Annotated in this window: 54 protein-coding genes and 3 tRNA genes (2 of these 57 cut by a window edge); 32 read left to right on the forward strand and 25 right to left on the reverse strand. The window is 30.5% G+C overall.

All coding sequences use genetic code 11. From position 1 onward, the window contains the following. From GQS57_RS15360 to GQS57_RS15370, 3 genes are all read left to right on the forward strand, one after another. Positions 1–827 carry the 3' portion of a NifU family protein gene (locus tag GQS57_RS15360; protein WP_165733749.1) on the forward strand. Its footprint begins 79 nt before the window's first position, so only the last 827 of its 906 coding nucleotides appear in the window; its start codon lies off the left edge, out of view; its stop codon occupies positions 825–827. Positions 828–897: 70 nt separating this feature from the next. Then, positions 898–1629 carry a bifunctional demethylmenaquinone methyltransferase/2-methoxy-6-polyprenyl-1,4-benzoquinol methylase UbiE gene (gene ubiE / locus GQS57_RS15365; protein ID WP_165733750.1) on the forward strand — a complete coding sequence of 244 codons (732 nt, stop codon included), beginning with the start codon at positions 898–900 and terminating at the stop codon, positions 1627–1629. Further along, entirely contained in the window at positions 1629–2330 is a 702-nt protein-coding gene (locus GQS57_RS15370; protein WP_240915496.1) for a porin family protein, read from the forward strand. The genes ubiE and GQS57_RS15370 overlap by 1 nt, the downstream gene beginning before the upstream one ends. 61 nt (positions 2331–2391) lie before the next feature. Here the strand turns inward: GQS57_RS15370 and GQS57_RS15375 are convergent, their stop codons facing one another. Further along, on the reverse strand, positions 2392–3123 hold the full coding sequence (locus GQS57_RS15375; protein WP_165733751.1) for an RNA methyltransferase: 732 nt from the start codon (positions 3121–3123) through the stop codon (positions 2392–2394). A 69-nt stretch (positions 3124–3192) separates the two neighbouring features. On the opposite strand from GQS57_RS15375, the gene GQS57_RS15380 reads away from it, so the two are divergent. The 8 genes from GQS57_RS15380 (at position 3193) to GQS57_RS15415 (ending at position 14307) form a co-directional block, all read left to right on the forward strand. Next, positions 3193–5709: a BamA/TamA family outer membrane protein gene (locus GQS57_RS15380; protein WP_165733752.1), complete on the forward strand. Its 2517-nt coding sequence runs from the start codon at positions 3193–3195 to the stop codon at positions 5707–5709. A gap of 99 nt (positions 5710–5808) precedes the next feature. Next, positions 5809–6876: a class II fructose-bisphosphate aldolase gene (fbaA, locus tag GQS57_RS15385; RefSeq protein ID WP_165733753.1), complete on the forward strand. Its 1068-nt coding sequence runs from the start codon at positions 5809–5811 to the stop codon at positions 6874–6876. Between the two features lie 164 nt (positions 6877–7040). Continuing rightward, positions 7041–7898: an acetyl-CoA carboxylase, carboxyltransferase subunit beta gene (gene accD / locus GQS57_RS15390; protein WP_165733754.1), complete on the forward strand. Its 858-nt coding sequence runs from the start codon at positions 7041–7043 to the stop codon at positions 7896–7898. A gap of 195 nt (positions 7899–8093) precedes the next feature. Further along, a complete protein-coding gene (rpsO, locus tag GQS57_RS15395; RefSeq protein ID WP_068449458.1) occupies positions 8094–8363 on the forward strand; it encodes a 30S ribosomal protein S15 in 270 nt (89 codons plus the stop codon). A 283-nt stretch (positions 8364–8646) separates the two neighbouring features. Beyond that, positions 8647–10881 carry a polyribonucleotide nucleotidyltransferase gene (locus tag GQS57_RS15400; RefSeq protein ID WP_165733755.1) on the forward strand — a complete coding sequence of 745 codons (2235 nt, stop codon included), beginning with the start codon at positions 8647–8649 and terminating at the stop codon, positions 10879–10881. A 101-nt stretch (positions 10882–10982) separates the two neighbouring features. Continuing rightward, positions 10983–12107, forward strand: coding sequence for a 2-amino-4-hydroxy-6-hydroxymethyldihydropteridine diphosphokinase (gene folK, locus GQS57_RS15405; RefSeq protein ID WP_165733756.1), 1125 nt, complete (start codon positions 10983–10985; stop codon positions 12105–12107). Between the two features lie 64 nt (positions 12108–12171). After that, on the forward strand, positions 12172–13683 hold the full coding sequence (locus tag GQS57_RS15410) for an OmpA family protein (RefSeq protein WP_165733757.1): 1512 nt from the start codon (positions 12172–12174) through the stop codon (positions 13681–13683). A gap of 201 nt (positions 13684–13884) precedes the next feature. Beyond that, positions 13885–14307 (forward strand): RDD family protein, encoded by a 423-nt coding sequence (locus GQS57_RS15415; RefSeq protein ID WP_165733853.1) that lies wholly within the window; start codon positions 13885–13887, stop codon positions 14305–14307. Positions 14308–14467: 160 nt separating this feature from the next. Here GQS57_RS15415 and gldC read toward each other — a convergent pair whose 3' ends face one another. Both gldC and gldB read right to left on the reverse strand, forming a co-directional pair. Then, positions 14468–14800, reverse strand: a complete 333-nt coding sequence (gldC, locus tag GQS57_RS15420) for a gliding motility protein GldC (RefSeq protein ID WP_165733758.1) — start codon at positions 14798–14800, stop codon at positions 14468–14470. Further along, entirely contained in the window at positions 14800–15759 is a 960-nt protein-coding gene (gene gldB, locus GQS57_RS15425; RefSeq protein ID WP_165733759.1) for a gliding motility lipoprotein GldB, read from the reverse strand. The genes gldC and gldB overlap by 1 nt, the downstream gene beginning before the upstream one ends. A gap of 59 nt (positions 15760–15818) precedes the next feature. Here gldB and nadE point away from each other — a divergent pair, with 59 nt between their 5' ends. Beyond that, the gene (nadE, locus tag GQS57_RS15430; protein WP_165733760.1) at positions 15819–16607 is read left to right on the forward strand and encodes an NAD(+) synthase; all 789 of its coding nucleotides are present in this window, start codon (positions 15819–15821) and stop codon (positions 16605–16607) included. Positions 16608–16666: 59 nt separating this feature from the next. Here the strand turns inward: nadE and GQS57_RS19145 are convergent, their stop codons facing one another. From GQS57_RS19145 to GQS57_RS15455, 6 genes are all read right to left on the reverse strand, one after another. Beyond that, positions 16667–16798: a hypothetical protein gene (locus GQS57_RS19145; protein ID WP_262887632.1), complete on the reverse strand. Its 132-nt coding sequence runs from the start codon at positions 16796–16798 to the stop codon at positions 16667–16669. 102 nt (positions 16799–16900) lie between these two features. Then, entirely contained in the window at positions 16901–18919 is a 2019-nt protein-coding gene (gene dnaG, locus GQS57_RS15435; protein WP_165733761.1) for a DNA primase, read from the reverse strand. Positions 18920–19207: 288 nt separating this feature from the next. Continuing rightward, positions 19208–20446, reverse strand: a complete 1239-nt coding sequence (gene clpX / locus GQS57_RS15440; protein ID WP_165733762.1) for an ATP-dependent Clp protease ATP-binding subunit ClpX — start codon at positions 20444–20446, stop codon at positions 19208–19210. A gap of 107 nt (positions 20447–20553) precedes the next feature. Beyond that, positions 20554–21216, reverse strand: coding sequence for an ATP-dependent Clp endopeptidase proteolytic subunit ClpP (gene clpP, locus GQS57_RS15445; protein WP_165733763.1), 663 nt, complete (start codon positions 21214–21216; stop codon positions 20554–20556). A 168-nt stretch (positions 21217–21384) separates the two neighbouring features. Continuing rightward, entirely contained in the window at positions 21385–22707 is a 1323-nt protein-coding gene (gene tig, locus GQS57_RS15450; RefSeq protein ID WP_165733764.1) for a trigger factor, read from the reverse strand. A gap of 92 nt (positions 22708–22799) precedes the next feature. Next, the gene (locus GQS57_RS15455; RefSeq protein ID WP_165733765.1) at positions 22800–23159 is read right to left on the reverse strand and encodes a phage holin family protein; all 360 of its coding nucleotides are present in this window, start codon (positions 23157–23159) and stop codon (positions 22800–22802) included. Positions 23160–23838: 679 nt separating this feature from the next. Between GQS57_RS15455 and GQS57_RS15460 the strand changes: the two genes are divergently transcribed. From GQS57_RS15460 to GQS57_RS15475, 4 genes are read left to right on the forward strand one after another with little or no spacing between them, the layout of a single operon-like run. Continuing rightward, entirely contained in the window at positions 23839–24282 is a 444-nt protein-coding gene (locus GQS57_RS15460) for a GNAT family N-acetyltransferase (protein ID WP_165733766.1), read from the forward strand. A gap of 47 nt (positions 24283–24329) precedes the next feature. Next, the gene (proC, locus tag GQS57_RS15465; protein WP_165733767.1) at positions 24330–25136 is read left to right on the forward strand and encodes a pyrroline-5-carboxylate reductase; all 807 of its coding nucleotides are present in this window, start codon (positions 24330–24332) and stop codon (positions 25134–25136) included. Between the two features lies 1 nt (position 25137). Continuing rightward, the gene (gene proB, locus GQS57_RS15470; RefSeq protein ID WP_165733768.1) at positions 25138–25908 is read left to right on the forward strand and encodes a glutamate 5-kinase; all 771 of its coding nucleotides are present in this window, start codon (positions 25138–25140) and stop codon (positions 25906–25908) included. Between the two features lie 10 nt (positions 25909–25918). Further along, on the forward strand, positions 25919–27118 hold the full coding sequence (locus GQS57_RS15475; RefSeq protein ID WP_165733769.1) for a glutamate-5-semialdehyde dehydrogenase: 1200 nt from the start codon (positions 25919–25921) through the stop codon (positions 27116–27118). A 278-nt stretch (positions 27119–27396) separates the two neighbouring features. Here the strand turns inward: GQS57_RS15475 and GQS57_RS15480 are convergent, their stop codons facing one another. The 3 genes from GQS57_RS15480 to GQS57_RS15490 form a co-directional block, all read right to left on the reverse strand. After that, positions 27397–29202, reverse strand: coding sequence for a lysophospholipid acyltransferase family protein (locus GQS57_RS15480; protein WP_165733770.1), 1806 nt, complete (start codon positions 29200–29202; stop codon positions 27397–27399). Positions 29203–29386: 184 nt separating this feature from the next. After that, positions 29387–30640 carry an aspartate kinase gene (locus GQS57_RS15485; RefSeq protein WP_165733771.1) on the reverse strand — a complete coding sequence of 418 codons (1254 nt, stop codon included), beginning with the start codon at positions 30638–30640 and terminating at the stop codon, positions 29387–29389. Between the two features lies 1 nt (position 30641). Further along, positions 30642–31121, reverse strand: coding sequence for a GNAT family N-acetyltransferase (locus tag GQS57_RS15490; protein ID WP_165733772.1), 480 nt, complete (start codon positions 31119–31121; stop codon positions 30642–30644). A 176-nt stretch (positions 31122–31297) separates the two neighbouring features. On the opposite strand from GQS57_RS15490, the gene fbp reads away from it, so the two are divergent. From fbp to GQS57_RS15515, 5 genes are all read left to right on the forward strand, one after another. Beyond that, the gene (gene fbp / locus GQS57_RS15495) at positions 31298–32308 is read left to right on the forward strand and encodes a class 1 fructose-bisphosphatase (RefSeq protein WP_165733773.1); all 1011 of its coding nucleotides are present in this window, start codon (positions 31298–31300) and stop codon (positions 32306–32308) included. Between the two features lie 113 nt (positions 32309–32421). Then, the gene (locus GQS57_RS15500; RefSeq protein ID WP_165733774.1) at positions 32422–33030 is read left to right on the forward strand and encodes a superoxide dismutase; all 609 of its coding nucleotides are present in this window, start codon (positions 32422–32424) and stop codon (positions 33028–33030) included. 510 nt (positions 33031–33540) lie between these two features. Further along, positions 33541–33612, forward strand: a tRNA-Gly gene (locus GQS57_RS15505). A gap of 15 nt (positions 33613–33627) precedes the next feature. Then, positions 33628–33713, forward strand: a tRNA-Leu gene (locus GQS57_RS15510). 293 nt (positions 33714–34006) lie between these two features. Then, positions 34007–34092, forward strand: a tRNA-Leu gene (locus tag GQS57_RS15515). Between the two features lie 220 nt (positions 34093–34312). Here GQS57_RS15515 and GQS57_RS15520 read toward each other — a convergent pair. The 7 genes from GQS57_RS15520 to GQS57_RS15550 all read right to left on the reverse strand — a co-directional run bounded on the left by GQS57_RS15520 (position 34313) and on the right by GQS57_RS15550 (position 40633). Continuing rightward, positions 34313–35170: a pseudouridine synthase gene (locus GQS57_RS15520; protein WP_165733775.1), complete on the reverse strand. Its 858-nt coding sequence runs from the start codon at positions 35168–35170 to the stop codon at positions 34313–34315. Between the two features lie 35 nt (positions 35171–35205). Then, entirely contained in the window at positions 35206–36123 is a 918-nt protein-coding gene (locus GQS57_RS15525) for a geranylgeranylglycerol-phosphate geranylgeranyltransferase (protein ID WP_165733776.1), read from the reverse strand. A 4-nt stretch (positions 36124–36127) separates the two neighbouring features. After that, on the reverse strand, positions 36128–37054 hold the full coding sequence (locus GQS57_RS15530) for a mevalonate kinase (RefSeq protein WP_165733777.1): 927 nt from the start codon (positions 37052–37054) through the stop codon (positions 36128–36130). Between the two features lie 54 nt (positions 37055–37108). After that, positions 37109–37504 carry a toxin-antitoxin system YwqK family antitoxin gene (locus GQS57_RS15535; RefSeq protein ID WP_165733778.1) on the reverse strand — a complete coding sequence of 132 codons (396 nt, stop codon included), beginning with the start codon at positions 37502–37504 and terminating at the stop codon, positions 37109–37111. A gap of 25 nt (positions 37505–37529) precedes the next feature. Then, positions 37530–38639 carry a diphosphomevalonate/mevalonate 3,5-bisphosphate decarboxylase family protein gene (locus GQS57_RS15540; protein WP_165733779.1) on the reverse strand — a complete coding sequence of 370 codons (1110 nt, stop codon included), beginning with the start codon at positions 38637–38639 and terminating at the stop codon, positions 37530–37532. 28 nt (positions 38640–38667) lie between these two features. Beyond that, on the reverse strand, positions 38668–39390 hold the full coding sequence (locus GQS57_RS15545) for a LytTR family DNA-binding domain-containing protein (protein ID WP_165733780.1): 723 nt from the start codon (positions 39388–39390) through the stop codon (positions 38668–38670). 199 nt (positions 39391–39589) lie between these two features. Continuing rightward, entirely contained in the window at positions 39590–40633 is a 1044-nt protein-coding gene (locus tag GQS57_RS15550) for a sensor histidine kinase (RefSeq protein ID WP_165733781.1), read from the reverse strand. Positions 40634–40839: 206 nt separating this feature from the next. Here GQS57_RS15550 and GQS57_RS15555 point away from each other — a divergent pair, with 206 nt between their 5' ends. The 7 genes from GQS57_RS15555 to GQS57_RS15585 all read left to right on the forward strand — a co-directional run bounded on the left by GQS57_RS15555 (position 40840) and on the right by GQS57_RS15585 (position 44239). Next, positions 40840–41178 (forward strand): hypothetical protein, encoded by a 339-nt coding sequence (locus GQS57_RS15555; RefSeq protein ID WP_165733782.1) that lies wholly within the window; start codon positions 40840–40842, stop codon positions 41176–41178. A 110-nt stretch (positions 41179–41288) separates the two neighbouring features. After that, on the forward strand, positions 41289–41624 hold the full coding sequence (locus GQS57_RS15560; RefSeq protein WP_165733783.1) for a hypothetical protein: 336 nt from the start codon (positions 41289–41291) through the stop codon (positions 41622–41624). Positions 41625–41686: 62 nt separating this feature from the next. Next, positions 41687–42292, forward strand: a complete 606-nt coding sequence (locus GQS57_RS15565; RefSeq protein ID WP_165733784.1) for a thiamine diphosphokinase — start codon at positions 41687–41689, stop codon at positions 42290–42292. A gap of 9 nt (positions 42293–42301) precedes the next feature. Continuing rightward, positions 42302–42535 carry a hypothetical protein gene (locus tag GQS57_RS15570; protein ID WP_165733785.1) on the forward strand — a complete coding sequence of 78 codons (234 nt, stop codon included), beginning with the start codon at positions 42302–42304 and terminating at the stop codon, positions 42533–42535. Positions 42536–42641: 106 nt separating this feature from the next. Beyond that, on the forward strand, positions 42642–43016 hold the full coding sequence (locus tag GQS57_RS15575; protein WP_165733786.1) for a hypothetical protein: 375 nt from the start codon (positions 42642–42644) through the stop codon (positions 43014–43016). Positions 43017–43133: 117 nt separating this feature from the next. Next, positions 43134–43631, forward strand: coding sequence for a hypothetical protein (locus GQS57_RS15580; RefSeq protein ID WP_165733787.1), 498 nt, complete (start codon positions 43134–43136; stop codon positions 43629–43631). Positions 43632–43855: 224 nt separating this feature from the next. Then, a complete protein-coding gene (locus GQS57_RS15585) occupies positions 43856–44239 on the forward strand; it encodes a VOC family protein (protein ID WP_165733788.1) in 384 nt (127 codons plus the stop codon). 6 nt (positions 44240–44245) lie between these two features. Here GQS57_RS15585 and GQS57_RS15590 read toward each other — a convergent pair whose 3' ends face one another. The 5 genes from GQS57_RS15590 to GQS57_RS19225 form a co-directional block, all read right to left on the reverse strand. Then, positions 44246–44800 carry a thioredoxin family protein gene (locus GQS57_RS15590; protein ID WP_165733789.1) on the reverse strand — a complete coding sequence of 185 codons (555 nt, stop codon included), beginning with the start codon at positions 44798–44800 and terminating at the stop codon, positions 44246–44248. A gap of 182 nt (positions 44801–44982) precedes the next feature. Further along, positions 44983–46191, reverse strand: a complete 1209-nt coding sequence (locus GQS57_RS15595) for an NAD(P)/FAD-dependent oxidoreductase (RefSeq protein WP_165733790.1) — start codon at positions 46189–46191, stop codon at positions 44983–44985. Between the two features lie 93 nt (positions 46192–46284). Beyond that, the gene (locus GQS57_RS15600; RefSeq protein WP_165733791.1) at positions 46285–47214 is read right to left on the reverse strand and encodes a GYDIA family GHMP kinase; all 930 of its coding nucleotides are present in this window, start codon (positions 47212–47214) and stop codon (positions 46285–46287) included. Between the two features lie 176 nt (positions 47215–47390). Further along, positions 47391–47831, reverse strand: a complete 441-nt coding sequence (gene tnpA, locus GQS57_RS15605; RefSeq protein WP_165733792.1) for an IS200/IS605 family transposase — start codon at positions 47829–47831, stop codon at positions 47391–47393. Positions 47832–48001: 170 nt separating this feature from the next. Then, a complete protein-coding gene (locus GQS57_RS19225) occupies positions 48002–49762 on the reverse strand; it encodes a hydroxymethylglutaryl-CoA reductase, degradative (protein WP_368855189.1) in 1761 nt (586 codons plus the stop codon). Positions 49763–49873: 111 nt separating this feature from the next. Between GQS57_RS19225 and GQS57_RS15615 the strand changes: the two genes are divergently transcribed. The 4 genes from GQS57_RS15615 (at position 49874) to GQS57_RS15630 (ending at position 55765) form a co-directional block, all read left to right on the forward strand. Then, positions 49874–52075 (forward strand): S9 family peptidase, encoded by a 2202-nt coding sequence (locus tag GQS57_RS15615; protein WP_165733794.1) that lies wholly within the window; start codon positions 49874–49876, stop codon positions 52073–52075. A gap of 11 nt (positions 52076–52086) precedes the next feature. Next, positions 52087–53511, forward strand: a complete 1425-nt coding sequence (locus GQS57_RS15620; RefSeq protein WP_165733795.1) for a peptide MFS transporter — start codon at positions 52087–52089, stop codon at positions 53509–53511. 75 nt (positions 53512–53586) lie between these two features. Next, entirely contained in the window at positions 53587–55155 is a 1569-nt protein-coding gene (locus GQS57_RS15625; protein ID WP_165733796.1) for a peptide MFS transporter, read from the forward strand. A gap of 88 nt (positions 55156–55243) precedes the next feature. Next, positions 55244–55765: a DUF255 domain-containing protein gene (locus tag GQS57_RS15630; protein WP_165733797.1), complete on the forward strand. Its 522-nt coding sequence runs from the start codon at positions 55244–55246 to the stop codon at positions 55763–55765. Between the two features lie 51 nt (positions 55766–55816). Here the strand turns inward: GQS57_RS15630 and GQS57_RS15635 are convergent, their stop codons facing one another. Next, positions 55817–57671, reverse strand: partial view of a ComEC/Rec2 family competence protein gene (locus GQS57_RS15635; RefSeq protein WP_240915497.1) — the 3' portion only. It continues 44 nt past the right edge of the window; 1855 of the gene's 1899 nt are visible here — the last part of the coding sequence; its start codon lies off the right edge, out of view; its stop codon occupies positions 55817–55819.

Consider the following 57671-nt stretch of genomic DNA (forward strand, 5'->3'; position numbering starts at 1 on the left):
ATGGAGGAAGTTATGAATATAATAATATAGATGAAGCTAAAAACTCACCTCTAGCGCAAGAATTATTCTACTTACCTTTTGTAAAAAAGATTTTTATTACCGCAAATTTTATTGCTGTACAACGTTATGACATTTTAGAATGGATAGATGTACAAGAAGAAGTTAAAGAACAAATTGAAGCATATTTAAATGACAATGGCGTTGTTGTAAACGAATCTCCAACTTCTAAAAAAGAAGCTATAGAGGTTTATGCAGAAGCAACTCCAAACCCTTCGGTGATGAAGTTTGGAAGCAGCAAATCTTTAACACAAACAGATGTTGAGTATAAAAATATAGATGAAGCTAGCAAATCATCTCCTTTAGCACAAGCAATTTTTAATTTCCCTTTTGTAAAAGAAGTATTTATTTCTGATAATTATGTATCGGTTACCAAATATGATATGGTAGAATGGAATGATGTTTATGCAGAAGTAAGAACTTTTATTCGTGAATACTTAGTTTCTGGAAAAACGATTATTAAAGAACTACCAACCGAAGAAAAATCAACATCAGAAAATAAAATAGCTGAACCACAAGTAGCATTAGAAGGAATTCCTGCACAAATATCAGATATTTTAGATGAATACATTAAACCTGCAGTTGCAAGTGATGGTGGTAATATCGCTTTCCGTTCTTATGATGAAGAAAACAAAATAGTACGTGTAGTTTTACAAGGTGCTTGTAGTGGTTGCCCTTCTTCTACCGCTACTTTAAAAAACGGAATAGAAAGCTTACTAAAAGAAATGTTACCAAATCAGATTAACGAAGTAGTAGCAATTAACGGATAAACTTGCAATACGCACTATGCTTTAAAAACTCTTAAAGCATAGTGCCAAAAAAAAGCTTAAAGCAAAAATAATGTCAGCAGAAAAAATAACCCCTTACAAAGATTCTAAACTTGGAAAGAAAGAGCAAGTTGCTCAAATGTTTGATAATATTTCTGAAAACTACGATGGCTTAAACAGAGTAATTTCTTTAGGAATTGATGTTAAATGGCGTAAAAAAGTAGTAAAAATTGTTGGACAAAACAATCCGAAACAAATTTTAGACATTGCTACAGGTACTGGAGATTTAGCTATTATGATGGCAGCTTTAAACCCAGATAGAATTGTAGGTTTAGATATTTCTGAAGGAATGTTAGAAGTAGGTAAACAAAAAATTGCAAAAGCAAATCTTTCTGATAAAATAGAAATGGTTGTTGGCGATTCTGAAGAAATGCCTTTTGCAGACAATACTTTTGATGCAATTACAGTTTCTTTTGGTGTTAGAAATTTTGCTAATTTAGATAAAGGAATCAAAGAAATAGTTAGAGTTTTAAAGCCAACCGGTGTTTTAGTTATTTTAGAAACTTCTAACCCAACAAAATTTCCTTTTAAGCAAGGCTATAAATTATATACTAACTTATTTTTACCTGTTGTGGGTAAATTATTTTCTAAAGATAAAGTTGCCTATTCTTATTTATCAGAATCTGCAAATTCTTTTCCTTTTGGAGAAGCGTTCAACAATATTTTACAAAAAAATGGGTTTAGACATACAGAAGATACACCAGTAACTTTTGGAGTTGCTACAATTTATACTGCAAGTAAATAATGATGAGTAAGAAATTTATAATATTCGGTTTTTTCCTTTTAACTTCTATCGCTTTTTTTGCGCAAAGAGAAAAAGTGGAATACTTACCTACTTTTGATCAAAGAAAAATACATTATGGTTTTTACCTTGGTTTAAATCAGAATGATTTTAAATTTAGTTACAATAACAATTCTGGCATTCCAGATGCAGACATTACAGTAGAACCTTCAGTTGGGTTTAACGTAGGTTTAATTGCAGATTTACGTTTGCATAAAAATGTAAACTTACGTTTAGAACCAGGTTTAATGACCAACTCAAAGAAAATATACTTTAACCACTTACCTACTCCACAAGATAGTGTTAGAGAAGTAAGTTCTACATACCTACATGTTCCATTAATTTTTAAATTTAGCACGGACAGATATAAAAATATTAGACCTTATGTGTTAGCGGGAATTTCTTACGACTATAATTTTTCTAGTAATGAGGAAGGTGAAGATAACTCCGGAGGACAATTTAGAACCAAAACTAGTAACTTTATGTACGAAGTTGGAGTTGGTATAGATATTTACTTATATTATTTTAAATTTTCTCCTTCTATACGTGGTGTTTTTGCACTACCTAGTGAAGTTAAATATGATAATGACCCTAATAGTGCTTGGACAGCTCCAATAAACTATATGGGAACACGTGGCGTATTTCTTACCTTAGCTTTTGAATAAGTATTAGTTGTAATCTAAAAATAAAGGAGCAAACTTAGCTCCTTTGCTAAAAAATCTACAATTAATAATTTCTTTTAAATTCACTCAGCAGAATAGCTGTTGCAGTGGCTACATTTAAACTTTCAGTTTCTTGAATATCTCCAAATCTTGGAATAGAAATTTTATGAGTAATAAGTTTTTTAATGGTATCTGAAACACCATTTGCTTCATTTCCCATTATTAAAACCCCTTCTTTTGGCAAACTTGTTTTGTACACATTTTCGCCATCCATATCTGCTATAAAAGTTGGTTTTTGGGTTTCAGACAAATATTCAGTTAAATCTACATAACGAATAGATATTCTAGTTAAAGACCCCATACTTGCTTGCACTACTTTTTGATTATAACAGTCTACAGTATCTTTAGAGCAAATTAATTCAGCTACACCAAACCAATCGCATAAACGAATAATAGTACCTAAATTCCCTGGATCATTAATAGCATCTAAAGCCAACGTTAAGCCATTATTTGAATCAGGTTTTTCGTCAGGTATTTTAAATATACCTAAAGCCTTATTTGGTGTTTTTAAATTGCTGATTTTCTTCAAATCAGCTTCAGAAACACGAACTATTTTTTCTTCTAAAACATCCGAAGAAAAATCATCCGTACAAAAAAGTGTTTCAAGTTCAAATGAAGAATTTAAGATTTCTTGCACAACTTTTATACCTTCCGCTATAAATAATTTATGCTTTTGTCTATACTTTTTTTGAGATAAACTTGTTATTAATTTAAATTGATTTTTTGAGATACTCATTAATTGATTGTAATTGGAAATAAACCGCCGAAAAATACTATTTTTGAATTTGATAGCACTGCTAAATTAATGAAAAAACTTTCTTTATCCCTTTTATTATTACTCCTTTTTGTTTCATGTAATTCTACAAAGAATGTTGCGGAAGGAAAACACATGCTTACTCAAAATTATATATATGTAGATAGTGTGAAAAATAATAGTAGTGATATTCAAAAATACATTCTACAAAAACCAAATCCAAAGTTTTTAAACTTACCGGTTGGTTTGTATTTTTATAATATAGGAGATCCTAACAAACCTAAAACACCTGCTACCTGGGGAGAAAAAAATCTTCGTTCTTATAATTTTATTAAAAATATTTTTTCTGAAAAACAAAGTATTGCATACGCCAAAACTTTTATTGGATTAAATAGATGGTTTTTAAATTACCAAGGCCCCGTTATTGTTAGTGAGGGAAAAGTAAAAAATACCGAAAATAATTTATTAACGTATTACAAAAACCAAGGTTATTTTAAATCGAAGGTAACCTCCGAAATCAATAGAGATTCAATTAGTAAAAAAGCTACTGTAACATATAAAATAACCAAAGGAAAACCAACGCTATTAGATAGTATCAATTTTAAAATAGAATCTTTAGTACTAGATTCTATTTATAAAAACACAAGCACACCATCTCTCTTAAAAACAGGAAATCAATATAATGACAAAGTTTTTAGAAATGAAGCCAATAGAGTTTTAAAACTTTTTAGAAATAATGGTATCTATAATTTCACAGAATCTGCTTTAGGGTTTTATGTAGATTCTACAAGAACGGATAACAAAACAAATGTAGATTTTTTAATCTCTGGCGGTCAATTAAAAGAAGAAGAGCGAGGTCAATATGTAAACAAACCTTATCAAGTACAAAAGGTAACCGAAGTAAGTGTTTATACAGATTATTCTTTTACAAGAAAAGGAGAGCCTTATTTAGATTCTATAAATTATGAAGGCATTCAATTTTTAGCACATCGTAGAAATAAATTCAACCCAAAGTATTTATCACAATCCATTTTCTTAAAACCAGGAAGTATTTACAAAGACACTTTAAGAAATTTAACAAGAAATCACTTAAAATCACTTAAGAATTTTAAATCTACCAATATAGAATTTATACCAATTTCAGGAACAGACGATGAATTAAAAATGCTTGTAAAGCTATCACCTATAGAAAAATTCACTTTAGGGCTAGAAACAGAAATAACACATTCTAACATTAGAGAAATTGGTTCTTCTGCAAAGTTTTCAATTACAAATAGAAATGCATTTAGAGGTGCAGAATTATTAAAATTATCTTTTTTAGGGTCTTATTTTAACTCAAACAGTGGTCCTGGTTGGGAGTTTGGTGCAGATGCCTCTTTAGAAATACCAAGACTTATTGCTCCTTTTGGATTAAATAAATTAGTCCCTAAAGAAATGTCACCAAGAACCTTGTTTTCTATTGGAACTAGTTTTCAGAAAAATATAGGTTTAGACAGACAAACATTTACTTTTTTATCTGATTATAAGTGGCAGTATAATGCAAAAAAAACAATTCAATTAGAGATTTTAAACACACAATATATTCAAAACTTAAACATTAGTAGTTATTTTGATATTTATAGTTCGGAGTTTTCGAATCTAGATGATGTTGCTGAAGCTTATGATACTGCTAATAATATTACTACCAATCCTAACTATCCGCTTTCTACGGATATAAATGAACAGGTACCAGAAGCATTGGCTTTTATGAGAAAGGTTGCCAATGACACTGGTTTTAAAACAACAAATTCTGACGAATACAACGATGCTTTAAATATTTTAAATCGATATAATATTATAACATCCGATTTCTTAATTCCTGTGCTAGCTTATTCTTTTACATATAATAGTCAAACAAATTTTAATGATAATAATTTCTCATTCTTTAAAGTAAGACTTGCAAATTCTGGAAATGCCTTAGGGTTACTATCGAACAAAACAAATGTAAACAACAAAAAAACACTTGCAAACATACCACTAGCCCAGTACTTTAAAACGGATTTAGAGTATAAGAAATTTTGGGATGTTGGCGGTAATTCAGTATTTGGAGTTAGAACTTTTTTAGGTGCAATTATACCTTATGATAATTCTGACATCCCTTTTACAAAAAGTTATTTTGCAGGAGGTTCTAATGATATTAGAGCTTGGCAAACTTATGAATTGGGTCCCGGAAGCAGAAATACCGGTCTAGAGTTCAATGTAGGAAGCCTTAAGTTTTTAACCAGTGCAGAATACAGGTTTGATGTGGTTAGCAAATTAAAAGGAGCTTTATTTATTGACGCTGGTAATATTTGGGACATTACTGGTTCTGAATTTGTTGACGAAGAATCTAAATTCAATAATGTATCATCTCTAAAAGATATTGCAGTAGGTACCGGATTTGGAGCAAGATTAGATTTTAGCTTTTTAATTTTACGTTTAGATGTTGGTTTTAAAACTTATGAACCTTATTTAACTGGTAATAAATGGCTTAAAAACTACAACTTTTCTAATGCTGTTTACAATATAGGTATTAACTATCCCTTCTAAATTAGGAATAAAACCTATAACGTTTTCGTTATTTTATGCTTACATTCAGCTGTATTTTTAGTACTTTTGATGAGTAATTAATGATTAAAATATACAAACATGAGTCATAATATAAAGCCAGGTGTTGCAACTGGATCAGAAGTTCAAGCTATTTTTAATTTTGCAAAAGAAAAAGGTTTTGCTTTACCAGCAGTAAACGTTATTGGATCTAACACTATTAACGGTGTTTTAGAAACAGCAAGAGATTTAAATGCTCCTGTAATTATTCAGTTTTCTAATGGTGGTGCACAATTTAATGCAGGAAAAGGTTTATCTAACGAAGGTGAAAAAGCTGCCATTGCTGGTGGTATAGCTGGTGCAAAACATGTACATGAATTAGCAGTTGCTTATGGAGTGCCTGTTATTTTACATACAGATCACTGTGCTAAAAAATTATTACCTTGGATAGACGGATTATTAGATGCTTCAGAAAAACATTTCGAAGAAACTGGTAAACCTCTTTATAGCTCTCACATGATCGATTTATCTGAAGAGCCTTTAGAAGAAAACATTGAGATTTGTAAAACATATTTAGCTCGTATGAGTAAAATGGGTATGACTTTAGAAATTGAATTAGGTATTACAGGTGGTGAAGAAGACGGTGTTGACAACAGTGATGTTGATGAGTCTAAATTATACACACAACCAGAAGAAGTTGCTTATGCTTATGAAGAGCTTTCTAAAGTAAGTGATAAATTTACAATTGCTGCAGCTTTTGGTAACGTTCATGGTGTTTATAAACCAGGAAACGTGAAATTAACTCCAAAAATCTTAAAAAATTCTCAAGAATTTATTACTAAGAAATATGGTGTTGAAGAAAATCATATCGATTTTGTATTTCACGGAGGATCTGGTTCTACATTAGAAGAAATTAGAGAAGCTATTGGTTACGGTGTTATTAAAATGAACATTGATACAGATATGCAATATGCTTTTATGAGCGGAATTAGAGATTATATGGGAGAAAAAGCAGATTATTTAAAATCTCAAATTGGAAGCCCTGATGGTCCTGAATCTCCAAACAAAAAATATTACGATCCAAGAAAATGGCTACGTGAAGGTGAAGCTACTTTTATTGCACGTTTAAAACAAGCATTCTCAGACTTAAACAACGTAGATACTTTATAAAAGCAATCTATAAAATACTTTTAAAAAGCACTTTGACTAAAATCAAAGTGCTTTTTTTATGAGTTTAGAGATCAAAAAGGATACTTTTAAGAAAAAACTTTTACATTTGCGGTTCTAATTTTGTTTACATAAATTTAGAAATAACCTAAAACACAACAACTAGTATGGCTTGGTTTAAAAGAACGGATAAAGGAATACAGACTTCTACAGAAGATAAAAAAGACACTCCAAAAGGGTTATGGTACAAAACACCTAGTGGAAAAATAATAGATACAGAAGAATTAAAAAGAAACTTATATGTAAGTCCAGAAGATGGCTACCATGTAAGAATAGGTAGTAAGGAGTATTTCGAATTATTTTTTGATGAAAACAAGTTTAAAGAATTAGATGCCAATCTAACTTCTAAAGATCCTTTAAAATTTGAGGACACAAAAAAATATCCAGATAGATTAAAAGCTGCTCAAGAAAAAACAAAATTAAACGACGCTGTTAGAACAGCCGTAGGATTGTCTTTAGGAAAAGAGATTGTAATTGCAGCCATGGATTTTGCTTTTATTGGTGGATCTATGGGATCTGTAGTAGGAGAAAAAATAGCAAGAGCTATCGATTACTCTATTAAAAACAAAATTCCATTTTTAATGATCTCTAAATCTGGAGGAGCAAGAATGATGGAAGCATCACTTTCATTAATGCAATTGGTAAAAACATCTGCAAAATTAGCACAATTAGCAGAAGTTAACATTCCATACATTTCTTTATGTACAGACCCAACAACAGGTGGTACAACTGCATCTTATGCTATGTTAGGAGATATTAACATTGCAGAACCAAATGCATTAATTGCATTTGCAGGACCAAGAGTTGTAAAAGATACTACAGGTAAAGATTTGCCAGAAGGTTTCCAAAGATCAGAATTTGTTTTAGAACATGGTTTCTTAGATGCTATCTACGAGCGTAAGAACTTAAAAAAACAGATTAATTTATATATCGACTTAATACAGAATATACCTGTTAGAGCATAATTTAAAACTTCTTTATTAAAGGTTTAAAACCAAGTAACATCTTAGTTTTAAACCTTTAAACAGATTGTTATACATATTACAAAGAGCTAAATAATGTATATATTTTACTATCTCAAATTAAAAAAATAGTCATATATTTGCAGCTTCAATGAAAATATCATTGATATACATAATAATCATTTAAATAATATTGGAATGTATTTAACTAAAGAAGTAAAAGAAAGCATCTTCGAAAAACACGGTAAAGGAAAAAACGATACTGGTTCTTCAGAAGGTCAAATTGCATTGTTTACACACAGAATTAACCATTTAACTGGGCACTTAAAAAATAATCGTAAAGATTATAACACAGAGCGTTCATTAGTAATGTTAGTTGGTAAGCGTAGAAGTTTATTAGATTATCTAAAGAAATCTGATATTTTAAGATATCGTGCAATTATTGCAGAATTAGGAATTAGAAAATAATTCTTAAAAAAAGAGGGGCTATAAACGTTCCTCTTTTTTGTTTTTAAATTTTAAAGTATACCTTTAAAATAGAAAAAAGATATTCTATCAAAATCGAGAATAGAAAAAAGTATTAAATTCTGACTAACAAACAGAATCTATATAAAAAAGGTTAAATTAATTAGCCTCATTCCTGCAAAGGCAGGAAAAAAAATCAAAAATAGTAACAGCATTTTTGAATTTCCATTGCAACAACGTACAACAACGCAACAACAAACAAATTAAAAATTTAGAATTAAAATTTATGATTCCAAAAGTATTTAGAGAGGTTATAGACCTTGGAGATGGAAGAACTATCTCGTTAGAAACCGGTAAATTAGCAAAACAAGCACACGGTTCTGTTGTTGTTCAAATGGGTAAAGCAATGTTATTATGTACTGTAGTTTCTAACTACAAACAATCTGACGTTGATTTTTTACCACTTACAGTAGATTATAGAGAAAAATTTGCAGCTGCAGGTAGATATCCAGGTGGTTTCTTTAAAAGAGAAGCAAGACCAAGTGATGGAGAAGTATTAACAATGCGTCTTGTAGACCGTGTTTTACGTCCTTTATTCCCAAAAGATTATCACGCAGAAGTACAAGTAATGATCCAATTAATGTCTCATGATGAAGACGTTATGCCAGATGCATTAGCAGGTTTAGCAGCGTCAGCAGCTATTCAATTATCAGATTTTCCTTTCGAATGCCCAATCTCTGAAGCAAGAGTAGGTAGAGTAAACGGAGAATTTGTAATAAACCCAACAAGAGCACAATTAGCAGAATCTGACATCGATATGATGATTGGAGCTTCTGCAGATTCTGTAATGATGGTTGAAGGTGAAATGGATGAAATTTCTGAAGAAGAAATGGCAGAAGCAATTAAATTTGCACATGAAGCTATTAAAATTCAGTGTGCTGCTCAAGTAAAATTAGCAGAAGCTTTCGGTAAGAAAGAAACTAGAATATACCAAGGAGAAAGAGAAGATGAAGAATTAGCAGCAAAAATAAATGACTTTTGTTACGAGAAATGTTATGCTATCGCTAAAAAAGGAACATCTAAAGTAGAACGTACAACTGCATTTGCTGAAGTAAAAGAAGAATTAAAAGCTTCTTTTACCGAAGAAGAATTAGCAGATTATGGAGATTTAGTTAGTAAATACTTCAACAAATCTCAAAAAGTAGCTGTTAGAGAATTAACTTTATCTGAAGGTTTACGTTTAGATGGAAGAAAAACAGACGAAATTAGACCAATTTGGTGTGAAGTAGATTATTTACCATCTGTGCATGGTTCTTCTATCTTTACTCGTGGAGAAACTCAAGCTTTAGCAACTGTAACTTTAGGAACATCTAGAGATGCAATGAAAATAGATATGCCATCTTATGAAGGTGAAGAAAACTTCTATTTACACTATAACTTCCCTCCTTTTTGTACAGGTGAAGCTAGACCATTAAGAGGAACATCTCGTAGAGAAGTTGGTCATGGTAACTTAGCACAACGTGGTTTAAAAGGAATGATTCCCGCAGACTGTCCTTATACAGTAAGAGTAGTATCTGAAGTATTAGAATCTAACGGTTCTTCTTCTATGGCAACTGTTTGTGCTGGTACAATGGCGTTAATGGATGCAGGTGTTCAAATGATAAGACCAGTTTCTGGTATTGCAATGGGATTAATTTCTGATGGAGATCGTTACGCAGTTTTATCTGATATTTTAGGTGATGAAGATCACTTAGGAGATATGGACTTTAAAGTAACGGGTACTTCAGAAGGAATTACTGCTTGTCAAATGGATATTAAAGTAAAAGGATTAGGATATGAGATTTTAGTGAATGCACTAAAACAAGCTCGTGAAGGTCGTTTACATATTTTAGGAAAAATAACAGATACAATTGCAGGTGCTAACATAGAAGTTAAAGCACATGCACCTAAAATGGTTAATAGAAGAATACCTAATGAATTAATTGGTGCATTTATTGGACCAGGAGGTAAAAACATTCAAGAATTACAGAAAGAAACAGAAACTACAATTGTAATTACTGAAGACCCTGTAACAGAAGAAGGAATTATTGAAATTTTAGGTACTAAACCAGAAGGAATCGAAGCAGTTATTGCTAAGATTGAGTCTATGTTATTTAAACCAGAAAAAGGTTCTGTATACGAAGTAAAAGTTATCAAAATGTTAGATTTTGGTGCTGTTGTAGAATATACTGAAGCTCCTGGTAACGAAGTTTTACTACACGTAAGTGAATTAGCTTGGGAACGTACAGATAATGTTTCTGATGTTGTTAAGATGGGAGATATTTTAGATGTAAAATACTTTGGTTTAGACCCAAGAACACGTAAGGAAAAAGTTTCTAGAAAAGCTATTTTACCAAAACCAGAAGGTTTTGTCGAAAGACCACCTAGAGATGATAAACGTTCTGGTGGACGTGATAACAGAAGCAGAGATAATCGCGGACGTGATGACAGAAAACCTAGAGAACCAAGAAAAGAAGAATAATTTCTTTTTTTAATTGATATTAAAAATCGCCAATTAATTTTGGCGATTTTTTTGGTTTATAGGGTATTTATAGAATGCTTTTATTTTCTTTGCACTCGACAATGAATTTACAACATATTACATATTTATCTTTAGGGACAAACCAAGGTAACAAACTTGAAAACCTTCAAAATGCTATTCATTCTATTGATGATTGTATTGGTGGTATTCTAAAAATATCTTCTATCTACAAAACTCCGGCTTGGGGATTTGATGGAGACGATTTTTTTAACATTTGTATAAAAGTAGCCACTAATTTAGAACCAGAAACCTTAATAAATTCCCTATTAAAAATAGAGAAAGAATTAGGCAGGCAACGCTCTTCACTAGAAGGATACCAAAACAGAAAGATAGATATAGATATTTTACTATATGATGCCGAAATAATTTTATCTCAAGCATTGATAGTACCTCATCCTAAAATGTTACAGCGAAAATTTGTAATGCTTCCTCTGGCAGAAATAGCTGCATCTACAATTCATCCTGTAGAAAAAAAAGACATTGCAGTTTGTTTACAAGGTTGTGATGATTCATCAAAAATTGAGAAATTAAATGAAATTTTAGAAAGACCTATACCTATTTCAGAAAAGTATAATTATATTGCTATTGAGGGGAACATTGGAGCTGGTAAAACAACTTTAGCCAACTTACTCTCTAACGAATTTAATGCCAAAATGGTACTAGAACGTTTTGCAGACAACCCTTTTCTCCCTAAATTTTACGAAGATAAAGAACGATATGCATTTCCTTTAGAAATGAGTTTTTTGGCAGATAGATATCAACAATTAAGCGATGATTTAGCACAGTTCGACTTATTTAAGAGCTTCATTATATCAGATTACTATATTTTTAAATCTTTAATTTTTGCACAAGTAACATTACAAAAAGAAGAGTATTTATTATACAGAAAAATGTTTGATTTAATGTACAAAGAAATAACAAAACCAGATTTATATATCTATTTATTTCAGAATACAGAACGTCTTTTAGAAAACATTAAAAACCGAGGAAGATCTTATGAACAAAACATAGAACCAGATTACCTAAAACGGATTCATGATGGCTACAAAAATTTTATTAAGACCGAAAAAAGTTTAAATTTACAAGTAATAGACGTTTCAGATATGGATTTTCTTAATAATCAGGATGATTACAAGAACATTGTTAACAAAATAAAGCAATTCTAAAAAAAAATATATATTTTTGCGGGAATCATTCCCCTGTAATATTTAAACGAAAAATCAAATTAAAATGAGGAGAATTATACTATTTATTCTATTGAGCAGTTCTATTATAGCTCAATCATTCGGTCAATCTACCGAAAAAAACATCATAAATACAGACAGTACCGAAGTAAAAGGTAAAGACATTATTAAAGACAATAACACCTGGGCAATTGGTGGTGGTTTTAGTAATTTTATCATGCATGGAGATTTACGTTCTATTGGTACTAGTGATGACACCAATTACTGGAATTTTGGTGGTTATATTTACGTAGATAAAATGTTTAACCCAATATTAGGACTTGAATTTAAAGCCACTTACAATAAAATGTCTGGTGGTGCTCAATATTTTTCAAATACGTACGATCTTAAGTATGTACCAAGCACGGTTAATAGAGATAACATGAAATTTGAAGGTACTGCATATGGTGCCGAATTAAATTTAATAGTAAGTTTTTCTAATATTTATAGAAGACAAGCTAGAAAATGGAATGTTTCTGGGTATTTTGGTGTTGGATATCACCAATACGATTCTGCTTTATTTGATAGAAATACAGATGGTTCTTACACAAAGATTTCAGATGCAGATTTTGGATATAACCCAGAAAGAAATAGCGTTTCTGAAGCAAGTTCAATATATTTATCTACGCAACTAGGTATAAAAAGAAAAATAAGTAGACGATTAGACCTAGAATTTAGAACTGGTATGTATTTCAACCATGAAGATCATTTAGATGCTGCAATTTCTAACAAACAAAATTGGGAAAACTTTTTTGTAACGAGCCTAGGAGTTGTTTTAAAATTAGGAAAGAAAAAAGAATACATTATATGGGCTGCTGAAGAAGCTCCTGGAGCACAATTTAAAATTATTGATACGGATAACGACGGTGTTATGGATCAATTAGATGTAGAACCAAACACTCCAAAAGGTGCAATGGTATATGGTAACGGTCAGGCTGTAGATACAGACGGAGATGGTTTACCAGATTACAAAGATAAATGTCCACTAGAATATGGACCACTATCAAATGAAGGTTGTCCTTTAAATATAGATACAGACGGAGACGGTGTAATGGATGCAAAAGATTTATGTCCTAATACTCCAGGTCCAGTAGAAAATAGAGGTTGTCCTAAACAAGAAGCAGTAGCTCCTGTTAACATTACGCAACAAATTGGATTATTAGCAACTAGTATTTACTTTGATACTAATAAGGATGATATTAAATTAATTTCTTATAGTACTATTGACCAAATCATTACATTAATGAAAAAAATACCAGATGTAAAATTCGTAATTGAAGGTCATACAGATGATAGAAATAGTGACAGATACAACTTGTACTTATCTCAAAGAAGAACTGAAAGTGTTAGAAAATACATGATTAAGAGAGGTATATCAAGTGATAGACTTAAACCAGTAGGTTATGGAGAGTCTAGACCTAAATTCTCTAATGAAAATGCAGGTGGAAGACAATTAAACAGAAGGGTAGAAATTAAACCTATTGATGCAATAGGTGAGGTAGAAAGAATTGATGAATAATTAATAAATCTATTATATATAAAAAAGAGGCTACTTAGGTAGTCTCTTTTTTTTTGGTAGATACCTAGCATTCTAAACCAAGAACTCTTTATAAGAATAAGCAAGATATTAGACTAGCAAGTATATATTTAACCACCATATATTTTACAAAAAACAATGAATGAAACAAACTGAACAACTGAAGTTAAAACTGAACCGAATATTGGAAATCGATTTGCTGCTGGAATAGTAGATTATATAATAATTTTTGGAGTAACTTTCTTTTTAGTTTTCACACTTGGAGAACCGAATGATGCAGGTGGATATTCATTAAATGGTTTACCCGGATTAATACCAATAGTTTTTTGGCTGATTATAACTGTTGGGCTTGAAATTGGTTTCGGAGCAACAGCTGGAAATTATTTAGTTGGACTAAAACCAATTCCGAAAAGCGGAACAAATCGAAAGTTAACTTTTAAAGAATCTTTTAAAAGACATTTGCTTGACCCAATTGATATGTTATTTTTTGGATTGGTTGGAATTGTAACAATTAAAAATACAGAATTAAATCAAAGAGTTGGAGATTTGTGGGCAAAAACGATTGTTGTACCGATCAAATCTTTGTCAGAAATAAAAATGAAATAATGTAAATACTACTATAAAGAGGTGCTTGTCCACAAAAATAGACTGAATCCTTTAAACTAGAAATACTAACCATTTACTTAATACTAGTACTTATTAGAACAGAAAAAAGGTTGCCCAATTAACATGGACAACCTTTATTCTTTTAAATAATAAGTAGTATTTATTTCAGCTCTAGTTTCTCTGCAAAATAATCACAAAAATCACGCATGGTAGCACTCATTTTTTGATCATCGGTTGCACGTTCAAATGAATCTGCCATAGATACTAATGTCTGATGATAAAACTGCTTCATTTCATCTACAGGCATCTCTTTTGTCCATAGATCCATTCGTAAAGTATCTTTTTTCTTATGATCCCAAACAGAAATCATAATGGCTTTAGATTCTTCATTATCTATACCACCATCTTTTGCTGTCCAGTAAATTTCTTCTGGAACTTTGTTTTCATCTAAACCAATTTCAAAATTAATTTGTGAATTATGTTTTATTGACATTATCTTTTAGGCTTGTAATTTGATTTTTGGAATAATTCTTCAAAATCAATAATTAATAACTCTTGCAAAGATACATCATTATTTTTCATAAAAGACTTCACAATCTGCCACCCTAACCACGCACCAATTCTACCTGGAGAATCATTATCATTCTGTAAATAAAATTTAGAAAAAGGAGCATTGTCTAAAAACCTTTTATTCAAGGCTGTTTCTGTGCTAAATAGCAACTTTCTTTCTACAAAATATTTCCAAATATTTTCTTCATTGGCAATAGCCCAATCTAACTTTTCACTTGAATACCCAATCTTAAATTGATCTGAAACTTCTGGTAAATACAAGTCTAATACATATAGTTTCTTGCCTTCGTGAATCATTTTTGATAAAAAACTTCTATTAGGTAAAGCTACGAATTGCTTTTCTATCATAGAATTTGCTACATCAACAACTATATTTTCTTTGGTATTGTTTTCTTTGATGTATTTCGGATAATCTGCATAAAACCTATGTGTTTTCCCTAAATACACATCCAAAGAAATAAACAATAAACTATCTGCGTAAATTACTCTACTATTATAATCTATATTAGAATTCATAGTAACGACATCGGGCACTTTAAAATTGGTATTGTAATATTTAACATGCTTAAAAAGAGAGGTTAATTGAGATTCTAAGGGAGAAATATCTGCATATAACTTTTGAGTCTCTAAAAATAACTCTTGCTCATCCTTATCGGCTATTTTTGAAATTGCCAAACTATCTGAAAATGATTTTGGAAATAAATAAGGATATTTATTTTTAAGTGCTGGTAATGTATTTGCTGTTGAATTATAAAAATCAACTTCGTATCTTTTTGTGGTAAAATCAATATTTACTGTAGAAACATCAATTTGAGTGTTTTTTTTATCAGAACACGAAAAAAACACACATAAAACCATTAAAATCATAAAATAAAATCTCATATTCTTTGTACCTTAGTCATTAGATTTAAGAACGTTAAAAATACTAAAATAGTTTATCAATGAAGACTGAAAAGGTTGCCGAGTATATAATAAAGTGGTTAAAGGATTATGCTGAAAATGCAAAAGTAAAAGGATTTGTAGTTGGAGTGTCTGGCGGAATTGACTCTGCTCTTACTTCTACTTTATGTGCAAAAACAGGGCTACCTACTTTATGTGTGGAAATGCCAATTCATCAGGCTCCAAGTCAGGTTACTAGAGCACAAGAGCATATTACACAATTAAAAAGTAATTTTAATAATGTTTCTGATGTATGCGTAGACTTAACTTCTACTTTCGAAGATTTTAAGAATGTAGTACCAAATGCAGCCCCTTCTGCAAAAGTAGATTTGTCTTTAGCAAATACAAGAGCTAGACTTAGAATGACAACTTTATACTATTTAGCAGGTTTACATAGCTCTTTAGTGGCCGGAACAGGTAATAAAGTAGAAGATTTTGGTGTTGGTTTTTACACCAAATATGGTGATGGAGGTGTAGATGTAAGTCCTATTGCAGACTTAATGAAATCTGAAGTATATGCATTATCTGAGTTTTTAGGCGTACCAAACTCTATACAAAAAGCACAACCAACAGATGGCTTATTTGGAGATAGCAGAACAGATGAAGATCAAATAGGAGCTTCTTATGATGAGTTAGAATGGGCCATGGTAATGCAAGAAAAAGGAAAATCTGAAAATGAATTTTCTGGAAGAGATCGAGAAGTTTTTAAAATTTACACAAGATTAAATAGAATTAACCAACATAAAATGTTACCAATTCCTATTTGTGAAATTCCAAATGAAATAAAATAGAAACATAAAAAAAGCCTTAATTATATTAAATTAAGGCTTTTCTATTTATAATTTTATGATTACAATAAATTTGCTGCAACCATCATTTTTTTAATCTTTAAATATGCTTTCTTCTTAGATCCTGATGAAATTTCAAATGGTAATAATAGGAATAATTGAATAATTCTTAAAAATTGTAATAATCTTTTCATAATACTGAGGGTTTTCTTTTTGCGAGTGCAATATACAAAAAATCTATTTGATTATAATTTAAGACTATAGGGATAAACACCCGATTTTACAATTTAATAATATTAAACAACTCTATTCAACTTTTCAAAGAGCCTCATTTTCAGGTTTGTATAATTTCTAATAACCTCTAAATCTATTGGTGCTCCTTGGTTAGACACCGCTTCACTCATTAATTCATCGATCTTTTCACCTATTAAAACTCGTCTTAAATTATACACCACATCGTTCACATCTTTTGCTAAAACCTCTAAAGCAGACTTTACTTCTATATTTTGCCCTTCCCAATTACTTAATTGTCTATTAGGATTTTCTTTCTCCATTAAAATAGAAGTTACAATAGTAGATATCTCCGTATTTTTATGATTAATTAAACCATCTATATCTAATTTTTCTAATTGATTTAATTGATGAATAATTTCAGTATAAATCTCCTGAAAAAGTACGTTAGAAAACTCTATTTCGTCTTCATGTAAATGCACATAAATTTCTGCAGAAACTGTATTTTCATATTTTCTTGTATCTATTTTCTCTCTTCCTGCATCATCTACATTTATTACCTCTTCTGTAAATTCTACTTCTTCATTTCCATATAAAAGTAAAATTTTAATAATTTCATTTTCTAAAATAGAAAGTTGATCTATTTTCTGGTTAGCAACTACACCACCTTTAACCAAGCCCATTTTAGTTTGTTCTTGTCCACTAGCAAAATCTGGTGGAGGCTCATTTGGGTTTTGCTGAGGGTTGTTTAATTGTCTGCTAGATTTGCTTTTTTCTTGCATCCCCTTTTTTAACAACTGCGCTAACTCACTAAACAATACACGTTCTGAAATATCCATAATTCTAGAACATTCTTGTACGTAAACTTCTCGCTGAATACCATCTGGAATTTTTGCGATACTTGTTACAATATCTCTAATTACACCCGCCTTTTTTATAGGGTCGTTGTTAGAGTCTTTTAATAAAAGGGATACTTTAAAATTGATAAAATCTTGTGCAGAATCCTCTAAGTAAGCTGCTAACTCTGCATTTGAATTGGCTTTTGCAAAACTATCTGGGTCTTCACCATCCGGAAACTGAACTACTTTTACGTTCATTCCTTGTTCTAGAATTAAATCGATACCACGAATGGATGCTCTAATTCCGGCTGCATCACCATCAAAAAGTACAGTAATATTTTTTGTTAATCTATTTATTAATCTAATTTGATCTGGTGTTAACGCAGTACCAGAAGATGCTACCACATTTTCTACGCCAGATTGATTAAAAGAGATTACATCTGTATATCCTTCTACTAAGAAACAATTGTCTTGCTTTGCTATTTCTTTCTTTGCTTGGTATAATCCGTATAGAATTTTACTCTTATGGTAAATATCACTTTCTGGTGAATTTAAATATTTAGCGGCTTTTTTATCGGCTGTTAAAATACGTCCTCCAAAACCTAAAATACGTCCCGACATAGAATGTATCGGAAACATTACACGTCCTTTAAAACGATCGAATTGTTTGTTCTCTTTTACAATTGTAAGCCCTGTGGATGCTAAAAACTTTAAATCATACCCTTTTTTTAAAGCAGCATTTGTAAAATTATCCCACTCGTCCATACAATATCCTAACTCGAACCTTTTAATGGTTTCGTCTGTAAAACCACGTTCTTTAAAGTAAGATAATCCTATTGCTTTTCCTTTATTTGAAGTAAGCATTAACTCATGAAAATAGTCTTTGGCAAAGGTTGAAACCAAATACATACTTTCTCGTTCATTCATCTGAGCTTTTTCTTCGGATGATTGCTCTGCTTCTTCAATTTCTATATTGTACTTTTTGGCTAGCCACCTTAATGCTTCTGGGTAGGTGTAATGTTCATGCTCCATTAAAAAGGAAACTGAGTTTCCTCCTTTTCCGGTAGAAAAATCTTTCCAGATTTGTTTTACTGGAGAGACCATAAAAGAAGGTGATTTTTCGTCTGTAAACGGACTCAAACCTTTAAAGTTACTTCCTGCTTTTTTAAGCACAACAAATTCTCCAATAACCTCTTCTACTCTTGCAGTTTCAAAAATGCGGTCTATGGTACTTCTTAATATCATTTATTGGTTTTATTGGAAAGTGATGACAAAGATAATAATTAGAACGTTATTTTTTCTATTATAAAAAGTTCTAACAAAATAAAACCTCAAAGGTTTTAAAAACCTTTGAGGTTTGTATAAATTTTAAAAAATTGTTTTTACAAACTTCCTTTTTTAGTTTGCGCTATGCGTTAAGGATTGCGCCTTTCGACTACGCTCAAGACAGGCTCCATGTTTGAGCTCTTTTTTGTTTTTCTACAAAAAAAGCGAGTGCAAAAGCCTGACCCTTGTGGTAACGCCCAAAGAAAATTAAGAAGCTGCCTTTAATTTCTTTAACGTAGAATTAGATAATTTTGCTTCTGCATACTCCTTAGTTACATTTAGTTCTTTTTCATCAGAACTTGGTAAATCGAACATTGCATCTGTAAAAATTGCTTCACATAAAGAACGTAATCCTCTTGCGCCTAATTTATATTCTACCGCTTTTTCTACAATGTAATTTAAAGCTTCTTCTTCTATCGTAAACTCCACATCATCCATTGTAAACAACTTAGAATATTGCTTAATAATAGCATTTTTAGGCTCTGTTAAAATTGCTCTTAACGTAGTAGCATCTAAAGGATTCATGTAGCTTAAAACTGGTAAACGCCCAATAATCTCTGGAATTAAACCAAAAGCTTTTAAATCTGAAGGAATAATGTATTGTAACAAGTTTTCTTCGTCTACTTTATCATCATCTAAAGATGCACTAAAACCTACAGCTTGCATGTTTAAACGCTTACTTATATATCTTTCGATTCCAGAAAAAGCACCACCTGCAATAAATAAAATCTCTTTGGTGTCTACTTCTATAAATTTTTGCTCAGGATGTTTTCTACCTCCTTTTGGCGCCACATTTACAACAGTACCTTCCAATAATTTTAATAAAGCTTGCTGTACTCCTTCTCCAGAAACATCTCTTGTAATAGATGGATTGTCTCCTTTACGAGCAATTTTATCGATTTCATCGATAAAAATAATACCTCTTTGCGCTTTTTCTACGTCGTAATCTGCAGCTTGTAATAATTTACTTAAAATACTTTCTACATCTTCACCAACATACCCAGCTTGCGTTAAAACTGTAGCATCTACAATAGCAAAAGGAACGTTTAACATTCTTGCAATTGTTTTTGCTACTAAGGTTTTTCCGGTTCCGGTTTCTCCAACTAAAACAATGTTAGATTTCTCTATTTCTACATCGTCTTTATCGTCTTTGGTTTGTAATAATCTTTTGTAATGATTATAAACCGCTACGGCCATTGCTCTTTTAGTTTCTAATTGACCAATAATATATTGATCTAAGAATTCCTTAATTTCTAAAGGTTTTTTTAGCATTAAATCTTTAGATAAGTCGCTAGATTTTGCATCAGAAACTTCTTCTTCTACAATTCCGTGCGCTTGTTCTATACATTTATCGCAAATATGAGCATCCATACCTGCTATTAACAAGTCTGTTTCTGCTTTTTTTCGTCCGCAAAACGAACATTCTAAATTTTCTTCTTTCGACATTATATTTCGCTTTTCGCTTTGGCTATTTGCTTTAGGCATTTAGCTGTATGCTTTAAAAATCTATCTTTTGCAAATGGGTAATTGCAAAAGGCTAATAGCTTAAAAAATTACTTTTTTCTTGCTAAAACTTCGTCAATCATTCCGTACGCTTTTGCTTCATCTGCTTTCATCCAATAATCTCTATCAGAATCGTTGTGTACTTTTTCTACAGTTTGACCAGAGTGGTTTGCAATAATATCATACAACTCTCCTTTTAACTTAATAATTTCTCTTGCAGTAATTTCTATATCTGAAGCCTGACCTTGTGCACCACCTAAAGGTTGGTGAATCATAACTCTAGAATGTGGTAATGCAGAACGTTTACCTGCTGCTCCTGCACACATTAAAACGGCTCCCATAGAAGCTGCCATACCTGTACAAATTGTTGCTACATCTGGTTTTATAAACTGCATAGTGTCATAAATACCTAAACCTGCATACACTCCTCCACCTGGAGAATTGATATAAATTGAAATATCTTTATTAGCATCTACACTTTCTAAAAATAACAACTGAGCTTGAATAATATTTGCTACTTGGTCATTAATTCCTGTTCCTAAAAAGATAATTCTATCCATCATTAAACGAGAAAAAACATCCATTTGCGTAATGTTCATTTGACGCTCTTCCATAATATATGGCGTTACACTACTTGTAATCTTGCCATAATAGTTGCTGTTAATTCCGTGATGTTTTGTTGCGTATTTTTCGAACTCTTTTCCGTAATCCATTATTATGATGCTTTTTTAAGTTTAATATTGTAAATATAAGAACTATTTCTTACTATTTTGTTTCAGTTTGTCGCTAAAAAAACCTGAATATAACAATTCAGGTTTTTAATTATTTATAATTTTAAAACCTCTCGACTGTGCTCGAGGTGACCTATAAATAACTTACTGTTATTTATATACTTCTTTAATAAAGTCTTCGTAAGAAAGCTCTTTAGATTTAAAACTCATGTTCTCTTTGTAAAAAGTTAATAACTTGTTACTAATTAACTGAGATTGTAATTTCTGAGCTTCTTCTTGGTTTTGTAAGATTCTACCAGCAATATCATCCAATTCTTTTTCTTCTGGATTTGTATTACCAAATTGAGCCATTTGCGTGCGGATAAATCCTTTTGCATAGTCTACCAATTCTGTATAATCAATTTTGATATCATTATCTTTCATAACCTTTCCTTCGATTAATTGATAACGTAAACCTTTTTCTGATTTATCAAATTCAGCTGTAGCTTCTTCTTCTGTTAAAGGCTTTTCTCCTGCAGTTCTTAACCATTTCTTTAAGAAATCTGCTGGTAAATCAAACTTTGTACTTTCTACTAAATACTCTGTAATAGCATTTAATAATTGTTGATCTCCTTGTTGTTGAAATTGCTTTTCTGCGTCTTCTTTAATTTTTTCTCTTAATTCAGTTACAGAAGTTACACTTCCATCAGGAAATAATTTATCAAACAATTCTTTATCTAAATCTGCCGGTTCTGTTTTTGTAACTTCTTCTACAGTAAAAGAAACAGTAATATCTAAATCGTGAATTACATCATGAGAAACACCTAAAATGTGTTCTAATCTATGAGCATCTTCAAATAAATCTTTTGTACCTAACTCAACTACGTCACCAACTTTAGCGCCAACTAATTTAGCGATGTTCTCATCACCATTTAAGTCTTTTACGATAAAAGTAGATTTTTTGTTGATTTCTTTTTCTTCATTTACAAAAGTACCTGTAATATTAGATTCTTCAGTAGCTTCTTCTATAGCACTTACTTTACCGTAACGAGTTTGAATATTCTTAACTTCTTCGTCAAGTAATTCTTCTGTTGCAACAATATTGTATTGTGTAACTTTATCTTTAGCTTTTAAGTCTACCTCAAAAACAGGTGCTAAACCTAATTCAAATTCAAAAGAAAACTCCTCTGCATCCCAGTTAAAATCTTCAGTCATTCTAGGTAAAGGATTACCTAACATTTCTAATTTTTCTTCTGCTATAAATTTATTTAAAGACTCTTGTAAAAGCTTGTTCACCTCATCTATCATAATAGATTTACCATACTGCTTTTTAATCATCCCCATTGGTACATGTCCTTTTCTAAAACCAGGAACATCTGCCTTTTTACGGTAATCTGTTAATAAACTTGATACTTTTGCTTGATAATCTTCTGCTACGATATCTACTTTTACAACTGCGTTTAACGCATCAATGTTTTCTTTTGTAATATTCATTTCTTGTTCTTTTATCTTGAAAAATCGAGTGCAAAATTAATAATTTTAATTGATTGCACAAATGTTAAATACTTCTAATTCAGTATTGTTATTTAGTTTTGAATTGTTTTGGTATCCTCTTTTAATAATGAAAATAATGCCGATCTAAAAATAGACAGTAAAACACTGAATAATAGAGCCGCAAAAAATCCGGAAACAGCAAAACCATCTACTAACTTATCTGCCAATAATATAATGCACGCATTAATTACAAAAATAAATAAGCCAAAAGTGACAATAGTTGCAGGTAATGTAAAGAAGATTAAAAGTGGTCTTACAAACATATTTAGTAACGATATAACCACTGCAACAATAATTGCCGCAACATAACCTGCTACTGAAATACCTGGTAAAATATTAGCTAAGACAATTACTACCAAAGCCGTTAATAAAATTTTTAAAAAAGTTTTCATACTGTTTATTTTTAGAGATAATTGCCAAAACTGTACCAAATGAAAAAGTCTGCTTTTTTGTCATGCTTTGGTTTTGGGCTCGTTTGTATTTAACCCTAAATACTAATAACTATGCTAAACAAAATTTAAACCAATCACTATGTATAATACATTAATAGGTAAAAACTAAAACCAATAAAAACCAACAATCTTTAAAATTATCAAAAATCAAATAAGAGATCACCCCCTTAAAGAAAACAGTATAATTTATAAAAGGTTATAGATATCGAACTCAACAAGAAAGCACCACAATCATTTGTTTGTGGCATTTTCTTCGGATGAATGTATCACTTTAAAAAAAACAATTTTACGTCCCGCTAACAATATTGACACATAATATTTAGACAACTACATTTTTTTACCTTTATAAATCTATAAAACAAGATATTTTGGTATTAAACCTATATAATTTGATAGTAGCATATGCTTTTTGTACCTTTGCATTATGAAAATAAGGATACACAAACAGCGTAACTTTAGAATATTCAACTTTAATTTTTTAGTGTTTAAAAACCAACCTAAAAAATTCATACCTCCTCACTCTTTTTTTTAAATAAACGCTCCTAGCGTTTAACTTCTTTTTTAAGCTTTTTAGCTTTTCATTTTTTATCGTTTTAGATAAATCAAATCAATAGAAATAATGATGATGATTAAAACTTTTGACGCCTTTACGAGGATGTCCTACATAAATATTAATAAAATTTCAAAATTTTTACACAAGCACTTAGAAGACGACTGTAAAGAGGACAAAAGTGCTATTCGTAAATCACTTTTATATGCTGCCAAAGAAACATCTAATCTAGGTGGCTATGCATTTGTTATAGAAGAAAAAGACAAAATAATTGGTGCAATTGTAGTTAATAAAACAGGCATGAGTGAATATCAATCTGAAAACCTAATTACCTACTTAGCAGTTCATAAAGAATATAGAGAACAAAAAATTGCTACAAAATTAATAAAAGAGGCAACCAACTACTGTAACGGAAACCTTTCTTTAAACATCAATAAAAACAATAATGCTATTGAACTATTTAAGAAAAACGGATTCGAGTCAAAGAAAATTCAAATGACTTTATACAAGTAATACACAAAATAAAACACAAAAATAATAGTAACACTTAACACAAAAAAATGAAAATATTAGTAATTGGCGCAGGAAACATGGGGCTAACGTACGCTCAAGGAATGTCTAAATCTAGATTGTTAAAGAAAAAAAACATCATGGTTTTAGACAAATCTGCAGAAAAGCTAGAAGAACTAAATAACATATCTCACTTTGATGCCTTTGAGGAACTAGAAGATTGTGTACCAAAAGCAGACATTATCTTTATTGCCGTAAAACCATACCACGCAGAAAACTTATTTAAAGCATTAAAGCCCTTTACAAAACCGGGTCAGGTAATTGTATCTATTATGGCTGGTGTTAATATAGAAAACATAAAAAAATATTCTGGATTAGATAAAATAGTAAGAGCAATGCCAAACTTACCAGCGCAAATTGGAAAAGGCTTAACGTCTTACGTAACTTCGGAAGAAGTATCTAGGTTAGAAAAATTAACCGTAGAAAGTTTATTAGACACCACTGGTAAATCTATGGAAGTAACCAGTGAAAAATTAATTGATGCTTCTACAGGAATTTCTGGTAGTGGACCTGCATATGTATTCTATTTTATGCAAAGCATGATGGAGGCTGCATTAAAAATGGGCTTTTCTAAAAATGATTCTTCTGTTTTGGTAAGTCAGACTTTTACTGGAGCTATCGAATTATTTAATCAATCTAACTTATCGCCAAATTCTTGGATGGAAAAAGTTGCTTCTAAAGGAGGTACTACACGTGCTGCCTTAGATTCTATGGAAGATAATAATGTAAATGAATTAATTAAAGACGCCGCTTTTGCCGCTTTTAACAGAGCTGTAGAAATGGGTAAAGAACATTAAAATGTACAAAGAAAGAATAGTAATTAAAGTAGGTACCAACGTAATGACAAACAGAGATAACAGAATTGTTAGACCTGTTTTAAGACGCTTAGTTAAACAAGTTGCAGAACTATATGAACGTGGAATTATTTGTATTCTAGTTTCTTCTGGATCTGTAATTGCAGGTAAAGAAATACTAGGAGAATCTAGTATTGAAAATGAAACTCAAAGAAGGCAAGTCTACTCTGCAATTGGACAACCAAGAATGATGCGTCATTATTACAACCTTTTTAATGATTACGGTATGAAATGTGCGCAGGTTTTACCTACAAAAAGAGATTTTTCTCCTGGCGTACACAGACAAAATATGATTAATTGCTGCGAAGGTTTATTATCTGAAGGTGTAATTCCTATTGCAAATGAAGACGATGCTGTTTCTGTTACCATGTCTATGTTTTCAGACAATGATGAGCTAGCTAGTTTAATTGCACAGTTAATAAATGCTGATAAATTAATTATTCTAACAGATATAGACGGATTGTACACAGGACACCCTGAAGCTGAAAGCAGTAATTTAATTACCAATGTAAATCCGGGTGACGATTTAGATAAATATATAAAAGATAGCAATAAAAAACCTGGTGAAGGTAGAGGCGGAATGGGTTCTAAATTAGATTATGCACAAGAAGCAGCCTCTAACAACATCCCTACTTATATTGCAAACGGAAAAAGAGATAACACCATTATTGATATTATTGACGGAAAGTCTGTCGGTACAAAAGTGGCACTTTAAAATCTACAAGATGAAATTATTAGAAACAACCATTAAAAATAACGTACTAACAAGCATGACCAAGATTCTTGATGAAAATCGAGAAGCCTTATTAAAAGCAAATAAAAAAGATTTAGATGCTTTTAATAAAGAAGATCAGGCAATGTTTGACCGTTTGATTTTAAACGATCAAAAAATTGATGGAATGATAAAAGCCATCAATGAAGTTAAAGCGCAAGAAGACCCAGTAAATCAAATTATTAGTGATATTACTTTAGAAAACGGATTAAAAGTAACCAATAAAACGGCGCCATTTGGTACTATTATGATCATCTATGAATCGAGACCAGATGTTACCGTAGAAGCCGCTGTTTTAGCCTTTAAATCTAACAATAGAATTTTATTGAAAGGTGGTAAAGAAGCTTTATACAGTAATAAAATATTAGTCGATTTTTGGCACAAGGCATTAACAGAAAATAATCTAAGTGAAGATTATATAAAGTTCTTGCAAATGGACAGAACAGAAACACAAGAGTTTTTAAGAAACCCAACAGAACAATTAGATTTAATTGTACCAAGAGGTGGAGAACGCTTAATTAGTTTTGTAAAAGAACATGCAACTTGTGCCGTTTTAATTAGTGGGAGAGGAAATAACTTTATCTATATTGATGAAAGCGCAGAATGGAGCAAAACATTAGCCGTAATCATCAATGCAAAAACAGCTAAAATTTCTGCTTGTAATGCGTTAGATAAAATTCTTATCAATAAAAATATAGAAAATTACGAAGCTAAATTAAAAGACCTACAAGCTGTTTTAAAAGAAAGAAAGGTTACTATTTTAGTTGATAAAAGCGTAAAAGAAGTATTAACAGACGCAGCTCTAATACCTGAAGAAAGTGTTTGGAAAGAAGAGTTTTTAGCTTTAAAATGTTGTATTGGTGCTGTTGAAAATCTAGACGAGGCAACAGAAATGATTAATAAATATTCTGGAGGTCATTCTGCCGCAATAATGACAACTAATGATGAAAATGCTGATGATTTCATGCAACAAGTAGATTGTGCTGCTGTTTACAAAAATTCTTCTACGAGGTTTACAGATGGTGGTCAGTTAGGTGTTGGTGCAGAATTAGCCATTAGTACAGACAAATTACATCACAGAGGTCCGTTAGGATTAAAGAAATTAGTAACCAATAAGTATTATATTATTGGTGATGGTAATGTGCGTGTATAACCTATTTCACAAACTATATTAACTTTTGGTTTTCTTGTTCTAAAGCAGGAAAACCATTTTTTTTTAAATACTAATTTTATATGTGTCACTCTTTAGAAACGAGCAACAGAAATTCATCTTAAAGAAGTTAAATATAAAATTAGAAGACATAACATATTTCTACAAACAAGCCCGCGTTAGGGATTGCAGTGAAAAGCCCACAGGGAGGAACGACCGAGGACTTGTAACGTAAAGCCCAACCCTTTTTGGGTAACGCCCTAATTAGAACATTTTTAATTTTATTTATTCTGTAATTCTGTAGCTTTACGCTCTAACTCTGCCTGAAATTCTTCCATAACAGGTTTTACTGTACTATCTGGAATTTCGGACACTTTAATATACATTAAACCGTCTACAGCATTGTTAAATTTAGGATCTACATTAAACGCAACCAAACGTGCATTTTGTTTGACGTATTTTTTAATCAACACCGGAATTCTTAGTGCTCCTGGTTCTATTTCATCAATAATTTTATCGAATTTTTGCATATCTGCTTTTGTAGCATCAAACACAAAATCTTTATCACCATCTTTTAATTTTACTTTGTACTCTTTCTTCGGATGAATGTACTGAGCGATATACGGATCGTAATAATGAGATTTCATAAACTCTATCATTAACGATTTTGAGAAATCTGAAAATTGATTGCTAATAGAAACTCCACCCATTAAATATTTGTACTCAGGATAACGTAAAGTAACATGTACAATTCCTTTCCATAATAAGAATAAAGGCATTGGTTTTTGCTGATATTCGCCAATAATAAAAGCTCTACCCATTTCTATGGTATTGTCCATCATTTGGTATAATTCTGGCTCAATTCTAAACAGTGTTTGAATATAGAAACCATTAATACCATATTTTTTATAAATATCTTTTCCAAGCCCCATTCTGTAAGCTCCTGCCAAACAGTTTGCTTCTCTGTCCCACAGCAACAAATGGTGGTAATATTTATCAAACTTATCTAAATCTATTTCCTTATTGGTTCCTTCACCAACGGCTCTAAAGGTAACTTCTCTTAATCTACCAATTTCATGCAATAGATTAGGTATTTCTTTGGCACTTGCAAAAAACACTTCGTAATTTTTGCTTTCTAATAATCTACCATCCCCTCTTCTTAAAACATCTATTTCTTTAACAAATAAACTTGTATTTCTTTGAGGTGTTATTTTTTTTGCTGTTTTTTTTATTTTGATATTTTGAGTAGAAAGTAGCTTATGGGCTTTCTCAAAAGGGTTTGCCAACATATAAGTTTTCTTTCTGATAAATTCTGAAAAATCAGAAATCTCTTTAAACTCATCTTGATCTTTAACCGAAATTGGTTTCCCTATCCTTACCTTTATAACTTTACCTCCTTGAGATATTACTTCAGATGGTAATTTTGCAGTTCTTAAAGTATCTGATATTTTTGATAAAAAATAAAATAGACGACTGTTTTTTGCGTGAAAATAAATAGGAATTACAGGCACATTCGCCTTTTTAATAAACCTAACCGCACCTTCTTCCCAAGGTTTATCTACATTTAGCTTTCCATCTTTATAAGTAGATACTTCTCCTGCAGGAAAAATTCCCAAAGGATTCCCTTCTCTTAAATGTAATAATGCATTTTTAATACCAGCTACACTAGATTTAGCATCCTTTCTTGATTCAAAAGGATTTACAGGCATTACAAAAGGCTTTAAAGGCTCAACTCTGTGTAGTAAAAAATTGGCTATAATTTTGTAATCTGCTCTTTTTTCGATGAGTAGTTTTAGTAATAAAACACCATCTATACCGCCTAAAGGATGGTTAGACACCGTAATAAACGGGCCATCTTTTGGAATTCTCTTTAAATCTTCTTCCGGAATTTCAAATTTGATATCGCAATCATCTAAAATACTATTTAAAAAATTTAAATCTTTTTTATTTTTATTCTTAGCGTAGATTCTATTGATTGCAGAAATACGAAGTATCCTTAATAGAATCCACCCAATAAAAGTTCCTAAAAAACCAAACCTCTGTAAACCAATTACTTGTGAAATCTCTTTAGCTGTTACTAATGCCATATATTATAATTAGACGGAACTGCAAACTTACTAAAAAAAAAAATTGAATTACTATTTAGTTACTAAAACAGAATTAAAGACACCAATTTTATATGCATCAAAGATTCTCTTGCTATTAAAACATACAGCTTTTTAATCTTTGGCAGCGTATAAAATTAGTGTCCTTTTTATATTTGTTGTGAAGTTATTTTGTAACTAAAACAATTTGTATGGTTTCTTTATTTACTTGTGTTAACAAAGGAGTTCCTTTAGCCTCTATACTTGCTACAGCTTTATCATCAAAATGACGTACCGTAAACAAGTCTACACCTTTTTGAACATCAATTTTAAACTGTGTTTTTAACTCATTGTAAAATTCATCGAACTTGTTAAATTTATTATCGATACAAACAGAAAAGCTAATTGCAGAGTTCTGAATTAAGTTTACTTTTAATTGATAATCATGTAATTTTTGAAAAATGTAACTGATATTGTTTTCTACCATAAAAGAAAAATCTAATGCAGAAATAGAAACCAAAATCTGATCTTTTTTAACTATAAAACAAGGTATAAAAGGTTCTAACATTTTACCTTTAGAAACTCTCGTTCCCGTTTCTTTAGGATTCACAAAAGAACGCACCAATAACGGAATGTCTTTTCTTTCTAAAGGTTGCAATGTTTTTGGGTGAATAACAGAAGCTCCGTAAAAAGCCATTTCTATAGCTTCTTCATAAGAAATTTGCTCTAATAAAGTAGTATCTGTAAATACTCTAGGATCTGCATTTAAAACACCAGGAACATCTTTCCAGATTGTAACATTTTCGGCATCTAAACAATACGCAAAAATACCTGCCGTATAATCCGATCCTTCTCTACCTAAAGTAGTGGTGTTTTCTGTATCATTTGCCGCAATAAAACCTTGAGTAATATTTAAGTTAGAAGCATCTAATTTTTTACTAATTAATTCTTGCGTTAAATCCCAATCTACTTTTGCATCTCTATAATTACTATCTGTTTTTATGTAGTTTCTAACATCGAACCAGTTATTTTCTACACCAATTTTGGTTAAATACGCACTTACTATTTTGGTTGATAAAAGCTCTCCAAAACAAATAATTTGATCATATACGTAATTATATCTCTGTGAAGTATTTCTAGCTAAAAACCAGCTTAATTCCCCTAAAAGAATATCTATTTCTTTATAAATCTCATCGTCCTTATCAAACAAATCATTCATTAAATTTTTATGGAAGTCTTCAATAATACCTAAGTTTTCTGATAACTTATCGGTCTTGTTATAATAGGCATCTATAACCTCTTCAAAAGCGTTTGTTATTTTACCCATTGCAGAAATTACAACTACAGTACTTTCCGTTCCTTCGCTTTGTAAAATCTGTGTTACATTTTTTACACTTGCTGCATCTTTTACAGACGCTCCTCCAAATTTAAAAATCTTCATTTTAATTATTTTGAATAAATTTTGATAAGTTTTCTTTGTCCATTTGTACTACAGACCAATCGTTTAAATACGTAGCTCCTGTACTTTTATAAAACTCTACTGCATTGGTATTCCAATCAATTACTTCCCATGCAACTCTTTTAAAGTTATGATCATGAGCATATTTTAAAACAGCTGTATACAAAGCTTTTCCTGCTCCTATTTTCTGTTTACTTTTTGTGACAATTAAGTCTTCTAAATGAATAGTTCTTCCTTTCCAGGTAGAATAACGTTCGTAAAACAAAGCAATACCAATAATTTTATTCTCTTGCTCTGCTACAAAAACTTTAAACTTAGGATTCTTAGAAAAACCATCCTTTATTAAATCTTCTACTGTTACTTCTACAGCATCTGGTTCTTTCTCAAAAACTGCTAATTCTGTAATTAAATTCAACACAGATTGCATGTCTTTTTCTTCTCCTAATCTTACAGTAAAGTCCATCTTTTTATAAATTTTAGTCAAAGATAGTTATTTACATATCTACCAAAAATAATTGAAGATTTTAGACAATTATTTTTGAATTGTTTAAATTTCTGAACAAAAATTAAATAACTAAAACGTTGTAGTAACTTTAAAAAAAATAGATATTTGTTAAAATTAACAACACAACACGTAAAATGACAGGAAAAAAACAAACTTTAGGTGAATTTATTATTGAACATCAACATGCTTTTAAATATAGTTCTGGTGAGCTTTCTAGCCTTTTAAACTCTATTAGATTAGCTGCAAAAGTGGTAAATCACGAAGTTAACAAAGCTGGTTTAGTAGATATTATTGGTGCAGCTGGAGACACAAATATTCAAGGAGAAGATCAACAAAAATTAGACGTGTATGCTAATGATAAGTTTATACAGGCTTTAACAAGAAGAAATATTGTATGTGGTATTGCTAGTGAAGAAGAAGATAGTTTTATTTCTATTAACAGTAATGATGAAAATCATCAAAACAAATATGTTGTTTTAATTGATCCTTTAGATGGCTCCTCTAATATTGATGTAAATGTATCTGTAGGAACTATTTTCTCTATTTATAGACGTGTTACTCCAACAGGTACTCCTGTAGAGTTAAAAGATTTTTTACAAAAAGGAAGCGCACAAGTTGCTGCAGGTTATGTAGTGTACGGAACTTCAACGATGATTGTTTATACAACTGGAAATGGTGTTAATGGTTTTACTTTAAACCCTGCAATTGGCTCTTTTTACTTATCTCACCCAAATATGGAGTTTCCTGAAGACGGAACGATGTATTCTGTAAACGAAGGAAATTATTTAGATTTTCCTTTAGGTGTAAAAAAATATATTAAATACTGCCAGGAAGAAGAAGGAAACAGACCTTATACTAGTAGATATATTGGTTCTTTGGTTTCTGACTTTCATAGAAACATGATAAAAGGAGGTATTTATATGTATCCAAAAGGTTCTAGAAACCCGAACGGAAAATTACGTTTACTTTATGAATGTAACCCAATGGCTTTTATAGCAGAACAAGCAAACGGAAAATCTTCTGACGGATATACAAGAACTATGGATGTGGAGCCTACTGAGCTACACCAAAGAGTTCCTTTTATTTGTGGAAGTAAAAATATGGTAAATCAGTTAGAGGAATTTATGCAAATACACGGAGAATAAATCTTATTTATACTGTAATCAATTATCAAAACATAAAATACTTGTAAAACCATCCATTTATGGTTAATTTTACAAGCGTAAATAGTATACTAACTTTTAAAAAATATAAAAAAATGGCTTTTCAATTACCGGAATTAGGATACGCTTATGATGCGTTAGAACCAAATATTGATGCAAGAACTATGGAGATTCACCATAGTAAACATCACCAAGGATACACAAATAACTTAAACAATGCAATTGCAGATACTGACTTAGAAGGAAAATCTATTGAAGATATTCTTACTAATTTAGATATGAGCAATGGAGCTGTTAGAAATAATGGTGGTGGTTTTTATAATCATTCATTATTCTGGACAGTTTTAAACCCAAATGATAGAGGATATTTATCTGGTGAATTAAAAGATGCTATTGAAGCTGCTTTTGGTACTAAAGATGATTTTATTGCCGCTTTTTCTAAAGCAGCAGCTACTCAGTTTGGCTCTGGTTGGGCTTGGTTGTGCGTTTTACCAGGAGGTAAAGTAGAAGTTTGTTCTACTCCAAACCAAGACAATCCATTAATGCCAGGTGTAACTTGTGGCGGAACTCCAATCTTAGGATTAGACGTTTGGGAACACGCTTACTACTTAAACTACCAAAACAGAAGACCAGATTATATTAATGCATTTTTTAATGTAATTAACTGGAACGAAGTAGAAAAACGTTACGCAGCAGCAAAATAAGGCAACGCAGTTGCTTTGGGTATCTCACTCAGATGTAAATCTGATAAAAAAGTGAGATCACTTAAATTTTATACATAAAAAAAAGCATCCTAAATTTTAGGATGCTTTTTTTTTACGTTTTACTTACCAAAACGAACAATTACTAAACAACTCTCTCCTGCTGGTCTCTATATTGTTGTCAATTCATTATAAGAACAACTTAACAAGACCTTTGTTTAAAAAGGTAATTATTTTTAAGAAATAGATAATATTATCCTTTTTCGAATCAAATTTTCTACATAAAAGACTCACCATAAATCACTTAATCCTTATAAATTACAAGAACATAAATAACCAATTCTAACTTTTTTTAGTGCTCAAAAAATGCCTCCATTTGATTAAAAAAAAATTGATTAATAAAAAATGAAAAAAATTAAATAAAAACTTGTCAGAATAATAAAAGATATTATATTTGCACCGCTCTTAGGAATAAGGGTAATTAAAAAGAAAAGTTCTTTTAAAATTATGACTGCGAAAGTAGCTCAGGGGTAGAGCATCACCTTGCCAAGGTGGGGGTCGCGGGTTCAAATCCCGTCTTTCGCTCTATTCAATTACCATGCTGAAGTGGTGGAATTGGTAGACACGCTGGACTTAAAATCCAGTGGTCAGTAATGGCCGTGCGGGTTCAAGTCCCGCCTTCAGTACAATAACCGTTGTTAATCTTATGATTTTCAACGGTTTTTTGCTTTTACAAACTTGCCGCCCACCTACTCTTATCTTTTTAAAAACTTTATTTTTAGCTTTAACCGATAATGGTAGCACTATTTCAAATAAGAAAAACATCATAAACAACCGATTACTAGTATTTTAAAAAATATAATAATAATAATTAAGAATTTTTACATTTAAACATTGCGTAGTACTAATAAAGATAATATATTTGCACTCCTTAGAAATAAGGACAACTATAAAAGTTCTTTAAAAATAAAAATACCATGCTGAAGTGGTGGAATTGGTAGACACGCTGGACTTAAAATCCAGTGGTCAGTAATGGCCGTGCGGGTTCAAGTCCCGCCTTCAGTACAATAACCGTTGTTAATCTTATGATTTTCAACGGTTTTTTGCTTTTACAAACTTTGCGCGCCAGCAATTACCACATTAGTTATCATAACTGAATATTGAACCATAAAAGAATATAGCATAACAAACTATTTATCAACCTTGGTTTAATTAAGAGACACTTATAAACGATATAACTTATGTGTAAAAAAAAATCCAGCTAAAAGCTGGATTCTTAATTATTCTATTTCATTATCTGAAGATTGGTAACCTCTAAATTAGTTAACTCTCTCCACCTACCTCTCGGTAAGTTTTTCTTAGTTAATTCAGCAAAAACAACTCTATCTAGTTTGCTTACTTTATAACCAACGTGTTCAAATATTTTACGTACAATTCTATTTCTACCAGAATGGATTTCTATACCAATTTCAGATTTTGGCTGACCATCTACATAAGAAACAGCATCGATAAATACTTTTCTACCTTCAATAATAACTTCTCCTCGTAATTTCTCTAAATCTTTTAACTCTAATTTTCTATCTAGAGATGCATGATATAATTTACGAATATTATGTTTTGGATGTGTTAATTTCTTTGCTAAATCACCATCATTAGTAAACAACAACAAACCAGTTGTGTTTCTATCTAATCTACCTACAGGGTAAATTCTTTCTTTTGATGCATTAGCAATCAATTCCATTACTGTTTTTCTACCTCTATCATCATCCATAGTGGTAATGTAGTTCTTAGGCTTATTCAGTAAAATATATCTTTTTTGTTCTGGTGTAATAGAAGTTCCATCAAAACGAACAATATCGTCTGGCTGAACCTTATATCCCATTTCTGTCACCAACTTTCCATTTACTTCTACACTACCGTGTTCTATATAGGTATCTGCTTCTCTACGAGAACAAACTCCAGAATTTGCAATGTATTTGTTTAAACGGATTCCTGAGGCGTCATTACTTGCCTTTGGAGTTTCTTTAATTTTGGTAAAAGTTTTCTTTGGAGTTTTTCTAGCTACAGGTTTGCTTTTTCTACTTAAAGGAGTACTTTTTTTACCTTCTTGTCGTCCTCTCGACGAGTTTTTATTTGAATTCATTACTTAAAATTTTTGCAAAAATACGTAAAAAAACCTTAATTCAATCGGTCTATTACTTTTTCTACAATTAGTTCAGGCTTTATAAAAATTAAAGAGAAAACTCCTATTAAAAGTAAGATTTTCAAAACGTTATGCATTAATCTATAATGTTTCGTTTCAGAAGATTTCCATAAATAAAAGCCTAGAAAAACAAGAACAAATAAAGCAAAGTAAAAATAATATCTCATGTAGCTTAAAGCGGGATAACTAAACAAAACTACAATAGGAAACAACGTTAAAAATAATAAGAATATTGATAATTTCTTTGTTCTTACCTCTCCATAAAAAACAGGAAAAGTATCGTAATCATTCACAATTGCCCCTTTCATACTCTGTAAATCTTTCAACAACTCTCTAACCATTATTACTAGAAACAAGAAAATTGCATGAACGAAAATGATTTTAGAAAAGTTCTGAAAATACACAAATACAGCAAAAAAAGGCAAAATGGTAAGTACAGTAGCAGAAACTAAACCTGTAAAAGGATACTTCTTAAGCTTGTGAGAGTAAAACCAAATAGCAAATATATAAATAGCAAAAAACAAAGCTGCTCTAACAGATATTAGGTATCCAAAAATAAAACCTAAAAAATTTAAAGTAAAATAAAGCTTTAACTTCGTAGACTGTTTTACATAATTATCTAAACCCGTTTTTAATGGTCTATTTATGCGATCTACCTTTGCATCGTAAAAATTATTAATAATATAACCAGATGCCACCACACATATACTTGCTAAAACAATGTATAACAAGTCTGCATCAAAAACAATTGCTCTGAGAGATTTTGTAGGTGAAAAAACAAAAATAGCCGCTAAGTATTGCGCTAAAACTAAAACAAGGATATTATAACCCCTGATTACAGAAACTAAGCTTAAAAGTTTAAAAATAATTCTTTTGACTTTAAAACTAGGCATATATTTAGAATCTATAAACCAACTCTAACTTATAATCTTTAAGACTTTTTTGAGCTTTTTCATAATCTTCCGTAAAACCTAAAATATAACCACCACCACCAGAACCACAAAGTTTCAGGTAATAATCATTTGTTTTAATTCCGTTTTCCCAAACTTTATGAAAAGCATCCGGAATCATCGGTTTAAAGTTCTTTAAAACTATTTTGGATAATGATTTTACATTACCAAATAACGATTTTACATTTCCTCCTAAAAAGTCTTCAATACAAGCATCTGTTGTAGTTGCAAATTCTTCGCTGATCATTTTTCTAAAACCTTCGTTTTTCATCTTATTCATAAAGATGTTAACCATAGGTTCCGTTTCTCCAATTTGCTCGGAATCTAATAAGAAAACAGCACCTTTTCCTTGTTTTTGAGAAGGAATACCTGCTGGCTCTACATTGTCTTTAGAGTTGATTAAAATTGGCAAACTTAAGTAACTATTTAAAGGATCTAAACCAGAACTTTTACCATGAAAGAAAGATTCCATTAAAGAAAAAATCTGTTTTAACTTTAATAACTTCTCTCTCGTTAAGTTTTCTAAAACAGTTATTTTATCAGCAGCATATTTATCATAAATAGAAGCTACTAAAGCACCAGAACTTCCTACTCCATAACCTTGTGGTATAGAAGAGTCAAAGTACATTCCGTTTTCTATATCTGCTTTTAGATCTTTTAAATTAAAAGTAACTAAATCTGTTTTTAAAGCAGATAAATGATTGCAAAGACGTTCTAAATTTTCATTTGAAACCTTGCGATTTCCAGATAAATCTGATGACGTTTTTAACGCTCCTCTATAAGCATTAAACGGAATAGCCAATCCTTTAGAATCTTTGATGATTCCATATTCTCCGAAGAGCAGAATTTTAGCATAAAACAATGGTCCTTTCATTTTTCTTTTTTATAGTGTTGCAAAAATACGAATTAATAAATTAACAAAACCTTATTAAAAATTCTTATAAAAAGTTTTCCAGACACCAACTTTTTCTCCTTTTGTATATTTTCCTTTTTCTTTATTCTTCCCGTTTTTATAATATGTTTTCCAAACACCTTCCTCTAAACCATCCACATAGGTTCCAGAAGTTCTTAATTCGCCAGATTCATAAAACTCAGAAAAAACTCCATCATACCTCCCCTTAGAGTAAACTATTTTTCTAAAAACATTACCGCTTTTGTAGTAATACTTTACTTCGTTACCATCAGTAGGAACTACTTTGTAATAATATGATTTAGCTTTAGTTGTTTCTTTTAAATCGACATCTAACCACGTGGTTTTTTGAGCAGAAATAGTTATCGTAAAAAAGAAAATTAAAATTGATAGTAACTTTATAAAAGCTTTCATTTAAATTATTTTTAATTCTGAGATTCTATTTCTTACTAGCTCCAAAACCCACAGAATCATAAATATACTGATTTTTTTGACAGTATTTAGAAAGTTCTTTTTCAATAAACTGATTCACTTTTTCTTTTTCTACCTCAGGATATAACACATGCACATTTGCACCAGCATCTAAAGTAAAACAGATATTGCTATCATTTTCGGTTCTATATTCCCAAATTTTATTAATAATTTCTAAGGTATTGGGTTTCATCAAAATAAAATATGGGTTGCTTGTCATCATCATTGCATGCAACGTTAATGCTTCACTTTCTACCAAGCTTACAAATGCTTTTATATCTCCATTTTGTAAAATTTCTGATATTCTACTCAAATTATCATTTGCTTGTGTAAAACGACTTTCTGCATACGGATGCTCATGCATTAAGTTATGACCAATTGTACTAGAAACTTGTTTTTCGCCTTTATCAACCAACAAAATTGCATCTTGATAATTCTCAAAAACTGAATGTATCTTATAAGGAAATTGTACGCCATACAGATCTGAACTTCCTGCTATTTCTGGGTGATTTCCCCAAACAACCATAGGTCCTTCTATACTTCTACTAGCACTTCCAGAACCTAAACGTGCTAAAAAAGAGGCTTTTTTATTAATTTCTTCTGCTGATAAATCAGGATTTAACTCAGACTCTAAACTCATTAAACACATTGCAATGGCACTTAATCCACTTGCAGATGATGCGATTCCGCTAGAATGCGGAAAAGAATTCTCTGAATTAATCGTCATTTTATAGTCAAAAATGTATGGACAATATTCTTGTATTCTTGTAAAGAATTCTGCTATTTTTGGTTTGAAAGCATCTTTTTGTTTGCCTTCAAAAAATAAATCAAAATCTACCTTCTTGTCAATCTGAACTTGTTTCAGATTCTCATCAGAATTATGCTTTTTATCAAAATCAATCGTAGTAATGGTATGACAATTGTTTAACGTAAAACTAATAGAAGCATTTTTTGGAATTTGCGGATTGCTCTTTCCCCAATATTTTACCAATGCAATATTACTTGGTGTTTGCCAGGTAAAACTTGCTTTTTCTACTGAATTGTTATTTGATTTCGAAATAAATTGTGCTGTATCCAAACGTCTTAATTTTGCATCAAAGATAAAACTATTTCAAAGAATTTTCAGTTAACTTTTTAAGTACATTTTCTTTGTAGGTTCTGCTAATAGGAATGGCATTTTTTTCAATTTCAACCAACTCATTGGTGTACGAATCAGTTTTGTTTAAATTGATAATATAAGATCTGTGAATTCTTAAAAATTGATGCGAAGGTAATTTTACTTCTAAATTAGAAATGGTTTCTCTCGTTACTAAAACCTTGTCTTTTGTGTAAATCTTAATATAATCCGATAAGCTTTCTACATATAGAATTTCGTCAAAAATAACTTTTATCATTTTACGTTCTGAACGCACAAAAATATAGTTGTTTTTTATAAGGGTTTCTTTAACTTCAACCGAAGGTTTAACCAAAACCTTAGTTTCAAAAAACTTATTTACTGCTTGTAAAAATCGATCGAATGCAATTGGTTTAAGTAAATAATCTACTGCTTGTAAATCGAAACCGTCCACAGCATATTCTCTATACGCAGTTGTAAAAATGATCTTAGATTTATTGCTGATAGACTTTGCCAATGATAAACCAGAAACATCTGGCATGTTAATATCTAGAAAAAATAAATCTATGTTTTGTGTATTTACAATTTCGAATGCTTCCATGGCATTTTTGCAACTTTTCACCAAAGTTAAATTCGGAATTTTAGCTACAAAAGTTTCTATAATTTTTCTAGCAACGGGTTCATCATCAACAATAACACAATTAATTTGGTTCATTTTTTAGTTATTTATTTTTAGATTAGAAAGCATGAGATTTCTCGACATTCGTTCCTCTTTCTGTCGAGAAGGCAAACTGGGTGGAAAAAACCTCCAAAACTTGTCACTTAGAACAGAGAGAGAAGTCACATAATAATGATAACACAACAATTAGCACCCTTATGTGATTTCTCCCAAAAGGTCGAAATGACAATCTCTATTAAAATTCAATTTTTAAAGACACATTAAATGCATCTTTTTTATCAATAATTTCTAGTTGATGTTTCTTCGGATATAACATTTCTAGTCTTTTTTTTATATTCTCTAACCCAATTCCGGCATTTATATCTTCTTTTTCTTTGGATGAGTTTTCTATTTCAAAAAACAAAAAATTAGCATCTATTTTAAGTTGAATATCAACTTTTAAAATTCCGTTAGCAGCAAAACCATGTTTAAAACTATTTTCTACAAAAGGAATTAATAACATAGGTGGAATTTGCAAATCATCATCTATATTTTCCTTTTTAAAACTCACCTTTAAAGTATCGTGAAAACGCATTTTTTCTAGAGAAATATAATCTTCTAAATGATTTACCTCTTCTACTAATAGTACTTTTGGCTTTTCTACTTGATATAAAATATAATCTAGTAAATTAGATAGTTTTAAAATCATTTCTGGCGCTTCATCCGCTTTAGCGATTGCAAAACCATAAATTGTATTTAAAGAATTAAACAAAAAATGCGGATGAATTTGCATCTTCAAAAACTTTAATTCTTGCTCTTTTAACTCTAACTTAGTTTGTAAAAATTTGTTTTCTAAAGTTTTCTTTTCATCTAACGATTTATAACTCTGTTTTAATATTTTTAAACCACTTGCCAAAACAACAATGAAAAAAACACAGACTAATACTACAGCAGGACTTTTTGTTAACGCTGGCATTTGTTTAAATTCTAAATTAAAATAAAACACAAACCCAACTACTTCTATCATTAAAATAGTTGTAGCAACAAATACACCTGAATAAATAGTATAAAGAACAAATTTCTTATATTGTTTTTTTAATAAATATTTAGGAATTAAATCGTACACAAAAACATAAGCGGTAATTAATGTTACAATACTTAAAAGAGAAGAAAACCAAAATAGAAAAGCTTTGTTTGATGAACCTACACTAAAAAAACTTTTGAAGAAAAACCAAACAAGCATCCAACATAAAAAATGTATTGGTATTTTTTTTAAGACTAAAATCAGTTCTTTTTGCATATGTTACAAAATAAAAATAAAGATTTAATTTTTAGGATAATTAGCGACGGATTACTTATTTTAATCTCTAAAAAGCAAATTTGACACTTTTTATACTAAAACTACCTATTTTTTGTAGAAACCAAGTAAAAAGGATTCACTCGTCTCAAATATATTTTAAGAACAAACATTACCAATATTTTTGAAACGAATTTAAAACTTATATTATGAAATATATTATCGATGGAGGCAATACATTTATGATTCCTTTAATTATTCTTTTACTTTTAACACTTTTCTTAGTCATGAAGGGTTTTAAAATAAATTCAGAAAAAAATAGGGAACTCATTAAATCTGTCAGTTTATTTGCACTTGTATTTGGTTTTTTAAACCTTTTTATTGGTTTGTACCAAATGTTTACTATGATTGCAATAGCGAATGATGTATCTCACCAGGTCTTAGGAATAGGCTTAAAATACGAAATTACACCAGTTATATTTGGTTTTATCATTTTTCTTATTGGCAGATTAGGTGTAATTGCACTTACTTGGATGAAAAAAGAATAAACAAAAAAAACAGTTTTAGTAAAACAAATTAAAAACTATCCACTGGTCTCAATTATATTATAAGAACAAACATTCTTACTATTTTAAAAACGAACTTTAAAACATATACTATGGAAACAATCACAAACGGATATCCTTTATTTATAATCCCATTAATTATCATTTTTATTATTACTATCATTTTACTTATAAAAAGCATTAAAAATAATACACAGAAAAACAGAGAACTTGTTAAACAAATAAGTCTTTTTGCTCTAGTTTTTGGATTTGGGTGTCTTTTTCAAGAATTGTTTTGGATATTCGAAATGGTTGCTATTGCTACAGACTCATCAGCTGGTGTTCTAGCAGTAGGTTTCAAATATTCCATAACACCAACAATAATTGGTATGACAATTTTTTTAATTGCCAGATTAGGAATAATCGGACTTATTATAAAAGAAAAATAAACCCTAATAATCACTTTCAAAACACCCATTTCATTAATTTTGAAATGGGTATTTTTGCATCCATGAAAAAAGGAACTGTCTTTCTATTGTTAAACGGAGAACCGCCAAAAACACTCCCTGATTTAGACGAATATGAAATTATTTGTGCTACAGATGGCGCGTATCAGTTTTTAAAAGAACAAAATACTACACCTCATTTTATTAGTGGCGATTTTGACTCTCTAGAAAATTTACCAAATGACATAGAGGTTATTCATACTCCGAATCAAGATTTTACAGATTTTGATAAAATGCTAAAAATTCTATTTGATAAAGGCTACAAAAACATTGATATTTATGGTGGAAGCGGAAAAGAACAAGATCATTTTTTAGGAAACTTGCACACAACAATTCAGTGGAAAAACAAATTACAGCTTACTTTTTTTGATGATTATAGTCGTTATTTTTTAGCTGATAAAAACACTTCAATTTCGAATTGTACAAACAAAATGGTTTCTTTGGTTCCTTTCCCTAAAGCAATAAATATTACTACAGAAGGATTGCAGTATCCTTTAAAAAAAGAAGATTTATCTTTCGGAGAAAGAATTGGTACAAGAAATAAAGCGACTAATAACGATATTAAAATTACTTTTGAAAGTGGCGAGTTATTCATTTTCATCAACCATTAAAACAAATAAATGTCTAGAAAAATAAAATTATTGTGGGATTTTAGAGGTCCAGATGCAGCACAAACCGCAAAACATCATACGATTCACTTAAAAGAATTTGCAGAAATGGAAAACTTAACTTTCTTTGAAATAGATATTGAAGAAAAAAATCCAATGTTATTTTCTGCCTTCATAACCGTAGATGAAAAAGATATGAAAGTTTATAGAGATGCTTTAAAACCGCATCGAGGAGAAGTTGGGTAAGATTGTTTTTGAATAGTTAATAATTATACAACAAATACACTTTTTTATTTTTCCTATTATAAAATTAACTAATTTTGCAGTGTCATAATTTGTATGGCAAAAAATAATGAAGCAGAAACACCAAATACTAAAAGTACTATTACTCATTTCAATTTATTGTTCTGGGATGTATCTTTCTGCAAATACAACATCTTATTTTAGCGCGCAAAATCCGAATCAAGATACAGAACAACTTACCTATTTAGTTACAGCTTCTAAAGTATTTCATGCGCATACACAACAATCAGAAAACTTAGTTTCTGAAACAATAGATTTTTCATTACCCAACTTTAAATTGTCTTCAGACGATTTATTAGCAATTTCTTATACGACTAAACAAGAGTTTAATTCTAAGTTTAAACAGTATAAAAACTACTTAGAAAACACCCTGATTAGACAACGAAAGTCTGATCTTATTTTTCCTTTCCATAATTTTTGGTAACCCTTTATTTTATTTACTAACAACTACCTTTTACGTAGTTAAAATAAAACATTGATATGTTGCGGATAACCGTTTCATATAAAAATCAGTATATCAAAAAAATTAAAAAAACATAAAATGGATTTAGGAACAATAATAATAGGAGTAATATGTATTGCATTATGTGCACTACCTTTTGTATTAACAAATAGAAACAAAAAAAATAAAGAAAAAAAAGTATTAAACTCGTTGATAGAGTTTGCAAAACAGCATAATTCTGAAATTACAGAACACGAAATTAGTGAGTGTTATGCTATTGGTTTAGATGAAAATAAACATGCAATTTCATTTTTAAAAAAAACAAAAGAGCAAGTTAATCTTCAATTTATAGATCTTAACACTATTAAAAATAGTGAGATAAATAACATCAGTAAATCTATAGGAAAGAACGAAACAACACTAGATAAATTAAACTTAAAACTTAATGTTATCGGTAAAAACAAACCTAGTATTGTTCTTGAATTTTATAATTCAGATATTAATTTTCAACCTGGTAACGAGTTCGATTCTATAGAAAAATGGAACAAAATAATTAATTCATTACTTCAAAATCAGCAACAAAATAAAGCTGCATAATACCCTCAAAATAATAACGAATCTTACTTATTCATATACACAAAGTAAGATTCGTTCTTATTTACAAAGCACTCAACACCCATTATTTCATTGATGTTTTCCTAAAATTGATGTAAAAAACTACATTGAATTTGATTAAAATAAAAGAGGCCCGTCAATTGAAGTTCGATATTCTTTATTAGTTTTGTTGTTAGAAAAAGTAAACTCCTCATAAAACTTTATAAATGCAACCTTTTATATTTAATCATATTGCCCTTTCTGTAAAAGATGTAGATACATCTATAGCGTTTTATCAAAAAGTACTTCAACTAAAAGAAATTAAAAATACTGCTTCTAATTCAAAGACAAGATGGTTATCAATTGGTGAAGGAAAACAACTACATATAATTCCTCGTCCTGATGCTATCATTAAAACGAATAAAGCTGTACATTTTGCTTTATCAACCACAGACATTGCCACATTTATACTACATTTAAAAGAATTAAAAATTGAATATTCCGATTGGATTGGTACCCCAAACAAAGACTATGTTAGAAATGATGGAATTCTACAAGTGTATTTTCAAGATCCCAATGGATATTGGATTGAAGTAAATAATGATATCTAATAAATACTATTTCCATTTAATACCACACCCCATACTTGGTTTTTGGTTTTCTAAAGCTGGTTTATTTTCTAATAAATTGTCTAGAGAGTTACGTAAATCAATCCCTGTAACAGGTTTCCCGTTTCCTGGCCTAGAATTGTCTAATTGTCCGTGATAAACGGCTTTTAAACTTTCATCAAAAACATAAAAATCTGGAGTACAAGCAGCATCATACGCTTTTGCTACTTCCTGCGTTTCGTCATACAAATACGGAAAAGGATAATTTTCTTCTTTGGCCAATTGCGTCATCAAATCAGGTGAATCTTGCGGATAATTTTCTACGTCATTAGAACTTATTGCAATAAAGTTAATTCCTTTTTGCTGATACTCATTCGCCATTTTTACCAACTCAGTATTTACATGAATCACAAACGGACAATGATTACAAATAAACATAATTACGGTTCCTTTTTCTCCTTTTGCTTTTTCTAAGGAAAGAAAAGTAGTATCAACTGTATTTAATAAATTGAAATCGGGTGCTTTTGTTCCGTTTTTAAACTCGTTAGATTCTGCTCTTGCCATAATTATTGTCTTTTACCACATAGAAACATAGCTTATAAAAACTATGTTTTCTATATTATTATTTATATTCAGAATGTCATTCCGAAATGAGCCTTTTTAGGCGATTGAGGAATCTCATCATCAACATAAGATTCCTCTTCGTTCCTCATTCGGAATGACACGGTTAGTAATTTTACACTTATCTATTCCGCCAAAGCAGTTGCACAAATAAAACCACTTGTCCATGCATTTTGAAAATTAAACCCTCCAGTTACAGCATCAATATTTAAAACTTCACCTACAAAAAACAAGTTTTGATGTTTCTTACTTTCAAAACGTTTAAAGTTAATTTCCTTTAAATCAATTCCACCAGCAGTTACAAACTCGTCTTTAAAAGTAGTTCTTCCGTTTGCATTAAAAACTCCTTTTGTTAACTGGTTTGCTAAACCTTCTAGTTGATTATTATTTAAATCTGCCCAATTCTGAGTTGCACTAATTCCTGCTGCAAGCACAAAACGCTCCCACAATCTTTTAGAAACCTCAGCAAACGGAGATTTTAAAATAGTAGTTTTTCTAGGTTCTTTCTTTTTTAAGTTTAAAAGAACATTCAACACTTTATCCGTTGGTCTAGATAACCAATTCACCTCAACATTATATTGATAATTTTTATCTGCTAAAATTCTTGCGCCAAAGGCGGATAATTTTAAAACCGCAGGCCCGCTCATTCCCCAATGTGTAATTAACAACGGCCCTGATGCCTCTAACTTTGTTCCAGAAATGGTAACCGTAGCATTCGGAACCGAAGTTCCTAATAAATCTACCAAACGTTTATCATTGATATTAAACGTAAATAAAGACGGAACAGGTTCTACAACAGCGTGATCTAACGTCTCACACAATTCCCACACTTTTTTAGAACTTCCTGCAGCGATTACTAATTTATCAGCTTCAAAAACTTGCTCTTTTGTGTTGATAACCCATTTATTACCTTGTTGAGAAACTGAATTTACACCACAGTTTGTTAACACTTTAATTCCTAAGTTATCAACAGCATTTTGAAAGCAATCTATAATTGCCTGACTTGTATTTGCTTCTGGAAAAACACGATTATCACCTTCTATCTTTAAAGGAACTCCTCTATTTTCGAACCATTCAAAAGTATCTCCTGTCATAAATTGATGAAAAGGCCCAAGTAGTTCTTTTTTTCCTCTCGGATAGAACTCCGTTAAATCCTTTGGAATAAAACATGCATGTGTAACATTACATCTTCCTCCTCCAGAAATTTTTACTTTCTGTAAAACGTCTTTTCCTTTTTCGAGAATCGTAATATCTAATTCAGGGTTATTTTCTTTCGCGTTTATCGCTGTAAAATATCCTGCTGCTCCTCCTCCAATAATTATTACTTTACTCATTTGTTTATCTTGTATAAAACCTCTCGACTGCACTCGAGGAGACATTTAGAATATTAATTGTCAGGTCGAGCGCAGTCGAGACCTAATATTTTATTATAAAACCATCTGACGGTAAGTCAATATAGTTTCAAATCCTTTATTTTTAAAATATGTTGGTGTTGATGAGTTCCCTGTAACTAAAACAAAATCTCCTCCCCAAGCACCTAAACTTTTTACTGCTCCAAAATAGTCTGGAAACAACTTTTCTTTAACTGTTTTTAGTTTGATAATTGAACTGATAATTTGCTCATGTTCATCTATTAACTTTTCAAATTCTTCTAATGATTTTGTAATTAAAAATTCATCAGAAATTTCTGAAATTCTTTTTATTTCTTCATCAAAATTGATATTACTCTCTCTAAATTTCGCAATTCCTTCTTTAGAATCTTGTTTCTGATTTAAGTGTACAAAAAACAAATTTTCTTTAAAACTCGGATTGAATTCAATTGGCTCAACAACAGGCTCTTGATTTTCAATTTGATAAAAAACTGGTGTATCATTTTGTGCACAAGCAATATCGTAACCACTTCCTTTAAAGGAATTCCATAATAATTTAAAAGCATCTACTTTTGCCCAAGAAGCAACCGAATTTATTAATGTTGATGAAGTTCCTAATCCCCAATTCCTTGGAAAAGTAAGATTCGTTTTCACAACAAACCCATTTTCTGAGGCTAAAAAATCAGGATTTAAGTTTTTTGCTTCTTTTAAAATATCTAGCAACGTTTCGGCAATAACTTCTCCACTTCCTTCTTTATTTGAGTTGAAGGTACAATTTATCAAACGTAGTTTTTTAAAATCGAAAACAGCCTCGAACCAACACTCACCGGTATGTGTAAAACTTCCCCAAATAATTTCTGCCTCTTTTATTTTTTCAACGGTTAAATCTTGTCCAAATTTAGTTGGAATAGCCAAAGATTTTGCTCCATCTAGAACCAGGTATTCTCCTGTTAACAATAATTTTCCGTTGGAATAATAGTTTTTCATTTATTTAATATTTCATGAATAGCATCCTGCTTTAGCTGGATGAAAACAATTAATCATAATCAAATTGGCTTTAGCCAAACATGTACTATAGTTTGGCTAAAGCCAATAACAAATCTATTTATAATACAATGGGTTAAAACCCATTGCTATTCAGTTGAAACCATTTTTATTAATAATTACACATCATCATATTTTTGAAAATTATATTTTAAAATAAACTCTTCATATTCTTCTTTAAAAGATTTCTTAGAATGATGACTTTCTTGATTTTTAATATAATTTCTAACTTTATCAACCATAGATTCAGAAACTGAAACAGCAAAATATTCACTTTGCCATTGAAATTTCTCACTGGTTAATTTTTCTTTATTTATCCAAAAAGAAGATTCTCCTTTTATCAATTGCACCACCTTTTGTATTGTTTGATCTACTCCAAGAGAAATTAAACAATGACAATGATCTGTATAACCGTTTATAAAATCTATATAAATACCTTTCTCTTTTGCATTCTCTTTTATATGTGCCCAAACTTTCTGCCTCACCTCTTTTGTTCCCAAAAACGGAATTCTGTTTTTGGTACTCCAAACAAAATGAATATAGACTTTTACAAAAGGCATATTATTATATATGATTTTAAAATTTGGCTAAAGCCAATTATCAATTTTATTATTTATTACAATGGGTTAAAACCCATTGCTATTTAATAAATTGCATCTTGCTTTAGCTAGATGATGATGATGATGATTCATATTTTAATATTTACATTTGACTTTAGCCAAAACACATCTTACAACAATCCAAATTGTTTAAAATGATGTGTAAAATGTTTTACATGAAATTTCTGCCAATATTCATAATTTAACTCTCCAAAAAACGGATGATTTTCAGCTTTAGCTGTTTCAAAATGAATCTTAAAAGCATCTATTTGAATGAATAAATCATGAATTGCTTCTCCTACTGAATTAAATTTTAAGGCGTTTGGTTCTTCAGACAACATACTCGCTTTAAACCCAACTTGCAATTCTCCTTCGGTATTTAAAAAAGGTTTTCTTCTTGCTGATTTTTCATCAGAAACATAATAATCGGCAGCTACTTTTCCATTAGAAATTTGTAATAGAAAGCTTAAATGTTCTATCATTTGCTGTCCATTCATCTTCCCAAAAAGAGGTTTTGTATTTTTATCAATCTTAGACAGTTTAAAACTTACCAGACTTTTATTTGAAAAATCAATCCAATTGATTGATGGCTTTCTTAAAGCATCTATTTTTTCTACAACTGCAGAATGTGTCACGGTTTTTTTGTCAAAAAAAGCAGTAACTATTTCTTTTTCTTCTTCTGTTGCATTAAACTGATTTAAGATATTCTGCAAATGCATTTTCATGTGTCCATGCTGAATTCCCTTAGTTGTTAAGGCTCTTAAAGCTGCAAAATTCTGCGCTAAACCTGCTGCTGCCATAATTTGCATTAAAGTTCTTGCAGATGGTTTTTGCAACATTTCTAAAGACAATTTTGCCATTGGATGTAAACCTGTTAAGCCACCAACGGTTCCCAATGCCAACGGAATTTCAATCCAAAATTTAAAGATTCCATCATCAATAGAACAATGAGACAAGCTAGAGTATTGTCCGGATTTAGAAGCATACGCATGTGCCCCCGCTTCTACAGCTCTAAAATCGTTACCAGTTGCTAAAACAACAGCGTCAATTCCATTCATGATTCCTTTATTATGCGTTACCGCTCTATAAGGTTCTATTTCTGCAATTTTTACGGCTTGGTTAAATTTCTCTGCAAATCTCTGAGGATTATCTCCGCCTAATTCTTCTATCTTACAACTCACTTCTGCCCTAACCACACATTCTGGAACATAGTTAGAAAGAATGCTCATCACAATTTCTATATCGTCTTTTTCAAACTTTTTAGCTATTGCTTCTAAACATGAATTTATAAAGTTTGCACCCATTGAATCTTTCGTTTCAAAGGTTGCATGTAGTTGGTAATAGTTTTCTAATTTATCAGTTTTATCAACTAATTTTATATCTAAAATTCCACCGCCACGTTTTTCCATATTTTTAGTGATGGAAGCCGTTGCAGCAAATAATTCTGTTTTATTTTTATTAAAATAGTCCTCAAGATTCGTTTTGTCTCCAGCATACATAAAGTGGACTTGCCCTATTTTAGTGGTACCGATTACCTTGGTTTTAAAACCTCCTCTTGTACTCCAAAATTTACCAACCAAAGAAGCCGCTGCTACCACAGAACTTTCTTCGACTACCATAGGAATTACATAAGTTCTATCATTAATTACAAAATTTGGTGCAATACCAAAAGGCATGTAAAAATTAGAAATTGTATTCTCTATAAAATCATCATGTAATTGCTGTAAATCATCATTATCATTCCAATACTGTTTAATTATATCTTTAGTTTTGGTATGATTATGGAAATAATTCTCTGTTAACCAAGTAATTTTTTCATCTTTCGTTAACTTAGAAAAACCAGAAATAAGTTTGCTCATTAATTTATGTATAAAACTATCAACAACAAAGATAAGTCAAACTGTTAAAACATTAATAGATAATCAACATTTATGGATTTTTAAGATATTTTTTATGGATTTTTACGTAAACTTGGCAAACTTTTATCAAATACAAGGTCTACAATGAGAAAAGGAGTCTCCCTTACAGTTATTTTACTATTAATTAACTGTATAACATTTGCACAAGTAAATGCAAGTAAAACATCAAACAAAAAAAACATAACATTAGAAGAAATCTGGAACGGAACATTTTCTGCTGATAGAATGAATTCTTTAAATTCTATGAATGGCGATTATTATGCTGTTTTAGATTTTAACAGAGCATCTAGATCGGTTACTGTGGATAAATACAGTTACAAAACTTTAGAAAAAGTTGAAACAATTGTAAATAGTACAGATTTAAAAGGTTTAAATAGTTTCTCTTCTTATAGTTTTAATAATGATGAAACCAAACTGATTTTAGGAACCAACTTCCAGCAAATTTATCGTCATTCTAAAAAAGGAACGTATTATGCATATGATATTGCTTCTAAAGAATTGACTTTAATTGGTGAAGCAATTCAAGAACCTGTTTTTTCTCCTGATAATAAAAATGTAGCGTATGCTAAGGACAATAACATTTTTATTAAAAATGTAGCTTCTAACAAAATTACTCAAGTTACTACGGATGGTAAAATAAATGAAATCATCAACGGAATTACAGATTGGGTGTATGAAGAAGAGTTTGCTTTTGTAAGAGCTTTTGAATGGAATAAAACCGGAACTCATTTAGCTTTTTTACGTTTTGATGAAACCAACGTTCCTACTTTTTCTATGGATGTTGTAGGTACAGAATTATACCCAACACAACAAGTTTTTAAGTATCCTAAAGCAGGAGAGAAAAATGCAGATGTTACTTTACACATGTACACGATTTCATCTAAAAATACAGAAACAATTTCTTTAGGAGATTATGAATATATTCCTAGAATTAAATGGTCTAATGATACAGATATTTTAGTGGCAACTACTTTAAACCGTCATCAGAATGACTTAAACTTACACAAAGTTAATTCGCAAAATGCTACTGCTACTTTATTATTAAACGAAACAGACAAAGCATATGTAGATATTACTGACAATCTTACTTTTTTAGCAGATAACAGTTTTATTTGGACTAGCGAAAAAGATGGTTACAATCATATTTATCATTACGATTTTAATGGAAAATTAATCAATCAAATTACAAAAGGAGATTGGGAAGTAACCAACTATTACGGTTTTAACGAAAAAAAGAAAACAATCTATTATCAATCTGTAGAAAACGGATCTATCAACAGAGGAGTGTATTCTATCAACTTAAAAGGAAAAAAGAAACAGTTATTAAGTAATGAAAGTGGACAAAATACTGCGTCATTCAGTAAAAACTTAAACTACTTTATTAACACGTATTCATCAGCAGAAACACCTCCTATTTATTCTTTATACACTGCTAAAGGGCAAATGCTAAAAGTGATAAAAAACAATGATGCTTTAAAAGAAAGGTTATCAGCATATAAAATGAGTCCTAAAGAGTTTTCTACAATCAATATCAATGGAAACGACTTAAATATGTGGATGATTAAACCTTTAGACTTTGATGAAAACAAGAAATATCCTTTATTAATGTTTCAATATTCTGGCCCAGGTTCTCAACAAGTTGGAAATACTTGGAACGGAAGTAATGATTATTGGCACAATATGCTAGCTCAAAAAGGAATGATTGTAGTTTGTATTGATGGACGAGGAACAGGTTACAAAGGTGCAGATTTTAAGAAAGTGACTCAAAAAGAATTGGGTAAATATGAAGTTGAAGATCAAATAGCAGCAGCAAAAAAATTAGTAGAGCATTCTTATATAGACAATAATAATGTTGGTATTTGGGGATGGTCTTATGGTGGTTTTATGAGCACCAATTGTATTTTAAAAGGAAATGATATTTTTACCACAGCAATTGCAGTAGCTCCGGTTACCTCTTGGCGTTTTTACGATTCTGTTTATACAGAACGTTATATGCAAACTCCGCAAGAAAACGCAAGTGGTTATGATGATAATTCGCCATTTAACTATGCTGATAAATTAAAAGGAAAGTACTTATTGGTTCACGGAACTGGTGATGATAATGTACATGTGCAAAACTCTTATAGAATGATAAATTCTTTAATTGAAGCCAATAAACAATTTGATATGTTTATTGTACCAGACCGAGCACACGGAATTTATAAAGGAAGAAATACTCGTTTAAATTTGTTCACAAAAATGACTAACTTTATCGACGAAAATTTAAATACAGAATCAACTAAATAAAAGGATAAACTATGAGTAATTTAATAAAAGAACCACACGAAAAAGAATTATTTGGGCATCCTGTAGGATTGTACGTATTATTTTTTGTTGAAATGTGGGAACGTTTTTCATATTATGGAATGCGTGCAATTTTAACCTTATATCTTGCTGCTCCAATTATTATAGGAGATCCACAATCTGGTTTTGGTTGGTCTAACGGTGAAACTTTATCTTTTTACGGAACTTATACCATGTTCGTGTATTTAACTTCCATTCCTGGAGGCTGGATTGCAGATAAGTATATAGGACAGAAAAAAGCAGTAATGCTGGGAGGAATTTTACTATGTATTGGTCACGGAATTTTAGCAGTAGAAGCACAATGGGCATTCTTTACAGGACTTCTTTTTATTGTTATTGGTGTAGGTTTTTTAAAACCAAACATCTCTACAATGGTTGGTGGTTTGTACAAACAAGGAGACGAAAGAAGAGATAAAGGTTTTTACGTTTTCTATATAGGAATTAACTTAGGAGCTTTCTTAGGTGCTATTTTAGTTGGTGCAGTAGCCGCTAAATATGGCTGGCATTATGGTTTTGGTTTAGCAGGTATTGGTATGGCGCTAGGTCAAATTGTATATATGTATGGTATAAAGTATTTAGGTAATGTTGGTGACTTTATTGGAAATGATGATTCACCAAACAAAGAGTTACTAAAAAAACCTCTTACAAAAATTGAAAAAGATAGAATGTTAGTAATGTTCTTATCTTTCTTAATTATTATTGTTTTTTGGGGTGCTTTTGAACAAGCCGGAGGGTTAATGAGTTTATATACAGAACAAAAAACAAATAGAATTTTATCGTTCTCTTTACCTTTAATTGGGAATGAAATTCCTGCAGCTGTTTTTCAATCTGTAAATGCCTTTTTTATTATTGTTTTAGGTACAGCAGTTGGTGGATTTTGGTATAATTGGAAAAAGAAAGGAAGAGAATCTTCTTCTTTATTTAAGATGGCTATCGGTGTAATTATTATGGCTTTTGGTTTTTTCTTTATGAGTAAAGCTGCTTCTGAAGTAGTAATGAATGGAGACGAAGTAGCAGAAAAATCTGCAATGATATGGTTAATATTAGCATACCTTTTTCATACCATTGGTGAGCTTTGTGCTTCTCCGGTTGCATTGTCTTTTATCACTAAGTTAGCACCGTTAAAATACGCTTCTTTAATGATGGGTGCTTATTTTGCAGCAACTGGTTTAGGTAATAAAGTTGCTGGTTTTATTGGTGGACTTTCTGAAGATGCTGGAGATTTTGAAGTGTTTACAGGAATTGCAATAACATGTACTATTTTTGGTTTATTATTAATTGCAATTCTAAAACCTCTAAAGAGGCTAACACATGGAGCTGAAGATAGGCAAGCAATTAAAAATGAAGAAACAGAAGGTTTTGAACTAGCAGATAATTAATGAAACAAAATAATAAACCTCATAAACGATATCTTAATGAGGTTTGTTATTCTTAAATAATTTTAACTTTTTTACATGAACACCGCTAAATACAGATTTGAAGGTTCAGAAATGAACAATAAATTATTGCTAGGACACCCAGCAGGTTTATTTATTTTATTTTTCACAGAAATGTGGGAACGTTTTTCATATTATGGAATGCGTGCATTATTAGTTATTTTTTTAATTTCATCATTAACAGATGGTGGTTGGGCTTGGAGTCGTGAAGACGCTTTAAGTTTATATGGTACTTATACTATGTTAGTGTACTTTACTCCTATTATTGGAGGTATTTTAGCCGATAGATTTTTAGGATACAGAAATGCGGTAGTTATAGGTGCTCTATTAATGACACTTGGACACGCAGCCATGGCATTCGATACTCCTTGGGCATTATATGTTGGTATTGGTTTACTAATTGCAGGAAATGGTTTCTTTAAACCTAATATTACTTCAATTATTAATGGTGTTTATAAAAACGCTCAAGAAAAAAAAGATGGTGCATTTACTATTTTTTATATGGGTGTAAATGCCGGTGCTTTTTTAGGTATTATGCTTTGTGGTTATGTAGGTGAAACTTATGGATGGCATTTTGGTTTTGGTTTAGCTGGTATTTTTATGTTTTTCGGAATGTTACAATTCTATTTTGCTCAAAGCATTTTTGGTAATGTGGGTACAAAACCTAGTAAAGTTGTTGATTTATCTGATGCAGTTGCTAACAAAGATGAAAAGAGTTATGATGATGTACCTAGCAATGTACAGAGAGACAGATATATTGTTGTTGGTATTTTAGCCTTTTTTACTATTTTCTTTTGGGCCGCATTTGAACAAGCCGGCGGTTCTATGACTATTTTTGCTAAAGATTATACGAATAGAGTATTAGAAGGTAGCGCTGCAAATATTTTTAGAATCTCAAATACACTACTTACGGTTGTACCTTTAATGATTATTACCTATGTTTTAATTAGTTTATTTAAAATTACTTTTAAAAAATATGCATTATCTAATCTTTTCTTAGGAATCAGTTTTGCGATAATTTGGATCATCGTAATCATCATGTTAAAAAACCAGTTTAGTGAAGTTTCTACGGAAATACCTGCTTCTTGGTTTGGTATTTTAAACTCGTTCTTTATTATAACATTTGCTCCATTATTTTCTAAAATATGGGAAAGCAAATTCAATCCACCAGCAACCGTTAAATTTGGTGTTGGATTAATATTATTAGGATTAGGATTTTTAGTTTTAGCTTATGGATCTGCTAGCATTCCTCAAGGAGCAAAAACGGCTTCTGTAAGTGTTATTTGGCTTATTTTAGCATATTTACTTCACACTTTAGGTGAATTAAGTTTATCTCCTGTAGGTTTGTCTTACGTCTCTAAATTAGTACCAGGAAAAATGATTGCAATGATGTTTGGTCTTTGGTATATTGCAGTTGGTATGGGAAATAAAATAGCTGGTTCAATGGGTGGAATGATTGATGAAATAACAACTAAATACTCTATGAGTACTTTCTTTTTAATTTTCACTTTTGTACCTATCATTGCTGGTGTTTTAGTAATGAGCCTAACACCATTATTAAAGAAACTAATGCACGGAGTAAAATAAACTCCTCAAAAATATTTGAAGAAAAGAGCTTTTTATAAGGCTCTTTTTTTTTTTGTAAATTCGACAAAAACATTACGACCTATTCACTATGAAGAAACTTATTCTACTTTTTGCGATTTCGTTATTTTATACAAATACAAATGCGCAAGAAAATGTTAAATGGCTTAGTTTTGAAGAGGCTATTGAATTAAACAAAGAAAACCCGAAACCTATTTTAGTTGATATCTATACAGATTGGTGTGGCTATTGTAAAAAAATGGACTTAAACACTTATGCTAATAAAACCATTGGTGATTATATCAATAAAAACTTTTATGCTGTTAAATTAGATGGTGAAGGCAAAGAGGATATCGTTTTTAATGATCATACGTTTAAATTTCAAAAAGAAGGCAGACGTGGTTACCACCAGCTTGCAGCTTCTTTAATGGATGGTCAATTATCGTATCCTACTACTTTATTTTTATCGGAAGAAGTAGAATTATTAGATAAAATTCCTGGTTATTTAGATAAGGAAATAATGGAAAAAGTATTGGTCTATTTTTCTGAAGAATTATACAAAACTAAGAAATGGGAAGACTTTAATACCGATTTTAAAAGTAATTTAAAATAATACTATTGTAGCTATAAATACCTACAAGCTTTTTGAAACCTTGTAAGAAACTTACTTAATAACAAACGCTCCGTTTTGACCTGTATAATGAAATGGAATATGATATTTTAAACAAGTCTCTTCCCAACGACTTACATTACTCTTATAATTAGAACCATCTGCAATAATTTGTGATGGTTTTATTGTTTTTATCAATCTTGATAAATTTATTTTTGGTGAATATTGCAACACTACAATTGGTTTCACCATTCCCGAAATGGTATAAACTCCCAAACTATCAATCAGTAAAATATCCTTTTTAGAAAATTGAAGAAAGTTCTTAAAATTGATTTCTTTAACCTCATCAATACCTTCTGTAATTTGATATGTTTTAATACTATTTTCATTTTTCAACCTTACACTATCTAAATCGTGTTGTAAAAAGAGCTGCTCACCTACTCTTTTTCCTATGATAGAAAACCTACTTTTATGAAATACAATCAACTCTTCTTTCGATTTATTTTCTTTCGTTTCAATCAGAAAAATAGTTTGTAGAAATAGTATTGAAACTAAAAAGTAAATCAAATTTTTAGGTGATTTTTTGATAAAAAAAGAAACTCCTAAAAACAAGAATATATACCAAAACAACATAGCAATAAATGAAATGGAAATTTCCTTAAACAAGAATTCTTCTTGATGAGAAACCCAACTTACAAAATCATTCATCCAGGAAATAATCATTCCATATATATTTGCTAAAACCTGAGGTAGAATATTTAAAAGTGATGTAATAATAACTAAAATCCCTCCTATTAAAATTGCCCCTAAAAAAGGAATAATCACAAGATTCGATGCTAAAAATAATCCCGGAAATTGTTGAAAATAATAAATACTTAAAGGCAAAATTCCTATTTGAGCTGCTATTGAAACAGTGAATAATTGCCAAATCTTCTTATAAAGAATAAACCTAGGATTGTAAACTTCAAATAACTTAGGTTGTACCCAAAGAATACCAAAAACTGCTAAATAACTGAGTTGAAAACCAACATCAAACAAAAACATAGGTTTTATCAACAATAAAAAAAACATGGAAGAAATAAAAGAAAACTCCACGACATTTTTTCTTTGAAAAGACAATCCGATGGCTAAAAAAGTAAACATAGTAACAGCTCTAACTACCGACGCCGAAAGACCTGCGATAAAGGCAAACATCCAAAGTAATGAAACAATGATGAGTGTTTTTATAAATTTCCCGTACTTAATTCTTTCAACAGGTTTAAAAACGAAAGATAAAATCCACAGAATAACACCAACGTGTAAGCCAGAAACTGCCAAAATATGGATTGCACCTGCTCTTTGATAATCTACAATCAATTCTTTAGAAATATCTTGTCGCTGCCCTAATAATAGCGCATTTATAACCGCTAATTCATTTTTCTTAAAATTGTATTTATGTAACGCTTCCTGAATTTTATTTCTAAAGATAGCTGATAAACCAAACAAAGAGGTTGACTGAGAACGAAGCTTTAAAAACTGATTTGTATCCACAAATAATTGATGATGAATACCTTGTTTTGCTAAATAAGATTTGTAATTAAACTGATGCGGATTTAAAGGCGGAATTAGCTCTTTTAAAGTAGGTTTTAAGAATAACTGATCATCAATTTGCAACGAATTTGCACTACTATCATTCTTAACATTTAAAAGTATTGTTCCTCTAGTTTTCAGATCATCAACCTGAACAATTACAGCCTCATATTTTTGGTAATAATTCCCAGGTTTTAATATTTTATGAATCTGTAAAACAACCTTAGAATTATCTTTTAAATGATGTTGATAATATGAATCATAATTTCTGTCATCACTCACATAAACAACCGAAACACCGATACCAAAGAATAAAATAAAAGCAGTACATGTTCTTAAA

This window comes from Polaribacter sp. 20A6, from assembly GCF_011378915.1.
Lineage (GTDB): Bacteria > Bacteroidota > Bacteroidia > Flavobacteriales > Flavobacteriaceae > Polaribacter > Polaribacter sejongensis.

Excerpts from the sequence above, each read along its gene's own strand:
- ubiE (WP_165733750.1), top strand. The coding sequence starts at position 898 with ATGTCAGCAGAAAAAATAACCCCTTACAAAGATTCTAAACTTGGAAAG.
- GQS57_RS15370 (WP_240915496.1), top strand. The coding sequence starts at position 1,629 with ATGATGAGTAAGAAATTTATAATATTCGGTTTTTTCCTTTTAACTTCT.
- GQS57_RS15375 (WP_165733751.1), bottom strand. The coding sequence starts at position 3,123 with ATGAGTATCTCAAAAAATCAATTTAAATTAATAACAAGTTTATCTCAA.
- GQS57_RS15380 (WP_165733752.1), top strand. The coding sequence starts at position 3,193 with ATGAAAAAACTTTCTTTATCCCTTTTATTATTACTCCTTTTTGTTTCA.
- fbaA (WP_165733753.1), top strand. The coding sequence starts at position 5,809 with ATGAGTCATAATATAAAGCCAGGTGTTGCAACTGGATCAGAAGTTCAA.
- accD (WP_165733754.1), top strand. The coding sequence starts at position 7,041 with ATGGCTTGGTTTAAAAGAACGGATAAAGGAATACAGACTTCTACAGAA.
- rpsO (WP_068449458.1), top strand. The coding sequence starts at position 8,094 with ATGTATTTAACTAAAGAAGTAAAAGAAAGCATCTTCGAAAAACACGGT.
- GQS57_RS15400 (WP_165733755.1), top strand. The coding sequence starts at position 8,647 with ATGATTCCAAAAGTATTTAGAGAGGTTATAGACCTTGGAGATGGAAGA.
- folK (WP_165733756.1), top strand. The coding sequence starts at position 10,983 with ATGAATTTACAACATATTACATATTTATCTTTAGGGACAAACCAAGGT.
- GQS57_RS15410 (WP_165733757.1), top strand. The coding sequence starts at position 12,172 with ATGAGGAGAATTATACTATTTATTCTATTGAGCAGTTCTATTATAGCT.
- gldC (WP_165733758.1), bottom strand. The coding sequence starts at position 14,800 with ATGTCAATAAAACATAATTCACAAATTAATTTTGAAATTGGTTTAGAT.
- gldB (WP_165733759.1), bottom strand. The coding sequence starts at position 15,759 with ATGAGATTTTATTTTATGATTTTAATGGTTTTATGTGTGTTTTTTTCG.
- nadE (WP_165733760.1), top strand. The coding sequence starts at position 15,819 with ATGAAGACTGAAAAGGTTGCCGAGTATATAATAAAGTGGTTAAAGGAT.
- GQS57_RS19145 (WP_262887632.1), bottom strand. The coding sequence starts at position 16,798 with ATGAAAAGATTATTACAATTTTTAAGAATTATTCAATTATTCCTATTA.
- dnaG (WP_165733761.1), bottom strand. The coding sequence starts at position 18,919 with ATGATATTAAGAAGTACCATAGACCGCATTTTTGAAACTGCAAGAGTA.
- clpX (WP_165733762.1), bottom strand. The coding sequence starts at position 20,446 with ATGTCGAAAGAAGAAAATTTAGAATGTTCGTTTTGCGGACGAAAAAAA.
- clpP (WP_165733763.1), bottom strand. The coding sequence starts at position 21,216 with ATGGATTACGGAAAAGAGTTCGAAAAATACGCAACAAAACATCACGGA.
- tig (WP_165733764.1), bottom strand. The coding sequence starts at position 22,707 with ATGAATATTACAAAAGAAAACATTGATGCGTTAAACGCAGTTGTAAAA.
- GQS57_RS15455 (WP_165733765.1), bottom strand. The coding sequence starts at position 23,159 with ATGAAAACTTTTTTAAAAATTTTATTAACGGCTTTGGTAGTAATTGTC.
- GQS57_RS15460 (WP_165733766.1), top strand. The coding sequence starts at position 23,839 with ATGATGATGATTAAAACTTTTGACGCCTTTACGAGGATGTCCTACATA.
- proC (WP_165733767.1), top strand. The coding sequence starts at position 24,330 with ATGAAAATATTAGTAATTGGCGCAGGAAACATGGGGCTAACGTACGCT.
- proB (WP_165733768.1), top strand. The coding sequence starts at position 25,138 with ATGTACAAAGAAAGAATAGTAATTAAAGTAGGTACCAACGTAATGACA.
- GQS57_RS15475 (WP_165733769.1), top strand. The coding sequence starts at position 25,919 with ATGAAATTATTAGAAACAACCATTAAAAATAACGTACTAACAAGCATG.
- GQS57_RS15480 (WP_165733770.1), bottom strand. The coding sequence starts at position 29,202 with ATGGCATTAGTAACAGCTAAAGAGATTTCACAAGTAATTGGTTTACAG.
- GQS57_RS15485 (WP_165733771.1), bottom strand. The coding sequence starts at position 30,640 with ATGAAGATTTTTAAATTTGGAGGAGCGTCTGTAAAAGATGCAGCAAGT.
- GQS57_RS15490 (WP_165733772.1), bottom strand. The coding sequence starts at position 31,121 with ATGGACTTTACTGTAAGATTAGGAGAAGAAAAAGACATGCAATCTGTG.
- fbp (WP_165733773.1), top strand. The coding sequence starts at position 31,298 with ATGACAGGAAAAAAACAAACTTTAGGTGAATTTATTATTGAACATCAA.
- GQS57_RS15500 (WP_165733774.1), top strand. The coding sequence starts at position 32,422 with ATGGCTTTTCAATTACCGGAATTAGGATACGCTTATGATGCGTTAGAA.
- GQS57_RS15520 (WP_165733775.1), bottom strand. The coding sequence starts at position 35,170 with ATGAATTCAAATAAAAACTCGTCGAGAGGACGACAAGAAGGTAAAAAA.
- GQS57_RS15525 (WP_165733776.1), bottom strand. The coding sequence starts at position 36,123 with ATGCCTAGTTTTAAAGTCAAAAGAATTATTTTTAAACTTTTAAGCTTA.
- GQS57_RS15530 (WP_165733777.1), bottom strand. The coding sequence starts at position 37,054 with ATGAAAGGACCATTGTTTTATGCTAAAATTCTGCTCTTCGGAGAATAT.
- GQS57_RS15535 (WP_165733778.1), bottom strand. The coding sequence starts at position 37,504 with ATGAAAGCTTTTATAAAGTTACTATCAATTTTAATTTTCTTTTTTACG.
- GQS57_RS15545 (WP_165733780.1), bottom strand. The coding sequence starts at position 39,390 with ATGAACCAAATTAATTGTGTTATTGTTGATGATGAACCCGTTGCTAGA.
- GQS57_RS15550 (WP_165733781.1), bottom strand. The coding sequence starts at position 40,633 with ATGCAAAAAGAACTGATTTTAGTCTTAAAAAAAATACCAATACATTTT.
- GQS57_RS15555 (WP_165733782.1), top strand. The coding sequence starts at position 40,840 with ATGAAATATATTATCGATGGAGGCAATACATTTATGATTCCTTTAATT.
- GQS57_RS15560 (WP_165733783.1), top strand. The coding sequence starts at position 41,289 with ATGGAAACAATCACAAACGGATATCCTTTATTTATAATCCCATTAATT.
- GQS57_RS15565 (WP_165733784.1), top strand. The coding sequence starts at position 41,687 with ATGAAAAAAGGAACTGTCTTTCTATTGTTAAACGGAGAACCGCCAAAA.
- GQS57_RS15570 (WP_165733785.1), top strand. The coding sequence starts at position 42,302 with ATGTCTAGAAAAATAAAATTATTGTGGGATTTTAGAGGTCCAGATGCA.
- GQS57_RS15575 (WP_165733786.1), top strand. The coding sequence starts at position 42,642 with ATGAAGCAGAAACACCAAATACTAAAAGTACTATTACTCATTTCAATT.
- GQS57_RS15580 (WP_165733787.1), top strand. The coding sequence starts at position 43,134 with ATGGATTTAGGAACAATAATAATAGGAGTAATATGTATTGCATTATGT.
- GQS57_RS15585 (WP_165733788.1), top strand. The coding sequence starts at position 43,856 with ATGCAACCTTTTATATTTAATCATATTGCCCTTTCTGTAAAAGATGTA.
- GQS57_RS15590 (WP_165733789.1), bottom strand. The coding sequence starts at position 44,800 with ATGGCAAGAGCAGAATCTAACGAGTTTAAAAACGGAACAAAAGCACCC.
- GQS57_RS15595 (WP_165733790.1), bottom strand. The coding sequence starts at position 46,191 with ATGAGTAAAGTAATAATTATTGGAGGAGGAGCAGCAGGATATTTTACA.
- GQS57_RS15600 (WP_165733791.1), bottom strand. The coding sequence starts at position 47,214 with ATGAAAAACTATTATTCCAACGGAAAATTATTGTTAACAGGAGAATAC.
- tnpA (WP_165733792.1), bottom strand. The coding sequence starts at position 47,831 with ATGCCTTTTGTAAAAGTCTATATTCATTTTGTTTGGAGTACCAAAAAC.
- GQS57_RS15615 (WP_165733794.1), top strand. The coding sequence starts at position 49,874 with ATGAGAAAAGGAGTCTCCCTTACAGTTATTTTACTATTAATTAACTGT.
- GQS57_RS15620 (WP_165733795.1), top strand. The coding sequence starts at position 52,087 with ATGAGTAATTTAATAAAAGAACCACACGAAAAAGAATTATTTGGGCAT.
- GQS57_RS15625 (WP_165733796.1), top strand. The coding sequence starts at position 53,587 with ATGAACACCGCTAAATACAGATTTGAAGGTTCAGAAATGAACAATAAA.
- GQS57_RS15630 (WP_165733797.1), top strand. The coding sequence starts at position 55,244 with ATGAAGAAACTTATTCTACTTTTTGCGATTTCGTTATTTTATACAAAT.